Here is a 56385-nt window from a genome sequence, read left to right as displayed (position 1 = left end):
AGGCTCACCCCGCGCAGGTCCGCCCCGGGCAGCGCGACGAACGACCAGTCGCCGCCGGCGACCCGCAGCGGCCGCAGGTCGCACTGGTCGAAGGTGCTGCCCACCAGTTTGCAGCCGGTGAACTCCGCCTCGAAGAAGTTGCACCGCCGGAACACGCAGCGGGTGAAGGCCGAGTCGACGTGCCGGGAGGAGTTGAACCGCACGTTGCCGAAGGTGCACCCGGTGAAGGAGGCGTTCCGGCTGACCGCCTCGGTGAGGTCCACGTCGTGGAAGACGCAGTTCACGAAGTGCCGGTCGACCAGCTCCTCGGCGTACCAGTCCTGCTGGCGGAAGGTGACGTCCTCGGTCGGCTCGGGCATCGCACCACCCTATGCGGCGGCACCGACGGCGGCGGTGGGCCTTCCGCCGCCCGCGTACCGGCTAGTAGGTTCGGCGACGTGAGCGTGGCACGTACTACCGACCCGGACCTCATCGGCTTCGATCCAGCGCGGCTCGCGCGCATCGACCGACACTTCGGCCGGTACGTCGACGACGGCCGGCTCGCCGGCTGGCAGATCGTGGTCACCCGCCGCGGCGAGATCGCGCACTCCTCGACGTACGGCATGCGCGACGTGGAGGCCGGCGCGCCGGTGGAGCGGGACACCCTCTGGCGCATCTACTCGATGACCAAGCCGATCACCTCCGTCGCGGCGATGATGCTCTGGGAGGAGGGCCACTTCGAGCTGAACGACCCGATCAGCCGCTGGCTGCCGGAGTTCGCCGACGTCCGGGTCTTCGACAAGGGTTCGGCGCTCAAGCCGTACACGGTGCCGGCGATCGAGCCGATCCGGGTCTGGCACCTGCTCACCCACACCTCCGGCCTGACGTACGGCTTCGCGCAGACCTCGGTGGTCGACGCCCTCTACCGCGCCGCCGGCTACGACCTGGGTGTGCCGGCCGGGCTGGACCTGGCCGGCGCCTCGGCCGGGATGGCCCGGCTGCCGCTGATGTTCCAGCCCGGCACCGGCTGGAACTACGGCGTCTCCACCGACGTGCTGGGCCGGCTGGTCGAGGTGGTCTCCGGGCAGCGCCTGGACGCGTTCTTCACCGAGCGGATCCTCACCCCGCTGGGCATGACCGACACCCGCTGGTGGGTCGACGAGCCGGACGCCAAGCGGCTCGCCGCCCTCTACACCCCGCATCCCGGCACCGGGCAGGCGGTCCGCGTCGACCGGATCGGGGCGGCCGCGCTGAACCGCCCCGACTGCCTCTCCGGCGGCGGCGGGCTGGTCTCCACGGCCGCCGACTACCACCGGTTCACCCAGCTGCTGCTGCGCGGCGGCGAGCTGGACGGCGTACGGCTGCTCGCGCCCCGCACGGTGCGCTACATGACCCGCAACCACCTGCCCGGCGGCGGCGACCTGGCGTCGTTCGAGCCGGAGGGGTTCGCCGAGACGGTGCTGGACGGCATCGGCTTCGGCCTGGGCTTCGCCGTGGTGCAGGACCCGGTGCCCGCCCGGGTGCCCAGCAGCGTCGGCGAGTACTACTGGGGCGGCCTGGCCAGCACGGCCTTCTGGGTCGACCCGGTGGAGGAGATCACCGCGCTGCTGTTCACCCAGCTGATGCCGTCGAGCACCTACCCGCTGCGCTCGCAGCTGCGCCAGCTGGTCTACTCCGCCCTGGTCGACTGAGCCGTTCCGCCGACGAGCGGCCGGGCCGGTCCATAGCCTGGACGGCATGAGCAACGTCGTGGTGTACGGCGCCGGTGCCGCGGGCTCGCGGATCGTCACGGAGGCGGCCGATCGGGGACACCGGGTCACGGCGGCGGTCCGCCGCCCGGAGGCGCTCACCTGGCTGCCCGCCGGGGTGAAGGTGGTGACCGGGGACGCCACCTCGGCGCAGAGCGTCCGGGAGCTGGCCATCGACGCCGACGTCATCGTGGTGGCGATCGGCGGCGGGGAGCGGGCGCTCTGGCGCGACGCGGCGGAGAACCTGGTCACCGTCCTGCGGGACGTGCCGAACCCGCCCCGGCTGATCCACGTCGGCGGCGGGGCGACCCTGCTGACGCCGAACGACACGCCGCTCCTCGACGAGCCGGACTTCCCCGACGAGTACCGGGACGCGGCGCTGGGCCAGGCCGACGCCCTCGCCCTCTACCGGTCCTCGGCCGACGGGCTGACCTGGACGTATCTGTCCCCGCCGCCGGTGGAGTTCCACCCGGGCGAGCGGACCGGCCGCTACCGCACGGGCACCGAGCACCCGGTGGTCGACGAGGGCGGCCGCTCGGTGCTGACTTACGAGGACCTGGCGGTCGCCATCGTCGACGAGATCGAGAACCCGCGCTTCGAGAACATGCGGTTCACCGCCGCGTACTGAGGCTCAGGTCAGCCGGGCCGGGAAGCCGCCGGTGGCGATCGGCCCCCAGCTCTCGATGGTGACCCGGATCAGGGACTTGCCCTGGCGGACCATCGCCTGCCGGTACTCGTCCCAGTCCGGGTGCTCGCCGGAGATGCTGCGGAAGTACTCCACCAGCGGCTCCACAGCGTCCGGCAGGTCGAGCACCTCGGCGGTGCCGTCGACCTGCACCCAGGGGCCGTCCCAGTCGTCGGAGAGCACGCACGCGGAGACGCGCGGGTCGCGGCGGATGTTGGCCGCCTTCGCCCGTTCCGGATAGGTGGAGATGACCAGCCGGCCCTCGGCGTCGACGCCGCAGGAGACCGGCGAGGACTGCGGCCGGCCGTCGGACCGGGTGGTCATCAGCAGGACCCGGTGTCGGGGGCGGATGAACTCGATCAGGGCGTCCCGGTCGACCCGGGTGTTGCTCGCGATGGTGCGTGCCATGCGTCGGTTCTACCAGGCCGGGGCCGGCGTGCTCCGGCCGCGGGCCGGGCCGGGTCAGCGGGCCCGGCCGGAGACCCCACCGGGAGCCGCCTGGGTGGGGACCCGGGGCCGGGACGGCGGGCGCCAGGCGCGGCCGTTGGCGTAGATCACCCGGAAACCGAGGTACGCCGCGAGCGGCGCCCAGTGCGCCGAGCCCATCCGCAGCTCGGCGGCGTTGTGCCGCTGGCCGTTGGACAGCACGTCGAGCAGCACGGTTTCGAAGGCGGCCGATTCGACCCAGTCGACGTCGCGGGTGAAACCGCAGATCAGGGCCGCTCCGGTGACCTCCAGGAAGTCGCGTAGCACGGCATCGGAGGCCCGCAGCACCGAACAACTGCCGAAATAGAGCCGGCGTCCCTCGCACCGGCCGGCCATCCGCTGCGCCACGTCGGTCAGCTCCACGGAATCCCAGTCGGTGAGGCAGAGCCGGCTCGGCTCGCCGTGCATGGCGAAGAAACCGACCCGGTAGTCGGCGTACTGCTTGAGCAGCCAGCGGTCGAGGAAGTAGAAGAGCTCGTCCCGGGTGGCGGCGTCCTTGTGGATGAAGCGGATCCGGCCGAGCCGTTCCAGCAGCTCCAGGGTGGGCAGCACGGAGCCGCGCTCGTTGAGGTCCCGGTGCCACTGCCCCTCGACGCAGAAGACGCCACCGCGTGCCACGTCCACCTCCCCCGTCACACCGCCGCGCCTGACGTTACCGGGCCCGGACGGTGCGGCGACATCACCCGGAGTGTGCCCGCCGGCTCCCCCGTGTCACCTTCCCGACCTGCCGGGTCGTCCATTCCGGTCCCGCGATGTCTGCTCCGAACGGGTGTTTCGCAATTCACCGCAATTCCCAGGCAATGCCCAGGGACGGCCGATCGTGAGGACAATTCTCATTAATCGCCACCAACCGGCAGGGGAACTGTCAGGGTGAAAAGCGCGGGACGTTCCGGTCGATGTCCTGACGGGTCACCTCAATCGCTCTCCTATCGGGAGGACTTCTGTGCGCGTGAACACCTTGAAGCGAGCTGCCGTCGCGTTCGCCCTGGCGCTGCCGGGCGCCGCGATCGCCGCGGTGGTCGCGGCTCCAGCGGCCCACGCCGACGGCTGTTACACCTGGCAACGCACTCTCTCCGCCGGGAGCTCCGGCAACGACGTTCGTCAGTTGCAGATCCGGGTCGCCGGTTGGGCCGGCGCCGGCGGGATCGTCCGCATCGACGGCCGCTACGGACCGGAGACCGCCGCCGCGGTCAAGCGGTTCCAGACAGCGTACGGGCTGCGCAGCGACGGCATCGCCGGGCCACAGACCTTCAACAAGCTCTACCAGTTGCAGGACAACGACTGCACCCCGGCGCACTTCAGCTACTCGGAGCTGGACAACGGCTGCGGCCGCAGCGGGTGGAGCGGGGGCCCACTGTCGGCGGATCAGACCCGGGCCAACGCGGTACGGACCATGTGGAAGCTGGAGGCGCTGCGCCGGGGGCTCGGCGACCAGCCGATCAACGTCACCAGCGGCTTCCGCAGCACCACCTGCAACAACCAGGTCGGCGGCGCGTCGGACAGCCAGCACCTCTACGGCAACGCCGCCGACCTGACCTCGCGGAACAGGTCGCTGTGCGAGCTCGCCCGGGCCTCGCGCAACCACGGGTTCAGCGGGATCCTCGGCCCCGGGTACCCGGGCCACAGCACCCACGTGCACGTGGACTCGCGCCGGGAGAACAACAGCGACCGGACGGCGAACACCACCTCCTGGTCCGCCCCGGACTGCGGGGTGGGCAGCGGCGACTGAGCCGAACGATCCACCCGACGTGGCGGTGTCCCTCCGTGGGACGCCGCCACGTCGCGCACACCGGTCGGCGAGGACATCGCCGGCCCGGCCCGGGGTAGGGGACCGTCGGGCCGGCCGGCGAGGTGGCGCCCGGGCGATGCGGGCGGTCGTACCTCCGCTCAGCTCGCCCGGGGCCAGCGCGGCGCGGTGGCGGGGGGCGCCACCGGACGGCCGGGCCCACCGGACCGGACGGCGGGCCGGACTCCCGGTGCGGTGACCCGGCCGGTCTGGCCGCGCGTCGGATGGCCGTGGGCCGGCCGGTCGGTCGGGGTACGGCCCGGGTGGACCGGGGCCGGCCGGTCGGCCCGGGCGGTGGCGGGACCGTTGAAGGTGAACGGGAACGGCACGTGCACGAAGGGGTTGCCGTGCCGGATCAGCGCGTCGATCTGACGCTCGTTGAGCCCGTGCGTCTCCAGCACCCGGCGGCCCCAGCGGTGCAGGCGGCACGGGTACGACGCGCCGTCGTTGCGGCACAGCGGCCCGTTGGGCCACTCCTCGGCGGCGTGCACCACCACCGCCCGGACCGCGAGCCGGACGTCCTCCGGTGTCAGCGGCGCCGGCACCGGCACCTCACCCAGGATCTGATCGATGGGATCCGTCGACTGCTCACCAACTCGCAAGGCAGGCCTCCCGCAGCTCGGCAGCGATTGCGGCTGATCGCCGCAGCGCATCCTCGGCCAGTGGTACGGCCCGAACCGGACGAAAGTTCAATCGCGCCACCCGGTGAGGAGGTCCTCCGCCGGCCCCGGGCATCCGGGCCCGCTGCGCGAGCAGCCGCCCCAGGTCACGCGAGCAGCCGCCCCAGGTCATTGGCGTCGATCCCACCGATACTCTCATCGGTGATACAACCAAAAATGAGTGCCTTCCTGAGGGCGAGCACGGGGGCGTCAGACCAGGCCCGCGTCGTGTACCAGCAGCGCCACCTGCACCCGGTTGTTCAGCTCCAGCTTCGTCAGCAGCCGCGACACGTAGGCCTTGACCGTCGCCACGCTCATGTACAGCTCGGCGGAGATCTCCGCGTTCGTCCGGCCCCGCCCCAGCGCGACGGCCACCTCCCGTTCCCGCCCGGTCAGCCCGTCGAGCAGCCGCAGCGCCCGCTCCCGGCGGGGATCCGGGCCGGCCGGCCCGCCGGCGGTGACGTGGGTGATCAGCTTGCGGGTGACCGTCGGGGAGAGGGTCGCCTCCCCGGCCGCCACCCGGCGTATCGCCTGGACGATCTCGGCGGGCGGGGTGTCCTTGAGCAGGAAGCCGGCAGCCCCGGCGCGCAGCGCCCGCAGCACCTGGTCATCGGCGTCGAAGGTGGTCAGCACCAGTACCTCCGGCGGCCGGGGCAGCGCCCGCAGCGCCTCGGTCGCCGCCAGCCCGTCCACCCGGGGCATCCGGATGTCCATCAGCACCACGTCGGGCGCGTACGCCTCGACCGCCGCCGGCACCTCGGCGCCGTCGGCGGCCTCGCCGACCACCCGTACGTCCGGCACCCCGCCCAAAATCATCGACAGCCCGGCCCGGACCAGCGCGTCGTCGTCGACGATCAGCACCCGGACCGGTGCCGCCTCCTGGCCGGTCACGCCGGCCACGGCAGCCAGGCGGCGAGCCGGAAGTCGCCCGCCGGGTCGCGTCCGTGTTCCAGCCGGCCACCGGCGAGCCCGACCCGCTCGGCGATGCCCACCAGCCCGGTGCCCGCCCCCGGGATGGACGGCGCGGCGTGCTCCCCCACCGGCCACGGGTTGCGGATCTCGACGGTGAGGCCGTCACCGGGCCGGCCGGCCAGCCCGACCCGGACCACCGCACCCGGGGCGTGCTTGCGGGCGTTGGTCAGCCCCTCCTGCACGATCCGGTACGCGCTGCGCCCGACCGCGGCGGGCACCGACGCGGCATCGGTGACCAGGTCCTCGGTGCTCACCCGGACGCCGGCCGCCCGGCACTCGGCGATCAGCGCTGGCACGTCGGCAAGGGTCGGCTGGGGGCGTTCCGGCGTCTCCGGCTCCGCCTCGCCGGTCTCCGCCCGCAGCACCCCGATCACCTCGCGCAGGTCCTGCAGAGCGGCGTGGGCGCTGGCCCGGATCACCCCGGCCGCCCGGGCCACCTCCTCCGGCGGCGCGTCCGGCCGGAACTCCAGCGCCCCGGCGTGCAGGCTGAGCAGGGAGATCCGGTGGGCCAGCACGTCGTGCATCTCCCGGGCGATGCGGGTGCGTTCCAGCTGGCGGGCCTGGGCCACGCGCAGCTGCTGCTCGGCCTCGGCCCGGTGCGCCCGCTCCCGCAACGAGGTCACCAGCTGGCGGCGGGCCCGGACGAACATCCCCCAGGCCAGCACCCCGCCGAGGAACGACGTCGTCCAGATCAGCGCCGCCCAGAACGGCAGGGCCGGGTCGGGCCGGACGCTGATGTAGACGGGCGTCACCAGCAGGTGCGCGCCGACCAGCGTGGCCGCCACCGGGAACGGCCGGTGCACCGCCACCGTGAACAGGATGATCAGCAGCGCCACCGCCGCGGTGACGGAGAAGACCGCCAGCGGCAGGCTGGCCACGGCCAGGGCCACCGGCCAGCGCCGGCGCAGCCAGAGGGCCGCCGCGGTGAGCAGGCCCGTCACCAGGTCGACCTCGTTGAGCCAGGACGGCCCCGCGTTGAGCGCGAACTCCGGCGCCGGCCCGACCGAGTCCGCGAAGGCCAGCAGCGCCCAGAGCAGCGCGAGCAGGAAGGCGAGCCCGTCGACCAGCCAGTCGCGCGTCGTGCGGCGGGCCACCGGGGTCGCGGGGATCAGGGCCCCCGGCAACAGCCAGGGAAGTTCGGGTACGGCGGCACTGCTCACCCGCCAATGCTAGGTAGCCGTCCGGCGTCGGCGACAGCTACCAAAGTCGACGACCGCCGTGGCCACAGGTGTACCGGGCTCTCGACCACCGGCCGCAGCGCGACGCCGGGTGGCCCCGACAGGCTCGACGGCATGATCACGGTCGAACACCTCACCAAGCGGTACGGTCCGCACGCCGTCGTGGACGACGTGTCGTTCCACTGCGAGCCGGGGACGGTCACCGGCTTCCTCGGCCCGAACGGCGCCGGCAAGTCCACCACCATGCGGATGATCTGCGGCCTGACCCCGCCGACGTCCGGCGGGGCCACCGTCGCCGGACGCCCCTACCGCCAGCTGGCCAACCCTGGGCGGGAGATCGGCGTCCTGCTCGACGCCTCCGCCCAGCACGCGGGGCGCACCGGCCGGGAGGCACTCACCCTGGCCGCCCGGACCATGGGCGTCGACCGGCGGCAGGTCGCCGCCAAGCTCGACCTGGTCGGGCTGAACGCGGTGGCGGCGAAGCGGCGCGTCGGGGCGTACTCGCTGGGGATGCGGCAGCGGCTCGGCCTGGCGCTGGCGCTGCTGGGTGACCCCCGGGTGCTGATCCTGGACGAGCCGGCCAACGGCCTCGACCCGGAAGGGATCTTCTGGATGCGCGGCCTGCTGCGCGACTTCGCCGACCGGGGCGGCACCGTGCTGCTCTCCTCGCACCTGCTGCGCGAGGTGGAGGCGGTCGCCGACCGCTTGGTGGTGATCGGCGCCGGCCGGGTGGTCGCGCAGGGCGGCAAGGACGACCTGCTGGCCGGCAGCGGCACCCTGGTCCGCGCCCGGGACCCGCGGGCGCTGCGACTGACCCTGGACCGGGCCGGCCTGCCCGCCGACGCGGGCGCCGACGGCGGGCTCCTGGTGCGGGCCGAGGCCGAGGCGGTGGGGCAGGCCGCCGCGGACGCCGGCCTCGTCCTGACCGAGCTGCGGCCCGCCGGCAGCGGCGGCCTGGAACAACTCTTCCTCACCCTCACCGCCGGCACGTCGACGAAGGAAGCCGTGAAATGACCGCCACCACCGCCGCACCCGCCGTGACCGTCCGTCCCACGCCTGCCGGGCCGTCGCTGGTCCGGTTGACCGAGGTGGAGCTGCGCAAGCTCGCCGACACCCGGGCCGGCGGCTGGCTGCTGGTCACCATCGGGCTGATCGCCGCCGCCATCGTCACCGTGCAGCTCTTCGTCCTCGACGAGGTCGCGCAGACGTTCACCGCGTTCTTCGCCGCGTCTCTGCTGCCGGTCGGGCTGCTGCTGCCGGTGCTGGGCATCCTGTCGATCACCGCCGAGTGGTCGCAGCGCACCGCGCTGACCACCTTCGCACTGGTGCCGCGCCGGGAACGGGTGGTGGTCGCGAAGCTCGCCGCGGTGGTGCTGGCCGCGCTGGCGTCGGTGGCGGTCAGCCTGGCGGTGGCCACCGTCGGCACGCTGGCCGCCCGGGCCACCGGCGGAGCGGGCAGCTGGATCTTCGACTGGTCCCAGCTGGGGCACGCGGCCGTGCTCCAGGTCACCAGCGCGCTGATGGGCGCCGCCTTCGGCCTGCTGCTGCTGAACACCCCGTTGGCGATCGTGACCTACCTGCTGCTGCCCACCGTGTGGAGCATCCTCGCCATGACGGTCGCGGCGCTGCGCGGACCGGCCCGCTGGCTGGACACCTCGGTGACCATGGAGCCGCTGTTCGGCGCCGAGGTGACCGCCGGGCAGTGGGGGCGGCTCGGGGTGTCCCTGCTGGTCTGGATGGTGGCACCGCTCGCCGTCGGCCTGGTCCGCACCCTGCGGAGCGAGGTGGCGTGAGCGTGCGCGCCGAGGAGCAGGCCAGGGTGGTCGACGGCGGCGTCGGGGAGCTGGTGCTGATGTGGGGCGGGTTCCCGCTGCTCGGCGCGGGGCTGGGCGCGGCACTGACCGCCGTGTCCGGCTGGCTCGCCGACCTGCCGTGGGTGCCGTTCCAGGGCTGGTTCGAGCTGCTGGCCGGGTTGCCCGAGCGGCAGGCGCTGGCCGGCGGTACGGCGCTGCCGGCGCTGGCCGGCCTGCTCGTCGCGTACGTCGGGACGCGGGAACGGCTCACCGTGACGGTCGACCGGACGGCGGTGCGGCTGCACCGCGACGGCCACGGCCGGGACATCGCCCGCGCCTCGGTCGCCTGCGTCTTCGTCGACGGCAAGGCGCTGGTACTGCTCGACTCCGACGGCGCCGAACTGGCCCGGGAGAAGTCGGACCTGAGCCGCGAGCGGCTGCGCACGGCGTTCACCGCGCAGGGCTGGCCGTGGCAGGAGGACGACCCGCACCGGGACGCGTACCGGCGGTGGGTGGAGGGGCTGCCGGGGCTGCCAGCCGGCGCGGACGCGCTGCTGCGGGCCCGGCAGCGGGCCGTCGACGCCCGGCGCGGGGACGACGCGCGGGACCTGCGCCGGGAACTGGCCCGGCTCGGGGTGGTGGTACGCGACGAGGACGGGCGGCAGTACTGGCGGCTGGTCCGGCTTCCGCTTCACCCGGAGGAAAGCGGTGACGGACTGTAGCGTGGCTGTCGAGGAGCCCTGACGGCCGGGAGCGTGGCCCATGACCGAGCAGCAGCCGTACCGGGTGGTGGCCAGGCACCCCGGTTTCGAGCTGCGCCGGTACCCCGCCCACCTGGTCGCCGAGCTGCGCGTCGACGGATCGTTCCTGGAGGCGGGCAGCGCGGGGTTCCGGCCGCTGGCCGCGTACATCTCCGGGGCGAACCGGTCCCGGCGGAAGGTCGGCATGACCGCCCCGGTGGTGCAGGAGTCCGCCGGCTCCGAGCAGATCGCGCGGACGGCGCCGATGGTGCAGGAGGAGGGTGAGCGACCCGGCTGCTGGGTGGTGCGCTTCGTGCTGCCGGCCGCGCTCACCGCCGCCACCGCGCCCGAACCGGAGGATCCCCGGATCACCATCCGGGAGGTCCCCGCACAGCTCGCCGCCGCCATGCGGTTCTCCGGCCGGTGGAGCCAGAAGGCGTTCGAACAGCGGGCAACCGCGCTGGGCCGGGCGGTCACCGCGGCGGGGCTGAGCCCCACCGGCGCGATCCGGTACGCCCGCTTCGACCCACCGTGGAAGCCCTGGTTCCTGCGCCGCAACGAGGTCGTGCTCCCGGTCGTCGAGTGACCGGGGCCCGGGTCGCGTCGTTGGGGCGTACGTCCCCCGGCGGGACTCGACACTGAGGGTGAAGGGGACGACGATGAGCTCCGCAGGCAACGGCACCGGCATCTTCCGCCGCAAGCCGGTCGAGGAGATCGCCGACACGACCGAGCAGCTGTCCCGCTCGCTGGGGCTGTGGCAGCTCACCGCGATCGGCATCGGCGGCATCATCGGCGCCGGCATCTTCGCCCTGGCCGGGGCGGTCGCCAGCGAGACCGCCGGCCCGGCCGTGCTGGTGTCGTTCCTGATCGCCGGCCTGGCCAGCGCGGCGGCCGCGCTGTCGTACGCGGAGTTCGCCGGCATGATCCCGAAGGCCGGCTCGGCCTACACCTACGGCTACGTGGTGCTCGGCGAGGCGGTCGGCTGGTTCATCGGCTGGGACCTGCTGCTGGAGTACACCGCGATCGTGGCGGTGGTCGCGATCGGCATCTCCGGCTACTTCGGCTTCCTCCTCGGCGAGCTGGGCCTCGACCTGCCGGCCTGGATGCTCGGCGCGCCGGGCACCGGCGACGGGCACGTGGTCGACCTGTTCGCCGTGGTGCTCTGCCTGCTCATCGCGTACCTGCTCACCCTGGGCATCAAGACGGCAGCCCGCTTCGAGACGTTCGTGGTCGGGCTGAAGGTCGCCGTGGTGCTGCTGGTCATCGTGGTCGGCTTCTTCCACATCCGGACGGCCAACTACTCGCCGTTCTTCCCGTTCGGCCTCAGCGGGGCGTTCACCGGCGCGGCCACCGTCTTCTTCGCCGTCTTCGGGTACGACGCGATGAGCACCGCCGCCGAGGAGTCCCGGGACGCCCGCCGGCACATGCCCAAGGCGATCATCTACTCACTGCTCATCTCGATGGTGCTGTACGTGCTGGCCACGCTGGTGCTCACCGGCATGCAGAACTACCGGGAGATCGACCCGGAGAGCGGCTTCTCCTCGGCGTTCGCCTCGGTGGGCCTCTCCGGCCTGGCCAGCGTGATCGCCGTCGGCGCGATCATCGGCATCCTCACCGTGATGTTCACCTTCATGCTCGGGGTGACCCGGGTGTGGTTCTCGATGAGCCGGGACGGACTGCTGCCGTCCTGGTTCGCCAAGGTGCACCCGGTACGTCGGGTGCCGACCCGGGTCACCTGGATCGTCGGGGTGGGCTCCGCGCTGATCGCGGGCTTCCTGCCGATCCGGGAGGCGGCGGAGCTGACCAACATCGGCATCCTGCTGGCCTTCGTGGTGGTCTGCATCGCGGTGATCGTGCTGCGCTACCGCCGCCCGGAGGCGCCGCGCACGTTCCGGCTGCCGGGTATGCCGGTGGTGCCGGCGGTCGGCGCGCTCTTCTCGGTCTGGCTGATCACCTTCCTGGCCCCGGAGACGTGGCTGCGGTTCGCGGTCTGGTTCGTGATCGGCGCGGTCATCTACGCCCTGTACGGCTACCGCCGCTCGGCGCTGGCCCGGCGCGGCCCGTCCGGTCCCGGCGGTCCCTCCGGTCCGGGCGCCGCCGGCCGGGGCTGACCCCCGGCCGGGTGCCCGAGGGCGTTGGGCCAGGCCAGCAGCAGCCCCAGCACCAGGCCGGTGAGCAGGCCGGCCAGCGACCAGAGCGCGTCGGTGTCCATGGCGTCGACCGCGATGTTGCCCGCCCGGGCGGTGAGCACGGCGCCCACCGGCAGGGCGGCCTGGGCCAGCAGCGCCAGCCAGCCCACGGTCGGCAGGCCGAGGAGCATCGCGACGGCGGCCATGGCGTGCCGCCGCCACGGCGGGCGGCCGCCCGGGCGGTCCCAGGACAGCAGCGTCGTACCGGTCAGCAGGACCACCCCGAGGGCGAGGACCGGCCACCACCGGTGACCGGGTGGGAGAAGCCGGCCGACGGCCAGGCCGACCGCGCCGGCCAGCGCGAGGCCGAGCGCCCACCACCGGCGCTCCCGGCCGGGCGCGGGGGCGGCGGCGAGTGCGCAGCCCAGCGACGCGGCGAGCGACAGCGCCGCCGCGGCGAGGCAGGCCGGGGTGAGCTCGGGCTCCCGGTCGGTGGGCGACCGCAGCGCGCCGGCCACCACGACCAGCGTCGCGGCGACGGCAGCCGCCATGCCCAGGGCGCGGCGGTGCTGCCAGTGGACCGGCCGGCCGGGTCGCCCGTGCCGGCGGACCAGGAACGCGGTGAGCAGGCCGACCGCCGCCCAACCGCCGGCCACCAGCAGCACGGTCGCCGGGACGCCGGTGACGTCGGCCCGGTCGAGCAGCACGTCCGCCACCACCGCCCCGGCGCCGAGCACCAGCGCGGGGTGGGTCCACCGGCGGTCGCCCCCGCCGGCCAGCACCAACCCGAGGGCGACCAGCAGGATGGCGAGGAAGCGGACGTCGCGCGCCCAGTAGGTGTTGATACCCGCCAACCGTTCCGGCCACGGCCCGATCGGCTCGGTCAGCGGTTGCAGGACGGTCATGCCGACCGCCCAGAGCACCACGGCGGTGGCCGCGAGGAGCAGGCCGGCGGCGGGGCGTAGGGCGCGCATCCTGGCACGGTAGTCCCCCGCCGCCGTGATCGTGGTGTCCGTTATCAGGGCGCTTCGCGCCTTCACGTGAGTAGCGGGTCTGCCTAGGCTGGGCGGTACCGGGCGTCGACAGGTGAGGAGGCTCCGTGGCCGACGTGGAGATCCCGACCGCTCAGGGGACGCTGCCCGCGTACCTGAGCGAACCGGAGGGTGACCGGCCGCGGCCCGGCGTGGTCGTCGTCCACGACGCCTTCGGCCTGACGCCGGATGTCCGCCGCCAGGTGGACTGGCTGGCGGGCGAGGGTTTCCTGGCGGTGGCCCCCGACCTCTACTCGTGGGACAAGCGGGGCCGCTGCGTGCGCGCGACCTTCCGCGCGCTGCTCAGCGGCACCGGCCGCGCGTTCGACGAACTGGACGCGACCCGCGCCTGGCTCGCCGGACGGCCGGACTGCACCGGCCGGATCGGGGTCATCGGCTTCTGCATGGGCGGCGGCTTCGCCTTGCAACTCGCGCCCGGGCACGGGTTCGCCGCCGCGAGCATCAACTACGGGCAGGTACCGAAGGCCGCCGAACGGCTGCTGGCCGAGGCGTGCCCGGTGATCGGCAGTTTCGGCGGAAAGGACGTCAGCCTCCGGTCGGCCCCGGCCAGACTGGAGGCGGCGCTGACCACCAATGAGGTCCCGCACGAGGTCACCGTCTACCCGCAGGCGCGGCACGGCTTCCTCAACCACCACCGGCCGGGCGAGCTGACCCGGATGCAGCAGGTGGTGGCCCGCGTCGGTGGCGGGCCGCACGAGCCGTCGGCGACCCAGGCCCGGCGCCGCATCGTCGCCTTCTTCGACCGGCACCTGAGCACCGCCGGGGAGCCGGCATGATCCGGTACGCGGGGCTGCTGCGCGGCGTCAACGTCGGCACCACCCGGCTGTCCATGGCCGACCTGCGCCGCCTGGTCGCCGATCTGGGGCACGCCGACGTGAAGACCTACCTCCAGTCGGGCAACGTCGTGTTCGGCAGCACCTCCACCGACGCCGCCCGGCTGGCGAAGGGCATCGAACAGGCGCTCGCCGGCGAGCTGGGGTTGACCGTGCCGGTGCTGGTCCGCAGCGGCGCGGAGCTGGCAGCGGTGGTCGACGGCAGCCCGTACGCCGGCCGGCAGGACGACCCGACCCGGTTGCTGGTCGCCTTCCTGGCCACGGCCCCGACGAAGGCGAAGGTCGCGGCGCTGACCGTGCCCGGCAACGAGAACGTCGAGTTCACCGTGGCCGGTCGGGAGGTCCACCTGCACTTCCCCGACGGCGGGTACGGCCGGTCGAAGTTCACCAACGCGTACCTGGAGAAGCAGCTCGGTGTGGTGGCCACGACCCGCAACTGGAAGTCGGTGCGGGCCCTGCGGGACCTGACCGCGTCCTGACCGGAGCGGCCGGGGCCACCATATCGGTCCGGAACTGCTCGTCCGTCCGGCTGGTCGGCGGTTTTACGATCTTGCCTCGGGTCGGTGCCTCTCGATACGCTCCCGCGGCTATCTCACCTGAGAAAGGATCGCAGTGACCGCTCCCGTTACCGTCGGCACCCAGAAGTCCTGGGTCGTCGCGCTGCTGCTCTGCTTCTTCGTCGGTTTCCTCGGCGTGCACCGCTTCTACGTCGGCAAGGTCGGCACCGGCGTCCTCCAGCTGGTCACCTTCGGTGGCCTCGGGATCTGGACCCTGATCGACTTCATCATGATCCTGGTCGGCTCCTTCAAGGACAAGCAGGGCCAGCCGCTCGCCAAGTGATTCGGGCGTACGCCGGCGGGGCCGGGATCCTCGCGATCCCGGCCCCGCCGCGTCCCCGCTCAGAAGTGGTACGCCGTCCCGTACTCCGGCACCAGCACGCGGGTGCGCGGCGAGGCCCGGCGGACGGCGGCGACCAGGTCGTCGAGGCGCCGCCGGTCGGCGGGACCGACGACCGGCGGGTTGGCCAGCGGGGTCTCGAAGTTGTCCCAGTGCACCGGCACCACGACCTTCGGGTGGTCCAGGGCGGCCATCAGCCGGGGCACGTAGTCGGCGGTCGCGGTCGTGGACTGCAACGCCACCATCGCCACGTCCGGGGCCAGCCCGGTGAGGTTGCGCTCGGCGAAGTCGCTGGCACCCATGAAGAACACCGCCGGACCGCCGTCGACGCGCACCTGGTACGCCAGCGTGTCCCCCTCGGGCAGGTCGGCGATGGTGGCGGGCCGGGTGGGCTGGCTGACCCGTACGCCGGGGAAGGCCATCGACCAGCCGGCGTTGCGGCTGTGCAGGGAGCTGACCACCTCGACGGTGTGGTCGCCGAAGTCGAGCACCTCCCCGCCCTTGACCGGGCTGAGCTGGCTCGCCGGCAGCCCGTACGCCAGCCCGAGGTGGTACGCGGTCAGCGTGCCGAAGACCCGGGCGCCGGTCTTCTTCGCGATGTGCGGCACGTCGTTGTAGTGGTCCCAGTGGGTGTGGGTGACCAGCACGGTGGTGGCCCGGTCCACGAGGGAGTCGACGACGGCGGTCTCGACGGTCAGCGGGGTGGCCGGGTCGAAGGCGCCGCGGAACAGCCCGGTGTCGTAACGGCTCAGGTACGGGTCGACCAGGACGGTGCGGTCGCCGATGTCGATCCGCCAGCCGGAGGTGCCCCACCAGCGGAAGCCCACCACACCCTGGCGGGTGCGGCCGGCGGCGGCGGTCGGCGCGGCCTGCGCCGGCGTCCCGGTGGCGAGTCCGCCGGCGGTCACCATGGCGGCCCCGGCGGCGGTGGTACGCAGGAAGCGGCGGCGGTCTAGCGGGCGTGCGGACATGGTGGATCCTCCCCGTCTGCGGTGTGCGCGGTCGGTCCCACCTCACCACCACGCCCGCCGCCCCGTCCAAGATCGAAGACCGGCGTGGGCGATATCCGGAGCGATATCGGTCCAGCTCACCGCCGCCTAAGTGGCGTGTGGGTGTGCGGAAAGTCAGGCCGCCCGCAACGCCTCCACCGCCGTCCGGGCGGCGTCCCCCATGGCCAGGTCGACGTCGATCCGGCGGGTGGCGAGGCGCTCGGTGCGGGCGAAGACCGCCATCGCGTACCGGCTGCCGTCCGGGTACTCGGCCACCCCGGCTTCCAGGTGCAGCCCGGGCAGGGTGCCGGTCTTCGCGGCGACGCGTACCCCGGCCGGGAAGCCGGAGGCCAGCCGGGTCCAGAAGAGCTGCCGCGACATCAGCTCCCGGACGGTGGCGCAGGCCGCGGCGGGGCCCGCCTCGTCCCGCCAGACCAGGCCGAGCAGCCGGGTGATCTCCCGGGCCGTGCTCGACGTGGTGTGCGCGGGGTCGAAGACCCGCATCGCCCGGACCCGCTCCTCGGGCAGGGTCGGGAAGATGCGGGCGAAGTCCGCCTCGGTGCGGGCGCCCACGTCCGCGAGCATCAGCTCCACCAGCTGCCTCGGTCCACCGAGGATCCGGGTACGCGGCAGGTCCAGCTCGGCGGCGAGCATCGGCAGCACGTCCGCGCCGACCCGGCGCAGCAGCAGGTCGGCGGCGGTGTTGTCGCTGACCGACATGGCGAAGTACGCCAGGTCGCGCAGGGACACCTCGACGTCGTCGGCGCAGCCGGCCACCCCCCACCCGCCGAGCCGGTCGCCGGCCCGGACCAGCACCCGCTCGCTCGCGTCGAGCTGTCCGGCGGCGACCTGCCGGGCGAACTCCAGCACCAGCAGGATCTTGAACACGGAGGCGATCGGGGTCTGCTCGTCCGCCCGCACGGCGATCGCCCGCTCGGCCGGACCGTCCACGGGTACGACGTGCAGGCTGCCGGTGATGCCGGCCCGGGCGAAGATCTCCTCGACGCGCTGCTCCGCTGCCACCCCGGCACGGTAACCGGTGGCTGCCGTAGGGTCCGGGCGTGACCTGCTCCGCCACCTGCGGCACTTCGTGGTGGTCGCCCGCGAGCTGCACTTCGGCCGGGCGGCCGAGGCGCTGGGCATGGCGCAGCCGCCGCTGAGCCAGTCGATCCAGCGCCTGGAACGCGAGCTGGCGGTGGAGCTGTTCGACCGGTCCCGGCGGCAGGTGCGGCTGACCACCGCCGGACAGCTGCTGCTCGGCGAGGCCGAGGAGCTGCTGGCCGGCGAGCTTCGGGTACGCCACCTGATGCGTCAGGCGCCGGCCAGGCCCGGTACGCCGCTCGGTGAACCTGGGTCACTATCGCTCCCCCGCCAGACCCATCAACGGATCCTGGCTGCCTTCAGCCGGAGCACGCTGGCGGTAGACCCGATCTAACCGCTCGCGCTATCGCCTGGGCTTCAGGAAAATGAAGATCGCGATTAGCACGGCGGCGAGGGCGCCCAGAATCCAAGCACCGAGGGTAAACAGCATGTCGCGGGTAGCGGGGAAGATCAGGAGGATGACGAGGCCGACCAGGAGCCCACGCAGCGGTGAGGGCTTCTTCTTCCCGCCTTCCCTCTCTGCTCCACTCATCCAGGCAGCTCCTCTGTAGGGCGCGGGCCCTCGTCGCACAGCCGCAAGTACCGGCACCGCAGCCGGCTTGTCACGCTGACGGCGGATGTCACGCCGCGCCCAAGCGGATGCACGGTCGGAAGCGTAGCCCTCTACTCCTGCACGAGGTAACCCTGGTGAACCCATGCGGGTCGCGAACGACATCGCCAGCCCGACGGGGAGCTGGCACACCGAGAACACGACGACAGCCCCCCGGTCCGTGCCCGGGGCGTCGTCGTGTTCAGGGTAGAAGAGCGCTGAGCCATTCGCCCTTCCCGATCTGCGCCCGCGGTGCCATGCCGGTCCGGCACGATCGCGGCAGGGGGCCGGATGAGCACGGTGCGCAGCCAGGGCGGCTCGGCCCGGCCGGGGTGACCCTCGGCCGGGCCGAGCCAGTGATGCGGCGGCCGTTCGCACCGATGCTGTCGGCCCCTGTGGACGCGGTGCCGCAGGGGCCGCGCCTGGCCTACGAACCCAAGTGGGACGGCTTCCGCGCCCTCGCCTTCGTCGAGGCGGCCGGCGTCTACCTGCAGTCGCGCGCCGGCAAGAACCTGACCCCGTACTTCCCGGACATCACCCGGCCGATCCGCCACACCTTCCCACCGCAGGTGATCCTCGACGGGGAGCTGATCGTGTGGGAGCGGGGGCGCATCAGCGTCGCCCGACTGCAGCGCCGGATCACCGCCGGCCGGGGCCTGCTGATAATGGCGCGGGAACACCGGCGCACTACGTCATGTGGGATCTGCTCGCCGACGCCGGCGGCCACGTCGCGATCAACGCGCCGCTGTTCGACCGACAGGCCCGGCTGGCGGAGTTGCTCGAGGATGCGCCCGCGCAGCTGACCCGCACGCCGCAGACCACCGACATGGACGAGGTCGGGGAGTGGCCGACCACCTACACCGCGGCCGGGATCGAGGGTGTGGTCGTCAAACGGCTGGACGGCCGGTACGAGCCCGGCCGGCGCGGCTGGCAGAAGTTCCGGGTGCGCGGCGACCGAGGCGATCATCGGCGGGGTGACCAGCAGCCTCGCCAATCCGAGCACGCTGCTCCTCGGCCGGTTCGATCGACGGGGACACCTGCGCTACACGGGAAGGACGCACCCGTTGGCGATGGTCCAACGCCGGGAGCTCGCGCCGATGCTGTCCCCACCCCGGTTGCAGCGCCGGGGCATCGTCGCGCACCCCTGGCCGCAGCCGCTGCCGGAGAGCTGGAGCGGGCAGCTGGACCGACCCGAGCCACTGCGCTACGTGCAGGTGGAGCCGACCGTGGTGGCCGAGATCGAAGTGGACACCGCTTTCGAGCACCGGCGATGGCGCCACCGAATGTGGTACGTGCGCCCGCGGCTGGACCTGTCGGTGTACGACGTGCCCCTGCTGCTCGGCGACGAGGCCTACCCGTTCTGGGACGCCGCGGCCGGAGCGTAGACACCGGGATGGCTCAACGTCCGACCGGCGGTCATCAGATCGGGTGTTTCCCGAGCTGACCGGCGTATACGACGGGACGGCCGGGGGACTGCGCCTGTGAAAGCACTGTGACAACGTTGGATGCATTGCGCTCGGTACGGGGCAGCGCGAATTCAGACCTGGGAGACCACCACTCAATGACGACCCCCTACGACCCTGCCCAGAACCAGCCGCCGGCTCCGGGCCAGCAGCCGATGCCGCCGACCGCCCAGTTCCCGCAGGTGCCCGCCGGGCAGTACCCTCCGCCCCCCGGCCAGTTCCCTCAGCAGCCCGGCCAGTACCCGCCGCCGCCCGGCGGATGGCAGCAGCCCGGCGCGCCGGCGGCGCCTGCTGCCCGCAAGCGGCCCTGGCTGATCCCCACCCTCATCGGCGTCGGTGCGTTCGTCGTGCTGTGCTGCGGCGGGTCGATGGTGATCGGCCTGGCCAGCGACAACGGCAAGAAGACCGACGTGTCCGCCAGCAGCGACATCCCGGCCGTCACCACCAGCACCTCCGCCCCGGCCGCGGCGGCGCCGACCACCTCGGCCCCGGCGCCCGCGCCGGCGAAGACGACCGCAGCCCCGGCCCCGGCCAAGCCGACGACCTTCGGCATCGGCGACAAGGTGCGCGGCGGCGATTTCGAGTTCACCGTCAACAGCGTGAAATGCGGGATCTCCCAGGTCGGCAGCAGCTACTTCAACCACAAGGCTCAGGGCACCTTCTGCCGGGTCAGCGTGACCGCTAAGAACGTCACCAAGAGCGCCCACCTGTTCCACGCCGACGGCACCATCACCGCCCAGGACGCCTCCGGCCGGGAGTACGACGTCGACGGGGAAGCCGCCATCTACGGCAACGACGACGCCAAGGGCTTCCTCGACGAGATCAACCCGGGCAACTCGGTGAAGGCGAACGTCTACTTCGACGTGCCGAAGGGCACCAAGCTGAAGACCATCACGTTCGCCGCCGGCCTGCTCACCCTCGCCGAGGACGCCGTCGTCACTCTGTGACCGGCCCAGCAACAGACGACAGCCCCGGAGAACCGCCGGGGCTGTCGCCGATATCGACGGCCCGCAGGCGTGCAGCAGCTGAACCTACAGGGGCGAGGGTGGCGCCCGCTGGCCGGGCGGCCGTTGGTGAAGCGGACCGCGGCGGCCTGGCCGGATCGCGCGCCGCACCCCGCGGCACCGATGTTCGGCCAGTTCGCGGCCGAGGTGCTGGCCACTGTCGAGCCCGCGCCGCCGGCCGCGGTGGCGCCGTCGGCCCGGCCCTGGCCGGTGCTGTTCGACGCCACAGCCGACTGAACAGTGGTGGGGCCTGTCGCAGATCACCCGGCCGGGCCCGTGAGGGAGCGGCCCGACCGGGTAGGACAGCCGGGTGGCACCACTGCGGCGGACGCCGTGGAAGCGCTTCCGGCGCCCGAGGGGTGCCCCTGACGATGGGAGAGAGAGCCGGATGGCGAACACGATTCCCGACATCCCCCTCAACGACGGCAACATGATCCCGCAGCTCGGCTTCGGGGTCTTCCAGATCGAGCCGAAGGACACCGTCGAGGCCGTGGGCCGGGCGCTGGAGATCGGCTACCGGCACATCGACACCGCCGAGATGTACGGCAACGAGGCCGAGGTCGGCGAGGCGGTCCGCACCTCCGGCCTGGACCGCGGCCAGGTCTTCGTGACCAGCAAGCTCAGCAACGCCTTCCACCGGCCGGACGACGCCCGCCGGGCGTTCGAGTCGACGCTGTCCGCGCTGAAGATGGACTACATCGACCTCTTCCTGATCCACTGGCCGCTGCCCACCCGCTACGACGGCGACTTCGTCTCCACCTGGAAGGTCCTGGAGGAGTTCCAGCGCGACGGCCGGGCGAAGTCGATCGGCGTGTCGAACTTCCAGGTGCCGCACCTGGAGCGGCTCGCAGCCGAGGCGGACGTGGTGCCCGCGGTCAACCAGATCGAGGTGCACCCGTACTTCGGCAACGAGGAGGTGCGCGCGTACGACCGGCGGCACAACATCATCACGCAGGCGTGGTCGCCGATCGCCCAGGGCAAGGTGCTCGACGACCCGACCGTGGTCGACGTCGCCGAGGAGGTCGGCCGTACCCCGGCCCAGGTGGTGCTGCGCTGGCACGTGCAGCGCGGCGACATCGTCTTCCCCAAGTCGACCACCCCCAGCCGGATCGCGGAGAACTTCCAGATCTTCGACTTCGCGCTGGACGACGCGGCGATGGAGCGGATCAGCGGGCTGGACCGGGGCGAGGCCGGCCGGCAGGGCCCCAACCCGGACGAGTTCGACTACCTGCCGAGCTGACAGGTGTAACGCGGCGCGCCGGCACGGCGCACGAAAGAAGGGGCCCCGAACCGGGGCCCCTTCTTTCGCGTACGAAAGGACCGCGTCCGCGCGATGTCGCACCGCCGTACCCCCGCACTCCTGTTGTCGATGCTGGTCGCCCTCGGCGCGGCTGCCTGCGGCCCCGCCGAGGAGGCGACCCCGGCCCGCTGGTCGGCGCCGGTCTCCGCCGCACCGACCCCGCCACCACCGCCCCGGCCCACCCCGACGTCGACCGCCGAGGTGCGCGGTCAGGTCAAGGCCGCGCTGGTGGACCTGACCGACTTCCACCCGGCCATCACGGACGTCACCTCGGAGACCGCCGAGGCGTTCAAGCTGGCCCACCCGTGCCGCGACAACCTCCCGTCGGACCGCAAGCGGACCGCGAACCGGGAGCGGCAGTGGAAGGGCGAGCAGGTCTGGATCCGGCAGTACGTCGTCGGCTACCTCACCGTGCCGGGGCGCAAGCTGGTCGGCGAACTGAAGTCGGCGCTGGCGAAGTGCCGGACCTACCAGGAACCGGACGGCCGGACGACCACCACCGTCGTACGCCCCAAGGCACCGCTGGTGCCCGCGGACGCCGACACCGTCTCCTGGTGCGAGCGGCTGGTCAACGACGACACCTCCTACCTCTGCACGGTGCTGGTGGCGCGCGGCAGCTACGTGCTGGAACTCAACGCCGGTGAGGCCGGCGACCTGGAGAAGTCCGCGAAGCTGCTGACCCGGCTGCACCGGGTCGCCGTCGACCCGTTCCGCGAGGCGACGTAGCACGCCTTCAGATGATGAAGTGCGTCCAGTAGGCCAGCCACACCACGAACAGCGCGCCCTGCACCAGGGCGAGCGCGGCGCTCAACCAGGCGTCCGCCGTGGCGTTGCGGGCCCACCGGGCCAGGACCAGGCCGACCGGGAACGCGGCGATCAGGTAGCGCAGCAGGCTCTTGTACACCGGTGGCCCCATCGACAGCGGCGCGAGCACCATCAGCACGGCGTAGACGAGGTAGGGCAGCCCGAGCCGGCGGAAGCCGGCGACCACGATCACCAGCACGGCGACGGCGAACCAGACCCGGACGGCGTCCCGGGTGTCGCCGGTGAGACCGTTCCAGATCACCGGCAGCGGATTCTGCACCCGGATGCCCCAGCCCTTCTCCTGGGCGTGCTTGTAGGCGAACCAGTCCCCGCCCTTCCACCGGCAGAACGCCATGAAGGTGAGCCAGCCGGCGGGGATCAGCAGCAACGGCCAGCCGGTGCGGACGTACGTCCAGAGGCTGCGCGGGTCGAGCCGGTAGCGGTGCTGGCGGAGCAGGACCAGGGCGAGCGGGACGGCCACCAGGAACCCCACCGAGCGGCTGAGCCCGAGGAAGTAGCCCAGCACGCCCACCGTCACCCACCGTCCCCGCTCGGCGTAGTGGAAGGTGGCCAGCGCCAGGCAGAGGAACAGCGACTCGGTCAGTGCCGCCTGGAACAGGAACGCGGTCGGCAGCAGCACCAGGTAGCGGGTGAACCGGCGCGCGGCGGCGTCGTCGCCGAGCAGCGTCTCGCCCAGCCGCAGGGCGTAGTAGAGCAGCAGCAGGAACGCGACGTTGCTGATCAGCAGCAGCGCCAGGGCGGTGTTGCCGCCCAGCGGGACCGCCACCACCCGGGCCAGGAACGGGTAGAGCAGGGGAAACCCGAAGCCCCCCTTCCACTCGCCGGTGAGCGGCTGCCGGCTCAGGCCGTCGTAGATCAGCGCGTCCCAGGCGAACCACATCGAAATCCAGCGGTGCGGCGAGATCTCCGTCTGGTCGAGGCGCGTGTTGATCTCGTCCGCCGGGGGCGCGGCGGGCGCCCCCTCCCAGGCGGCCAGGGCGATCACCCCGACCAGGCTGAGGACGACCTTCGCGCCGACGAACAGGGCCAGCACGTACCGCCAGCGCTCGGGCACCCGGACGACGAGGTCGCCGGCGTGGCCGAGCAGGCGGTCCCAGCGCCCGGGGAGACCGGTCGCGGGCGCGCGGCCGTCCGCTGCGGTGTCCCGCGGCCCGTCGGTCATCTGGCGCTTCCTCACGGAGTCGGTCCCGATCCGCGACCCACCCACGGCGGCCGCGAACCTGCCGGCCGGGCATCCCCCGCCTACGCCGGCTGACACCTCCGCGCCCCCCACCGCCCGACCCCGAGCGGCATGATCAGGAGTTCCGGGCCGGCGGAGGTGAGACAGCGCAGAGAACGGGTAACCGCGCCTGTCCGACGGACCCGAGGGCAGGGAGCGGCGTGAGGATGGACGAGCGTCACGGCACGGTGGTCATCGGCGCGGGCCCGGCGGGCCTGACCGCCGCGTACGAGCTGCTCAGGCACGGCGCGACGGTACGGGTGTTCGAGGCCGACGAGGTGGTCGGCGGGATCAGTCGTACCGTCGAGCGGGACGGCTGGCGCTTCGACATCGGCGGGCACCGGTTCTTCACCAAGGTGGGCCGGGTCGAGGACTTCTGGCACGAGATCCTGCCCGACGAGGAGTTCCTGCTCCGGCCCCGGATGAGCCGCATCTTCTACCGGGGTGCGCTCTACGACTACCCGCTCAACGCCGGCAACGCCCTGCGCAACCTCGGCGTCCGGGAGGCGGCCCGCTGCATGGGCTCGTACGCCCGGGCGCGGCTGCGCCCGCCCAAGGACCAGTCGCACTTCGAGGGCTGGGTGTCGGCGCGCTTCGGCTGGCGGCTCTACTCGATCTTCTTCAAGACCTACACGGAGAAGGTCTGGGGGATGCCGGCCGACCAGTTGCAGGCCGACTGGGCCGCCCAGCGGATCAAGAACCTGTCGCTGGCCCGCGCGGTGCTCAACGCGCTGCTGCCCCGCCGCAACCGCAAGGACGTGACCAGCCTGATCGAGGAGTTCCAGTACCCGAAGTTCGGTCCCGGCATGATGTGGGAGCGCTGCACGGAGGAGATCCGCAAGCGCGGCGGCGAGGTCAGCACCGGCACCTGGGTGAAGGCCGTGCACCACGAGGGCAGGCGGGCGGTGGCGGTCACCGTCGACGGGCCGGGCGGGGAACGCCGGCTCCCCGTCGACCACGTCATCTCGTCCATGCCGATCTCCGAACTGGTGGCCGCGGTGCGCCCGGCCGCCCCGCCCGAGGTGCTCGAATGCGCCGCCGACCTGCGCTACCGGGACTTCCTGACCGTGGCGTTGGTGGTACCGGAGGAGTTCTCCTTCCCGGACAACTGGATCTACGTGCACGACCCGGCGGTGAACGTGGGCCGGATCCAGAACTTCGGCTCCTGGTCGCCGTACCTGGTCAAGGACGGCCGCACCTGCCTGGGGCTGGAGTACTTCGTGTTCGAGGACGACGAGACCTGGCGGACCTCCGACGCCGACCTCGTCGCACGGGCCACCGCCGAGCTGGAGCAGCTCGGCCTGGTGCGGCCGGGCGCGGTGGAGAGCGGGTACGTGGTGCGGATGCCGAAGGCCTACCCGGTGTACGACGACCGCTACCAGCACAACGTCGACACCATCCGGGCGTGGCTGGCGCGGGAGCTGCCCAACGTGCACCCCGTCGGGCGCAACGGGATGCACCGCTACAACAACCAGGACCACTCCATGCTGACCGCCATGCTGACCGCCGAGAACATCGTGCACGGCGCCGGCCACGACGTCTGGACGGTCAACGTCGAGCAGGACTACCACGAGCAGAGCAACGACAAGGGCGGCGACGGGCGGCGGGGCACCGGCCGGGACGCGCCGACCGTGCCGGCGCGTACCGTCGCCATGACCACCGCCGACCGCGCGGCGGAGCGTCGACCGACCGGGGTCAACTGAACCGTCAGCTGTCCACCCGGTCGGCGAGCCGGCGGAACACCTCCCGGGTGGGCGAGCCGGGCGCGGCGGTGTAGACGATCAGCCGCTGGTCGGTCTCCGGCACCAGCAGCACCCGGCACTCGAACTCCAGCGGCCCCAGCTCGGCGTGCGTCACCCGTTTCACCACCGGACGGCGCTCCGCGACGTCGTGCTCGGCCCAGAGCGCGGCGAACCGGGGCGAGACGCCGAGCAGCTCGGTGACCAGCTCGGCCAGGCCCCGGTCACCGGGATAGCGGCCGTAGGCGGCGCGCAGGTCCGCCACCGAGTCACGCACGAAGCGCAGCATCTCCGGGTCGTCCGGACGCGGGGCGGGTTGGCGGAACATCCAGCGGATCATGTTGCGCTCCCCCGCCGACAGGTCCCCGACGAAGTGCACGGCCAGCCGGTTCACGGCCAGCACGTCGTACTTGGCGTCCACCACGTACGCCGGGGTCTCGGTCATCGCGTCGATCAGGTGGCGCAGCCCGGAGGTGACCTCCCGGCTCGGCCCGGGCACCGGCGGCGGGCTCTGGCCGGCCACCCGGAACAGGTACTCCCGCTCGTCGCGGGTGAGCACCAGGGCCCGGGCCAGCGCGGCGAGCACCTGCCGGGACGGGTGCGGCCCCCGGCCCTGCTCCAGCCGCACGTAGTAGTCGACGGACAGCCCGGCGAGCTGGGCGACCTCCTGCCGGCGCAGTCCCGGCGTGCGACGGCGTACCCCGTCGGGGAGGCCGACGTCGGCGGGGCGCAACCGGGCCCGACGGGTACGCAGGAAGGTGGCCAGTTCGTCGCGGCGCAACCCGGGTGCGGTCATGCCCCCAGCCTGCCGCACGCGCGGACGCCGAGGGTGGTACCGCCGGTCCCAGTCCCGGCCGGTCTCTCCCGGCCGGCGCGGCCCGCCGGCAGGCTCGACGCCATGACCACGACGAACATCGCCCTGATCACCGGGGCCAACAAGGGAATCGGGTACGCCACGGCACGGGAGCTCGCCGCTCGCGGGATGACCGTGCTGGTCGGCGCGCGGGACGCCGGGCGCGGCCGGGAGGCCGTGGCGGCGCTGCGCGCCGGCGGCGCGGACGCCCACCCGGTGCCGCTGGAGGTGACCGACCCGGCGTCGGTCGCCGCCGCCGCGCGGCACGTCGAGGAGGCGTACGGCCGGCTGGACGTGCTGGTGAACAACGCCGGGATCGCCCGGGCGGACGGGTCGGCGCTGCCCAGCGAGACCACCCTCGCCACCCTGCGCGAGGTGTTCGAGACGAACGTCTTCGCGGTGGTGACGGTGACGAACGCGTTCCTGCCGCTGCTGCGCCGCGCCCCTGCCGCGCGGATCGTCAACGTCTCCAGCGAGGTCGGCTCGATCACCGCGATGACCGACCCGGAGAGCTTCCTCTGGCCGCTGACCTCGGTGCCCTACCCGTCGTCGAAGACGGCGCTGAACATGGTCACCGCCATGTACGCCAAGGAGCTGCGGGACACCCCGATCCTGGTCAACGCGGCGAACCCGGGCTACTGCGCGACGGACCTCAACGGTTCCTCCGGCTACCGCACGCCGGAGCAGGGCGCGGAGGTGAGCGTGCACCTGGCGACGCTGCCGGCGGGCGGGCCGAGCGGCCAGCTCTGGGGGCACGTCGCCGCCGACGACTCGTACGGGGTGCTGCCCTGGTGAGCCCTTGACTTCGAGTGCGCTCGAACGTCCAGGGTGGAGGCTCCACGTCGAATGGGAGACCTCATGCGGTACCGCACGATCGGCACGGACCCGCGGACCCGGCGCGAGGTGAGCGTGCTCAGCCTCGGCGCGATGCTCTTCGGCACCGCCACCGACGAGGCCACCTCGTACGCCATCCTCGACCGGTACGTCGAGGCCGGTGGCACCTTCGTCGACACCTCGGACAACTACGCGTTCTGGATGAACGGCGGGCAGGGCGGCGAGAGCGAGGAACTGCTCGGCCGCTGGCGGCGCAGCCGGGGCGTCGGGGACGAGATCGTCGTCGCCACCAAGCTCGGGGCGCGTCCGCTCGCCCCCGGCACCAGCTACACCGACAACGCCGAGGGGCTGTCGGCCAAGGTGATCCGGGAGTCGGCGGAGCGCAGCCGGGAACGGCTCGGCATGGCAAAACTGGACCTGCTGTACGCGCACATCGAGGACCGCACGGTGCCGCTGGAGGAGACCGTGGCCGCCTTCGGCGAGCTGGTCGCCGAGGGCGCGGTGGGGCTGCTGGGGGCGAGCAACCACCGGGCGTGGCGGGTGGAGCGGGCCCGCGCGCTGGCCGCCGCCGCCGGCCTGCCCGGGTACGAGGTGCTCCAGTACCACCACACCTACCTCCAGCGGCGCACCGATCTGCCCAGCGAGCTGGACCCGGACGGCGACCCGGGCTCGGTCGGCGGTGACCTGGCCAGCTACCTGCGGGTGGAGCCGGCGCTGACGCTGGTGGCGTACTCGCCGCTGGTGAGGGGCGGCTACGCCCGGCCGGACAAGCCGCTGGGCCCGGCGTACGACCTGCCGAGCGCGCCCGGCCGGTTGGCCGCGCTGCGGGAGGTGGCCGCCGAGACGGGCGCGACGGTCAACCAGGTGGTGCTGGCCTGGCTGATGGGCGGCGAGACGCCGTCGATCCCGCTGGTGGGCGCCTCCTCGGTGGCCCAGCTCGACGAGAGCCTGGAAGCGGTGGAGCTGGAGCTGACCGCCGCGCAGCGGGAACGACTGGACGGCGCGCGCTGACGGGCCTGGTCAGGCCTTCAGGTCGAGCCGCCAGTCGTTGGAGCGCATCAGGCGCCCGGGCGGATACTCGAACTCGGTCTCGCCCAGCAGGGTGAACCCGACCTTGCGGCAGACCGCGTTCGAGGCCGGGTGGTCCACCGACGGGTACGCGTGCGCCCACCGGTGCCGGCCGTGGGCGCGGGCCTCAGCCACCACGGCGCGTACGGCGGCGGTGGCCAGGCCCCGCCCCTGGTGCTCGGGAAGGATCGCCCAGCCCATCTCGTAGACCGGCTCGTCGTGCCAGACGCGTTCCCAGTAGCCGACGCTGCCGACCTTCACCCCGTCGGGCAGCACCACGGTGAACATCCAGCCGCTGCGGGGACCCGGCCCCTGCAGGTACCGCTCGTGCCGGGCGAGCACCTGCTCGTCGGTCTCCGGGCCGCCGGTGTGGTGCCGGACCTCCGGCGTGTTGAGGCGACGCAGCAGGTCCAGGTCGTCCTCGTCCCACCGCGCGATGCGCACCTCGGCCATCCGTCTCCCCCGTCCGTCGTGGTCGCTCATTGAAGCAACCCCCACCGACGTTCCGGGGTCACGAGCCATCACGACACAATGATCTTCATGACGCATCGGTGGGACGGCATCACTCGCAGCGAGTCGCTGTCGGCGTGGGCGGTGAAGGCCCGGCACGAGCTGGCCGACCGGGCCCGCGCGTACGACTGGGACGGCGTCTTCGCGGTGCTCGCCCAGCCCCGTAACGCCGACTGGATCAACGCCGCCCGCCTCGACGGCGCCTCCTGGTACGCCCCGCTGCACCAGGCCGCCAACGCCGGAGCGCCCGTCGAGGTGGTGCGACGCCTGGTCGAGCTGGGCGCCTGGCGGGCACTGCGCACCGCCGACGGGGAACGCCCGTTGGACATCGCCGTCCGGCTGGGCCATGAGCATCTGCGGCAGGTCCTGACCCCGCCCCGCCTCATCGACGTACCCGACCACGAGCTGCGCGCGGTCCAGGAGCACTTCCACGGGCTGATCCGCGCCCGCGTCGGCAACCTGGTCGACGAGCACCGGCTGCGCCTGCCGGAGCTGGAGGTGCTGCTGGAGACGCCTCGCGACGGAGCGCACTTCTCCGTCCCCGGCATGTACGGCGGCTTCAACTTCACCCTCACCGCCGAGGACGATCGGGCGAAGCTGACGACCGAGAGCTGGATGCGGGTGGTCGGCGGTTCCGGTCAGCGGCACGAGATCACCGCGAAAGAGGTCATCCTGGTCGAGGAGGGCTTCATCTGACGGCGCCCGCGCGGCCGGCGGTGGTGGTGCTGGTCGCGGTCGCTACGGAGCTGATGACGTCAACGATTCAGCATCGCCGCCGCACAGGCGTCAGCCGTTCTGGTCGGCAGCCGGACGGGGCCGGGGCACCTGCCGGTTGAAGCGCGGCGTCAGGGCGAGCACCAGGGCCTCCTTCTCGGCCTCCGGGTTCTCGGCCTCCTTCCAGCGGACGACGCACCGGTTCAGCCAGTGGGCGATGTCGCTGGCCGTCGCCACCGGCCCGGTCCGGTCGAGTTCCTGGCCGATCTGGTCGTGCAGCACCGACGAACCCCGGTTGCCGGTCAGGTGCTGGCGCAGCCGGTCCCGCAGGTTCCCCGTGCGGCCGACGTAGATGACGGTGTCGCCCGCGAGCACCACGTGGACACCGGCCGCGCGGGGCGCGCTCTCCGCCGTGTCCATCGTGTACGGCAGGGCGGGCGTGAAGCCGGCGAGCAGGTCGCCGTACGCGATCTCGGTCATCCTCGGACGGTAGCGAGGAAGCGCGCCGTCCGGCAGCCCCGTCGCCTGCCTTCAGGGCTGGTCTTGCACCGACTGCGGCCCATTTTCGTTCCGTTGTCCTTCGCCGGGCAATCCGGTCGGCGGCTTCCGGCGCGAGCATCACCGCCCCTGGCAAACTATTACGCTCCCAGGTGCGCCAGCATCGTCTGGTTCGCGGCCCAGCCGTCGGGGAACTTCACGGGCACGTCGAGGTGCACCGACTCGGTCGAGGGGTGGGCGTCCAGCAGCTCGCCGATGCCCGCCCGCGCCACCACGATGCAGGCGTGCCGGTGGCGTGACGCCAGCACGCACAGCCGCCCCGACTCGAGGTGGAAGGCGGTGGCGTCCCGCCGCCCGGAGAGCGGGTGCAGCACGATCGACACGTCGTACTCGCGGCCCTGGAGCCGGTTGGCGGTGTCGACGGTGACGCCCGCCCCGGCCCCGCCGAGGTGGGCGCGGATGGCCGCGACCTGGTCGCGGTGCGCGGCCCCGACGGCGATCCGGTCGGCGGTGACCGGCGCGCCGGCCAGCGCGTGCTCGGAGACGGCGACGGCTCCCCGCCGCAATACCCGCAGTGCCAGCGCAGCGCATGCCGAGGCCGCCTCCGCGTCGGTGCGCAGGGTGTGCCGGGCCGGCAGTTCGTGCAGCGCCCACCCGGTGGTGGCGGCCAGCTCGACCGCCGCGTCGAGCGCGTCCCCCTGGCCGGGCTCGGTGAACGACAGCGCCCGGTCGCCCGCGCCGGTGCCGGCGCGGAACCCGGTGAACGGGTAGAACGCCGCCGCGACCACCGGCGCCGCGGAGGCGGGCAGCCGCCACGAGACGGGCAGGCGGTGAACGGGCAGGTCGGGGTTGTGCCGCAGCAGCACCGCCACCGCCGACTGCATCGGGTCCCAGGTCAGGCCGGTCCATCGCGCGGTCTCGACGGTGGAGAACGGGTCGAGCTGGCCCGGGTCGCCCACGAACAGGGCCCGCTCGAACCGGCCGGCCACGCGCAGCAGGGCGTCCGACCGCATCTGGTACGCCTCGTCGACGATCGCCCAGGGCCAGGAACCCTCGGTAACGGTGGCCCACTTGGCGGCCGTACCGATGATGACGGCCGGGCCGCCGAGGTCGGCAACCTTGACCGCGACCTTGACCGTCTCGTGGCCCTTCACCCGGTCGGAGGGCTGGTAGTCGGTGGCGGAGAGGCGGCCGATGCGCAGCTCGGGGGCCTTGCGGGCGAGGCGGTCGATGAGGTCGTCGACCTGCTCGTTGGTCTGCGCGATGATGATCAGCGGCTCGCCGGCGGCGGCCAGCTCGGCGGCGGCGCGGACGACGAGGGTGGACTTGCCGGCGCCGGGCGGGGAGTCGACGACCACGCCGCGGTGGTCGCCGGAGCGCAGGTCGGCGAGTACGGCGGTGATGACGCGCTCCGCTTCGACGGCGGGTGGTATCTCCAGCCCCAGCATCGGCCCTCCTTCCAGGCGCCCCGCAGACTACCGGCAACTGTTCCGCCCACCTGAGCTTCATCCGATCGTGGCGCCGCCGATGACTAGCCGGCGCTGCGACGGGTACCCGCGGCCGGCAGCCGGCTGACATCGGCGGCAACGCCCATGTCACGCAACCGTTCGGCCAGCAACTTTATCTCGCCTCTGGTCCCACAAAACTCACCGGCAAGCAGTTTGCGAGCACACTCCCGCGCATCGGCGAGCGTTACCTGCTGCCGTCCCTGCCGTAGTGCCTTCATGATCACTACTGGGCTCGCTGCCGAAGACGGAAGCCTGATGCGGGACCAACCGTGGGCGTCACGAAGGGCTTCACGAATCACTTCCGGCGATTCGTCCCACCCAAACTCCTCGGTGGCGTTCCCGCAGGCTGGGCACTCGACCGACACCGTCCACTGGAGTCGGTTCTGGACCAGCCACTCCGCGACGTCGTGGGGCACCGCCGTACCGCATACCGGACACGGCAGCACCAACTCGGCGCCCTGACTGATCATTGCCAACCACGCATCCTCATGTACCGCTCCACGATGAGGTGGAACTGCCAGCGTCGCACATGGCTAGGGCGAGAAGACACTGGCCGTGCCGCGCGTCCATACCCGCGGCGATGCTCGTCGCACGCGCCGGTTCAGGCGTACGCCAGGGCGAGCCTGCGATGTTCGGGGTCGTCGGTGCGCTCGGCCAGGGCCCGCAACTCGGCCGAGGCGGTGTCCGGGTGGTGCGCGCACCAGGCGCGCATGAGGGCGGCGGCGGTTTCCGGCGGGCTCCCGGTGGCGGCGGCGACCACCACCTCCGCTGTCTCCTCCAACATCTGGTCGAGGGTCGGCACGGTCACGCCCAGCTCCCGCAGGTGCCGGGCGAACAGACCAACACCCAAGGACGTCAGTAGGGCAGCAGCCGCATCGTTGTCGATCGCCCCGAGCATGGCCAGCTGGTCGAGCAGTCGATCGGTGTCATGGTCGGCGAGCTGGCGCCAGCCCCGCTCCTGCTCCTCGCTTCCGGGGTCGAGCCCCAGTCCGTCGCATGCCGCCTGGTAGGCGAGCTGCCGCAACTCGTCGATCGCCACAGGTTCCGGCGCGATGTACAGGGCCATGGTCACGGCGAACACCGCCTCGTCGAACGGCCACCGCAGCACCGACTCAACCCACCCGCCCCCGCAGACCGCCTCGCCGAGCTCGAACAGTGCGGTGAAGGCCCGCCGGGACAGCGCGAGCGGGTCCGCCAGCACCTTCGCCGCGCTCTTGACCGGCACCAGCCGTCCCTTCACCACCCGCACGACGCGGGCCGCCCGGGCCCAGGCGACCAGCACGGTGAGCCCGTACAGGTCGTCGCTGCTGCGGGTCCTGAAGACGCGGTCGCCGACCATGGGATTGAGGATGTCGCCGGTGTCGAGCAGCGCGACGAGTTCCCGCCCGTCGGCCAACCGCAGCCTGCCGGTGGTGGTGAGGGTCCGCCCGTCACGGAGCCACCGCATTAGCTCCCGCAGCCGGCGTACCACAACAGCGTCGGTGGCCAGGCCGCGGAGGTGTCGTCGCCGGGCACGGCCACCAGCGGCAGCGGCGGGTGCCGGTCGGGATCCTCGCCGAGCAGGTGGTTGGCCATCACCTGGTTTAGCAGGTCCTTGTCGAGGGCTACACGGCCGGCGTGCAGGTCGGCGATGAACCGCTCGGCGGCGGCCTGGTCGGTGGGTCGATGCCCTCGTTCAGCATCCGCATCGCCCAGAACTACGCGATGCCGTAGCGGCTCTCGTCGGCCATCGCGTCGGCGAATGGCGCGGCGAGCTTGTCCAGGGCGGCGTGCAGCAATTGCTGGTCGGCGCAGAGCCGGTCGGTGAGGTCCTGGTCGAAGAGAAAGTCGACGAACGCGCCCACGGTCGGCGTGATGGCGGTCCACTGGTCCGGTGCCAACGTCACCTTGCGGGGAAACCAGTCAAGCAGCGCCTCTTCCAGATCCTCGGGCTGCCACCGTCCGAGAAGGCCGTCACCGTCGGAGCTCCAACGCCTTGCCGGCGAGGCGGTCGATGAGGTCGTCGACCTACTCGTTAGTCTGCGCGACGATGATCAGCCCCTCGCCTGCGGCGGCCAGCTCGATGGCGGCGCGGACCATCAGCGTCGACCTGCCGGCGCCCGGGCGGCGAGTCGACGAGCACGCCCCGATGCTCGCCGGACCGCAGGTCGGCCAGCACGGCCGTGATGACCCGCTCCGCCTCGACCGCGGGCGGCACGGCCAGCGCAGCCAGCATGTACCTCAACCCTCCTCGCCGCTGCCGGAACCCTGTCGGCAGGACGCTACATGGCTCGCACAGGGAATGTTCTGTCGTCACCCTGACCCAGCCTCTGCCCGTCTGGCGGATGACATTGCGGTAACACTAGATGACACTGTGCTCATGCGCGGCTGGCGAATGGACTTCGGAGTTGGCCGGTGACGAGTGCGAACGAGCAGTACGACAGGCTCCTCGCCGGCTACCTGGACAGTGACCGGGCCACCCTCTACGAGTACCTCGCGGCCCTGGATTTTTCCCTGCGGTTCGTCATGCTCTGCGCCGCCGCCGCGATGTACGACCGGGACCCGCAGCAGGTAAACATCGGGCGCGCTCCGGGATTCGGCGGTTATCTCGCGTACCTGAAGACGGCCCATTCTCTGCTGAGCAGCACGCCGGGCTCCAACCAGGCAGGTCTGTTGGAGCTGCTCCGACAGACGTTGCGCATAGTGCGCGCCTATCGCAGCGGCAGCCCCGAGTTCGCGACGCTGGAAAAGCTGCGCAACCACACGAGCCATGGCGGGCCGATCCCCACCGGGCAGACCAGGGACGAGCTCACCAAGCATGTCGAGGAGGTGCTGTCCGGAGTCGACGCCGCCGTACGCACGTTCCTCGAAGGCGCGACGACCGACGTGGCCACCGGCCCGTCGGAGCGGCCCTTCCGCCAACTGACGCTCCGGTGGCCTGACCGGCGGCTGCCGTTGTGGCCTTTCATTTGCGCCGATGACCTCGGGCGCTGGTGCCTGTACGCGCAGTACACCTCGCAGCACCCGATCTACCTCCGGCCTGGCCGCAGCGACGTGCGGGTGCCCGGGCGGGACGAGGACCTCGTCACGGCGCTCAACGACGCGCGGACGGCGCGGCCGGAGGACATTGTGTTCGCCCTGTTCGTGGAGGGCCTGCGCGCCGATCTCGCCGGGTTCCGTGACCCCGACTACGAGCTGCACCACTACGAGAGCGGCGGCGTGGTCACCTTCTTCTGGATGAAGAGGCGGGAGGCGGGCGTCGAGGAGCGCGTCGACAGCTTCCGGATCGGCCCTGGCGAGGAACGCCAGTGGCTGGCCGACGACGACGTCTGGGTCCGGTACTCGTCGTTCCTGCGGCACATCACCAACTGGCCTATGGTGGCCGTACGCATCCGTCAGTACCTACAGGGCCTTGAGCGGCAGATGCTCGACGAGGAGCAGACGCTGCTCGGGTGGTCACGGCCCTCCACGTTCCAGATCGAGCCCACGGTCCAGATGACCGACCTCGGCGTCTCGCAGCGCCTCGGCAACGCAATGCCGTTCCACGAGTTGATACGCGACATCGACCGCAGGTTGCAGGTACGCGGACCCCAGACCCAGGTGTACTTCGTCGCTGGCGAGGCCGGGATCGGCAAGACCCGGGCGCTGCTGAGGACCACCCTGGAACGCGCGCGGCTGGTCGAGGACGAACCCGACGACCTCGCTGCGGCGGAGCAGATGCCGCTGTTCCTGTACGTGCGGTCGACCGGGCTCGACGATCTGCAGAAGGCGATCGGATCCGCCGTGGTCGACGTGCCGAACATCAACGACGAGGCGGTGCGGACTCTGTGCCGCAACGGACTGATGGCCGTGTTCATCGACGGGTTCGACGAGTTGCGGGGCGGCATCGGCTACGGGGACGCGCTCAGCTCGCTGCGCGCCTGGATCGCCGATCTCGGCGGTCGCGGCGTCATCTTGGTTTCCGCCCGGTCCTCGTACTACCTCAGCCAGTACCGGTTCGATCTACAGAACAACGCCCAGAACCTGGACCTCGCAGTGGCGCACCGGGTGGCGTTGGTAGAGCGGTGGACGGACGCCCAGCTGCACGACTTCCTCGCTTGTCACGGCGTCGAGTCGCATGTTCTGGACGAGGTGCCCGCCGACGACCGCGACTTGCTGCGCCTGCCCTTCTTCGCCAAGGTCTACGTGGAGGCGTACCGACCACGGCTGGGACCGACCGGAGTCCCGGGCAGAGGCATCGCCGACGAGTTGCCCGACCTGATCCTCGACCAGTACATCAGCCGCGAGGCGCTGAAACTCTCCGCCGGGGAGGATCAGAAGCCGCTGATGTCGGCCAATGAGCTTCGGTCACTCTTCCAGACCATCGCGGACATCATGGCGGTAGAGCACGAGCGGCTGGTGACGATCAACGAGCTGGAACTGGCCGCCACGATGGCGATCGGCGACGAGGACCTCGACCATCGTCGCGGTCTACGCCGCCGCCTCACCGCGCTGTGCGGTATGGCGGTGACGTCAGCCGGGAGCGAACGGCGCTTCGCCTTCTCCCACGAGCTGTTCTACGACTACTTCCTGGCCGACGCGATGCTGGCCTACCTGCACAACGGCAACACTCAGCCGGTGATCGGCTCCCTGGCCAAGTCGCAGTGGCGGACTGCGACAGTCAAACGGATCGTCCGTCGTGCGCCGAACGCTGTGTTGGAGACACTTCAAGCCGCCAACGGCAGGGCCGCGCTGCTGGGTAAAGAGCGTGCTACTGCGTTCGGCGCCAACATCGGTGCACTCTGGACCGCTCTCGTCCATCAGATGGGCGGCCTGGACAACGAGACGATTCAGGATGCAACGTTCGACGCGCTGGACCTGACCGGGGTCACGTGCCGACTCGTCCGCTTTCAGCGCTGCCAGTTCCAGAAGCTGTCCCTGCCTTCCGCTGGCACCTGGGACATCAATCTGGAAGCGTGTCAGCTGGACACCCTCGAGGTCCGCTCCCGCAGCGCAGATCTCGCCAATCTGAGGGGCGTCGCCACCTCATCCGTTTCCCAGGTAGTCACGGCCGGAGGGCTGAGCGACACGCCTCGAGACGTGACCGCCGCGCTGGCGGCGCTAGGCGTCGAGCTGCCGACGGAGCCCGAGAGCGCGGAGCCGAGCCCATTGACGGAGGCGGTGCTCTACTACCTCGGGAAGATCGTCGACCGCAGCGACACCATCGTGGTCGAGCGGGACTACTCCGTCGTGACCGAGCACGCCTCGTGGACGAAGCGATACGGCTACTGGCCGGATTTCGTCAGGCTCCTGGAGCGGTCGGGGGTGGCCGTTCTGACCCAGATTCAGGCGGGCGGACAGCGCAAGTTTCGGTTGCGGTTTCAGACACTGCCGATCGCACTGCTACAGCGGGACGCTGAGCTGGAGCCGGTGGCACGGTTCTGGGATCTGGTCGAGGCGTAGCGCCCGGCGCAGCATCGCCTCGACGAGTACGTCCCGGTCTGAAGGCGGCCCGGGGCTCGCGGGCATCGCACCGGCCCAGCCAGTCGGCGATGTCCTTGACCGATGCCACCTGTCCACGCTTGTCGAGTTGCTGGCCGACCTGCTCGTGCAGCACCGACGAGTCCCGGTTACCGGTCAGGTGCTGCCGGAGCCGATTGCGCAGGTTTCCGGTGTAACCGACGTAGACGACCGTGCCGCGGTCGAGGACCACGTGCACGTCGGGCGAGCGGGGAGCGCCGGCGGCGGCTTCCATCGTGTACGGCTGGGGAGGCGTGAAGGCGGCCAGAAGATCTTCGGCGTCGAGCATCCCCGGACGCTACCGGGGTCAGCCCTCCCCCGCGGTCCCGCACGATCCGGGGTGCCCGTCGCGTAGTCGGCAGCGCCGGCCGTCGTCGAGCCGGGCGTCGCACCAGACCCGGTGGCGGAGGTACTGCGCGTCCTCCTCGCTGAGGGTGGTCTCACCGAAGTCGATGACCTCCACATGGTCGAGGGACATCCTGAGCGCAGCGGCCAGGCCGGCGGCGACCTCCCGGCTGGTCAGCGTGGTGGGCAGGTGGATGATCCAGCGGGGTGCGGTCACCGCTGCCACCGGTTGTTCGGTGACTGGTCGGGAACGGTGGGGCGGCAGGCGGTGTGGCGGGACTGCCACTGGCGCAGGGCCTGACGGATGCGCTCGGCCTCGGTGTTGGCGGTGGTCAGGTCGCGGTGCAGGCGGTCGAATTCGTCGGCGAGGCGGTTGAGGTAGGCGTGGACCTGGTCGGGGTCGAGGCCGCGCCAGCGGGTATCGAAGGTGGCGGCCCGGACCTGGTGCGGCAACAGTCGTTCCCCGGTCACGTAGATCATGGCCGCCTCGCGGTGAGGTCTCTAATCTCGTCCTTGGTCAGGCCACGGAGGGTCAGAATCCGGTGGCCCCAGCGGTGCAGGCGGCACGGGTGCGGGGCGCGGTCGTTGCGGCAACGCGGGCCGTCGGGCCACTGCTCAGCGGCGTGCACGGTGACCGCCTTGACGGCGAAGGTGACGTCTTCGGCGGTGACGTAAGGCGGTAGGGGTAGTTCACCGAGTATCTCGTCTATCGAGTCCATGTCCCTCCTTGGTTGGACGCGTTGCGGCACCGAGGCGGGCGGGGACGGCTTGGTACGAACGCGTCCGTACCGGCCGGAGCCCAACACCCGCCCCGGGCCTGTCTATAGGCCGCTGCCTAAACAGAGCAGCGTGGCTGACCGCCTTCCTGCTTCCTGGCCACGTCCTGCTGAGCCTGTCCGGTGGGGTGGCGTGCGAGCAGGATGCCGGGGCAGGCGCAGTGGACCACCCCGGCACTGCTCGGGCACTAGGGCCCGTACGAGCCGTTCTGGTGCCAACCCGAGCGACTCCAGGACAACCTATGTCACTAGGCGCTATAGGTCAACCACGCGCACGGGGTGAGAGGATCTGAGTAGGTGCCAGCCCGAAAGGATCCAAGTGTCCCCAATCCCGCTCAGCTACACCGACATCGCCGGTGACATCGCAGAACGAATCGAGACCGGCGAGTACGGGCCTGGTGCCAAGCTGCCGTCGTACTCGCAGCTCGCCGACCTCTACTCAGTGTCCTTCTCGACTGCCGCCCGGGCCATTGCCCTGCTGCGCGACCGGGGCATCGTCGTCGGCGCACCTGGGCGAGGCGTCTTCGTCGCCGGCCGCCCTCACGGATAAGGCGCGACGGCGATGCCTCCAGTGGACCTATCAGCCCTTACCGCATCGCATGCCAGACGCCTGCGCTGGTTCGAGGAAAGGGCTGGCACTGTTACGCGGTATCCAAAACAACTCGATGACGGCTCCTTTCTGGTTTCCCGCCCTAAGGGCATTTACAAACCTAGTGACCTGCCCTACGCCCTGTCCGTGCGCATCAATCTAAACAGCCCTTACAACGACGGCGCAATTTATGCGCGCGAAGACGGGACCTGGTACTTTTCCTATCATCAAGAGAATCCGGATCCTTCTCAGCGCGACGAGGAGTTCACGAACAGGGGCTTGATGGAGTGCATTCGACACGCCGCTCCGGTGGGAGTTCTACGAGAGCACGAGGCGGAAAGGAACCGCTCACCTGAATACCTTGTGCTCGGGTTAGCTGTTCCGGTTGCGTGGGAGTCGGGCTATTTCTTCTTCGAAGGGGTGCGCTCGGACGGAATTCTACATGGCGGCGATACTGCATCCGAGGTCTTGGTGTCCGCCGCCGAGGCGCAGAAAGACTCAACAGCGGGTGTTGAGTCACCTCCCAGCGATGACTACGATGCTAGGCTAAGGGTCGTCCGCCAGATCGTCGCACGCAGAGGCCAGCGCACGTTCAGAGCCGCTCTCTTGCAAGCGTATAGAGGGCGTTGCGCGATTACTGGAGCTGACGCCGAAGCCGTCCTCGAAGCAGCGCATCTCCGCCCCTATCGTGGCATTGATTCCAACATCCTTTCAAACGGCCTTTTGCTAAGGGCTGACGTTCATACGCTGCTTGACCTGCGCCTACTCGCGATCGAGCCGATCAGTCGACGTGTCCGAGTATCACAGCAGCTCGCGAAGTCGAGCTACTGGAAACTCGACGGAGTCCAGCTTTCAGAGCCTGCAGCTCAGAACCAGCGGCCCGCACTAACGGTGCTGGAAAACCTGTGGAAGCTGTTTCGCGAGGCGGAGAACAAACATAGGCCGACAGACCCGCGCAGCCGGGGTGAGCACGCAGACCCTTGATCAACAAGACTGAACTCCCCTCCTACCCGGACTTTAAGGTGCTCGTCTGATCGAAATCTCCTTGCGGGCTATAGGGCCGCCGCAGCGAAGCCGAGCGGACCGCCGAGATGCCTCTGACTGTCAGTCCAGCCGGGTTGCGTCACCCGTACGCGCCGGATCGCTCGGCTATAGCGGCCCTTACCAGCTTCGCTGCCTCCTCGGTGGCGGTGTGCTCCCAGAGCCGGACCACCCGCCAGCCGGACTCGCGCAGCGCCTGGTCAACCGCGCTGTCGCGCCCTTGATTCCGGGCAATCTTTTGATGCCAGTAGCCGCTTGGATCGCTCGGCATGCGCCCATGCTGGGGGCATCCATGCCAGAAACAACCGTCGACGAACACGGCCACGCGCGTCCGGGTGAAGACGACGTCCGGGCGGACGGTCCGGCCCGGGACTTTCACCTTTAGATTCACCCGATAGCGCAGACCGGCCGCGAAAAGCGCCCGCCGCAGCGCAAGCTCTGGCTTGGTCCCGGTGCTGCGGTTTGCCTTCATCGTCTTGGTGGCTGACGACGGCGGTGGGGTGGGCGGCAGCGGCATCGTAAGGCTAACCTTCGTCGGTCGCCTCTGGGGTGAGGACCGGAATTAGGTAGTGCCGTCCGATCCACCGCACAACATCGACCACGACCGCGTCACCGAAGCCGAACAGCTGCTGATTAGGGGTACCCGCCACCAATTTGTAATTGTCGGCACCCATGAGCCGCGCGTATTCCTTAGGCGTCATCCAGCGCACCCGGGGCTCGCGACCCATGCCGACCTCGACGAGCGCCTGCTTGCTGGAGCCACCCCCGGTCGTGCGCAGGCATCCCGCGATGGCGTCGCGGCGCAGCTCCCACATAGAGATGCCCTGCCGGGTGCGGCGATACGCGGACCGGTAGGAGATGGTGTTCCCGTCGCGAAGCGCCTCGAATCGGATGCGTTGCCCATCGCTGAGCGAGTCGACGAAGGCCTCCACCCGCTTCGCGTCCCACCACGCGCTAGCCGGGACGTCATGGTCTACCACGCCGCTGAGGTCCTTGGGGCCTTCCGGAAGCGGCGGCAGATCGAGGTAGTGCATGTCAAAGGTGCTGCTATGCCGCTCGTGGAGCGCGGTCACCCAGGGCGGGCGCACGTCGCTAGGGGCCGGGACGCCGACGTGGGAGTTCTTCGGCAGCTTGTCCTTGGAAATGCCGACGATGAACATGCGCGGCCGCGACTGCGGGACGAAATGCTTGGCGTCAATCGCCAGCACGTCGAGAGAGTAGTCCAGCTGGGAAAGCTTCTCGAAGGCACGTGCGATATCTTTGCCACCGTGGCTGGTGGCGAATCCGTGCACGTTCTCCAGCAGCACGACCGACGGGCGCCGCGGCATACCTTCTAAAATCCGCGCGAATTCGAAGAACATTCCCGACTGGGCGCCGTCCAGGCCAAGCCGATTGCCCGCCAGCGACAGGTCGATGCAAGGGAAGCTGCTTGTTGCCAGGTCTATTCCGGGTGGCAGGTCCGCCGCTTCGACCTCGCGGATGTCAACAACCTTGAAGTGCTTGTCAGCATCCGGGTAGTTCTCGCGGTAGGCGTTGAACTTGGCCTGCTTGATGTCGTTGGCCCAGACGACCTGGACGCCCAGCGGCTCGAGGGCGGTTCGCACCAGCCCGATGCCGGCGAAGAACTCCGCCGCTCGGATGGCCGTACCTTCCACGCGTCCTCCTCGGTCGATCGTCGCTGGGCAGCCTATAGGGGCGGGCGGTCGGCGATGCGCGCCACCCCGGTGGGAGATTTGATCATCTGTCCTGCCGAGCCAGGCCGTCTGGGCGGCGGAGGCCTCCACCCGAATCTGGTATTCAGGGTCAGGTCATGATATCGCCGACGACTCCACAGTGTCCGAATTGAGGGGGAATGCACCAAGGCAGAGTCCGCGGCTGAGAAAGTTCCCGAATATCGTCAGCCCCCAGCGAAACGGTTGCGCACGAACGGTCATTGTTTAGAGCGTGGTCCGCCCCTTACACTTCGAGACCCAAATCCCCCGATACGGAAGCGATAGCTGGTCAGCACATGCAACGTCAGCCGCCAGACCGATGGAAGATCTACTGCGCCTTCAACCGAGCCATTGCAGACGTGTTCTTCACCCAGGACATGGCGGGACTCCCGGTCTACATGGATTTCGACGAGGACACCCTCGCTCGCATCGGGCAACGGCTGAAACTGCCCACCGACAAGGTGTGGGATTTCCTGGCGGGCTCGGTCATCGGTGTGCTGTCGCTGCGCACGCGCCACAGCGACATCTTCGGCCTGCCCCTGCAGCGCACCCGCGAATGGCTGCGCCGGTGGCAGCAGACCCCACGCGACGAGCGGATGGACCTGCCGGCCCCGCCTGTATTGGCTCTCCTCGCGGTCTTCAGCATGGCCGCGGAGCGCATGGGCAGCGACGTCACCATGTCGGCGAGCAACTACTTCGGCCCCCTCTCTCAGCTGCTGCGGCTCGAGGACCCCCAGCAGAAGGAGCGCCTGGCCACCCAGTACCGGCAGCACGTCGAGCTGTTCTGGAACGTGCTCGGGCTGTGGCTGACCGGCTTGGACGGCATGCTCGGGCTGCCCTCCGCGGTGGCCCTGTCGCACCGCTACGTCGGGTTGTCGATGTCGCAGGCCCTGGTCCGCGAACACGACCGCGGCAAGCTGCCCCGGTTCTTCGCCACGTACGGTCTTGACCCGGGCAGGGAGGTCACGCCGCGCGAGATCGAGCCGTACCTCGACGACTGGATGAAGCGCACGCCGCCGCCGATCAGCCGGAACCTGGCCACCCTCTGGGCCCGGCAGCCCGCCGCCCGCGAGCGGATTGCCAGCGTCGTCGCGCTCGAGCTGCAGACCTGGGACGGCAACGACCGGGACGCCGCGCCCCGATCGCAGGCGGCCGGTGCACGTGGCGGCGAAGCCCGGCTGGTCGCCCTGATCCGCTCCAACCTGTTCGGCCGCAGGGTCGAGTTCAGCCTGGTGGTCAAGCTGCCCGGCCACGACGAGCCGCGGCGCCTGCAGATCGCCAGCGCCGTCGGTGACCAGCAACCGGTCCTCGACTTCATGCCCGGCGTCAACGGCTGGCACCGCCTGCACCGCCCGGCCGACTTGGCCCACACCTCCATCCTCGACGGCGTGCTGCGCCTGACCGACACCGACGGCGGAGCGCCCGTCGTGCGCCGCCCGCGCCAGGTGCTGCCAATGCGCAAGGACGAAGCGCTCGGTCAGTACCTCGAGGCCGAACGGCTCCAGCTTGCCGAGGACGGCATCGTCTTCGCCTACGACGGGCTCGCCGACGAGGTCGACGCGGTGCTTGCCCAGGTCGCCCGCCCCGGCTACCGGCGGGTCCCTGGAGGCCAGGAAGGGGTGCCTCTGAACTGGACGATGTTCGCTGACGTTCAGGTGCTGGGGCTACTTTCGCCCGAAGCCCGCGCCAAGCTGCGTGACGACCTCAACGTGCTGCAGCCCTCGGTCTCATCGCAACTGACCCTCGCCGGAGGGATGAAAATGCCCGGCCGGATGCGCAAGTACGCCGCCCAGGCACCCCCGGAGCTGCGAGCCGTGGCCGTGGCCGCGGGCCACATCAAACTAGAGATCATCCGCAAGGACACCGGGGCGCTCGACGGCCTCGACGACGCCACGCCGATCGTCCTCGACCAGGTGATCGCCGCCCGCGAGTCGGACGGCGCCGCCCTAGTGTTCCCGCTCGCCGACGCCGACCTCGCCGAGGGCGACTATGAGGCCCTGCTCTTCGTCAACAGGACGAAGGACGCCACCCACCGAATGCCCTTCTTCCTGCGCTCCGGCGACTACGTCGACCTGGCGCTGTGGGCACGCGCGACCCGGCTCGCCTACTTGCCTGGGACCCAGCACGGGCGGGGCGTGCTCAGCGCGGACGAGTACACCGAGGAGTCGGCGGCGGTGGTCGACGGCGTCGTCGTTATCGGCGAGGACGCCGCGCCGCGCCGGCCGGCGCCGCAGGTCGTTTGGTGGACGGAGCCGCGGCCGCCCGCCGGCGCGGCCCTGCCTGCGACGACGCTCGCCGCGCCCGACCCGAGCTCGTGCCTAGTCACCCGAGCGCACTATTGGGATCTGCCGTACGCCGGGGGCAAGACGCTGGCCGTCGAGGGCACCTGCCGTCGCTGCGGCTTGGTCAAGCGCTTCCCGAATACCCCCTGGGCAGCCGAAGCCCAGAAGAAGGCGCGTGACAAGCTCGAATCTTGCTACCACGTGGACGTGCACCAGGTGGCCCCCGTGCAGCCGGGCAAGCTGACCTGGGACATCGGCCTGGACGCGCTGATGCACGCCGGCGGCGGCGGATACTCTTCCTTCGAGCGCACCGCCTTGCAGATCGAGGGCTCGCTGCTGTTCGTCCACGTCTTCGCCCGTACGCTCGAATCCCTCGGCCACGTGCAGATCCGGCGCGACCCCCGGAACCTCGAGCCGCTCGACTGGGAGATTGCCCCGTCCGCGCTGGCCGAGCTCGTCGATGGCTCGTACCTGTTGGTCGGCTACTGGCCCGCCGGGTACGTAAACACGGTCGAGGACTGGATCGCCGGCACGCCGGGTCGCCTCAGCGTGCAACCCGACCCGGAAGGCCCGAGCCGGCGGGTGCTGCGCGGGCTGACCGCCGACCAGGTTCACGAGCTGGCCGCCGAGCTCGGGGTCACGGTCGCGGCCCGGCCGGCGGCGGCGATCCTCGGCGCGACGCCCGGGCTCAGCGAGGTGCTGGCCGCGCTGCCCCGGGTGAGCATGCCGGGGGCACGCAGCGTACAGCAGTTCCACCTCGGCTCGGCCGCCTGGGTGACGCAGCCCCGGCCGGACGAGCCCGGCGCGTACGCGTTGGAGTCCTTCGGCAAGACGTACCTGTTCCGCGACGCTGAGGACGTGGCCGCCGGCACCGCACGCATCGGTGCCGCGAACCTGGTCAAACACCTCGCGGCCCTGCAGGCCGGCCGCCCGCTGCTGGCCTACCGCGCCGAGGAACGCGCCCTCGACGTGCCGCTGGGTGCCGAGCTGCCGGGGCTGTACGGCCGCGCCGCGGTGCTCTGTGTCGGCCGCCCGCCCTACAAACTCGGCCCTCTGCGGGTGCTGCGCTATCCCGGTGTGCCCGCCGAGATCGCCGAGATGCTGACCGCCCGCCTCACCAGCTGATCCACCGCACCGCATCGAGATGAGGACCGTCATGTCGCAGAACGGCGCCGCCACGCCGAGGCCGCGTTTCCCGATGCCGACGCAGGTCTACCGGGAGCTGCAGGATGCGTACCTGCGATACTTCGACACGGCGTACTGGCTGCGCGACAAGCCGCTGCGCGACGAGCGCCGGCAGCTGCTGGAGACGCCCGGGCTGCTGTTCACCGACGTGCTGCTCGAACCGGTGGTCCCTTACGACGCCGATTACCCGCTGGCGGAGGCGGCGCAGCGGGCCAGCCTCGACCCGGTCGCGGCGCGCATCGTGGGCGAGGCCCTGTTCGGCGACTTTGTCAAGCCGGGACAGCAGATGATGCTGCGCCGCCACCAGGCCGAGGCGCTCATCCGGTCGCTGAGCAACGCCGAAGGCGAGCCCCGCAACGTGGTCGTCACCTCCGGCACCGGCTCGGGCAAGACCGAGTCCTTCCTGCTCCCTGTGCTCGCCCGGCTGGTCCAGGAGGCACTCACCTGGACCAAGCAGCCCGAGGCGGACCGCTGGTGGGAAGCCGCCGGCAGCGCCCTCAACTGGCGGCCGCTACGCGCCCCGGAAACGCGGCCCGCGGCGCTGCGCACCGTCGTGCTGTACCCCACCAACGCGCTGGTCGAGGACCAGGTCTCCCGGCTGCGCCGCGCGCTGCGCCGGATTGCGGAGACCGGCGAGGTCCCGCCGCTGTGGTTCGGCCGCTACACCGGCGCCACCCCCGGATCCGGCGAGCTGCCCGGACCTAAGGACAAGGATAAGGTGCGCGAGGCCGCCGCCGAGATCAACAGCACCGCCCAGGATTTCCTGCAGCTAGCCAAGGCGTACGAGAACGCGCCGGACCGCCAGCAGATGCTTGCCCAGTTCGCCGACCCACGGCAGGCGGAAATGACGACCCGCTGGGACATGGTTGCGTCGCCGCCCGACCTGATGGTCACCAACTACTCGATGCTCAACGCGATGCTGATGCGCGACATCGAACAGCCGATGTTCGCCGCCACCGCGAGCTGGCTCGCCGCCGACCAGAACACCAGCTTCACCATCGTCATCGACGAGATGCACCTCTACCGCGGCACCCAGGGCAGCGAGGTCGCGATGGTGGTCCGCAACCTGCTGTCGCGGCTCGGCCTGGACGCGGACTCCCCGCAGCTGCGCTGCCTGGCCACCAGCGCCTCGCTTACCGACGACGACAAGGGCCGCGGCTACCTGGAGGAGTTCTTCGGCGTCGACCGGTCCAGCTTCTTCGTCACCGCCGGCACGCCCCGCACGATCCCCGAGCGCAAGCCTCTGTCGCGCGCCGCGTTCGAGGAGCACGCCAAGACCCTGCCCGCCGACGGGAGCGACCGCGCGGCCGCGCTCAGCGCCCTGGCCGCCGAGCACCGGCTCTCGGAAGCCGTCGCCGCCGCGTGTCGCGCCGACGCCGGCGCGCCGATGCGCGCGACCCGGCTGCCCGACATTGAGCGGCACCTCTTCGACGAGCCGCCGGCCACCGCCGACGGCGTCACTAGCGAGGCGTTCGACCTCGTGCTGGAAGCCGGAGCGGAAGCCTGGAACGACCCGGCCACGATCCCGCTGCGCGCGCACATGTTCGTTCGCACGGCGAGCGGGCTGTGGGCCTGCGCCAACCGGGCCTGCACTGAGGTGCGGCCGGAGCACGCGTACGCGGAGCGGAAGATCGGCCGGTTGTACAGCCGGCCGGCCACGACGTGCCCGTGCGGCGGGCGGGTTCTCGAGGTGCTGTACTGCTTCGACTGCGGAGAGGTCAGCCTGGGCGGCTACGTCATCGACCGCGTCCCCGACAGCGTCCCGCCGATGCTCGCTCTCGGTTCGCTGGCCGACAAGATCCCCTCGGACCAGACCCGCCCGGTCAACCGCCGCTCGAACGGCGAGTACATCTGGTATTGGCCAGAGCCGGAGAAGCCAGCCGTGGTCAAGCCGTGGAACCACAAGCTTGAGGGCCCGGACACCAAGGGACGCCAGATCAGCTTTTCGTTTGCGCAGGCGCGGCTGGACCCGACCTCCGGACTGATCGTCGAGGACGCCCAGGACCCGACCGGTTACGTCCTGCGAGTCAGTCCGATGGGAGAGACCAGGGCCAAGGCACCCGCGCTGCCGGAGAAGTGCCCGCGCTGCGGTGCCCAGAACGTCAATAACGACCTACAAAAGTTCTGGCGCGGCATCGTGCGGTCGCCGATCCGGGGACACCGCTCCGGGCAGTCGCAGTCGATCCAGCTTTACCTCGCCCAACTGTTCCGCAGCATGGGCACGACCGCCGCCGAGTCGCGCACCATCCTGTTCACCGACAGCCGCGACGACGCCGCTCGTACCGCCGCCGGCGTCGCCAAGAACCACCACCGCGACCTCGTGCGCCAGCTCATCCGGCACGAGCTGGAGCAGCCCGAGGCCGACGCAGTTGACGCCGTGCTGGGGATGCTCACCGGAGCGCCGACGCCGGAGGGGCAGGCGGCGTTTGTCACCATGCAGAGCGAACATCCCGAGCTGTTCCAGGCGCTGATGAAGAAGGCGGCGCTGGGCGTCGCCCCGCCCGAGACGGAAGCGCTGATCGCGGCGTACCGGGCGAGCAAAGTAACGGCCCAACTACCGTGGTCGGTCGCGGCCACCCGGCTCGAGAAGGCCATGGTGCAGCGGGGCATCCACCCCGCCGGCCCTGGCACTTCCATGCAGAAGTGGCAGGGCGAGCCCTGGTACCGGGTGTACGACCCGCCGCAACCGGGCCTCTGGACGCCCCTGCACCCCGAGATCCAGATGAAGGGCTACGAGCGCTACCGCCGGGAGCTGGCCACGACGATGGCCGAGGCGGTGTTCGACCGCGCGGCCCGCGACCTGGAGTCCACCGGCCTGGTGGTGGTCGACCCGCGCAACCCGCGGCTGGACGACGCTGGCGTCGCCGAGGACGTCGCGCTGCAGATCCTCCGCTCGGTGATCCGGATCCTCGGCATCCAGGGGCGGTACGCCGGCAACAGGTACTTCTCGCCCGCGTTCGACATCCCGGCCGCGGTGAAGGGCTACCTGAAGGCGGTCGCCGAACGGCACGGGCTGGCCGGCTCGGGCGTGCTGGAGACATGGGTGACCCGCGAGATCGGGGGGCGGGTGGCCCCGGAATGGGGGCTACGCGTCGACAGCGTGGAAGCGCCGTTCCTGCTGACCAAGGCCGGCTCGGAGGTCTGGGTCTGTCGCCGGTGCAACTACCGGCACCTGCACGCCTCGGCCGGGGTTTGCGCCGCCCGCGGCTGCCACCACCCGGACCTGGATCGGCGCGAGGCCGGCAATCAGGAGCAGGACTACTACGCCTGGCTCGCCGAGCTCGAGCCGCGCCGGATGGCCGTCGCCGAGCTGACCGGCCAGACCAAGCCCCTGGCAGTCCAGCGGCAGCGCCAACGGTGGTTCAAGGAGGCGCTGCTCAAGGAGCCGCTGGAGAACCCACTGACGACGCCGCTGGACGTGCTCAGCGTGACGACCACGATGGAGGTCGGCGTCGACATCGGCTCGCTGCGCTCGACGGTCATGGCCAACGTGCCGCCGCAGCGGTTCAACTACCAGCAGCGCGTCGGCCGGGCCGGACGTCAGGGACAGCCGTACTCGTACGCCCTCACCGTCGCCCGCTCCCGCACCCACGACGACTACTACTTCAACGCCACGGAGCGGATGACCGGCGACGCCCCGCCGCAGCCGTTCCTCGACCTGGAACGCACCCGCATCGCGCGCCGCGTCGTGGCGGCCGAGCTGCTGCGCCGGGCCTTCGCGGCGAGCCTGCCCACGCCGGCGCGCAGCCGCGAGAGCATCCACGGCATCTTCGGCGTCCGCGACCAGTGGGCCGACACCTACCGGCCGCAGATCGAGCTGTGGCTCGACCAGTCGCCCGACGTGCCGGAGGTCGTCGCCGCGCTAACCGTGCGCACCGGCACGACCGCGGCGGAGATCGCGGAGCTGGAACTCTGGGCCCGCCGCGACCTCGTGACGGACATCGACACCGCCTTAAACAACCCGTTTTACCAGCAGAACCAGCTGAGCGAGGTGCTGGCCAACGCCGGCGTCCTACCGATGTTCGGCTTCCCCACCCGCGTCCGCAACCTCTACCAGGATTACCCGAAGGACAAGCGCGACCTCACCGACCTGGTCGTGTCCGACAGATCCCTGGACATGGCGGTGGCCAGCTTCGTGCCCGGCGCGGAGGTCGTCCGCGACGGCGAGATCCACACGGCCGTGGGCTTCGCCGCGTACGAGGTCAAGGGGCCGCGGGTGCTGCCCATCGACCCGCTGGGCAAGCCCATTGACATCACCAAGTGCCAGAACTGCGGCCGTACGTCGGTCGGGGTGGACACCGGAGTGTGCCCGGCCTGCCAGGGCGAGCTCACCACGTTCGTAATGTTCCAGCCGCTCGGGTTCCGCACCGACTACCACGCTCGCGACTACGACGTCGACGGCGAGACTGTGGCCGTTATGGGTTTCCCCGAGCTGGGCGTCGCCTCGGACCCCGACCGCTCCGGCACGGTGGAGGGCCTGCGCGTCGACGTGTACGAGCTGGCCGACATCCTGCGCGTCAACGACAACCTGGGCCGGCTGTTCGCGATGGAGGAGGCGGCCGGCCGGTCGATCGTCGTCCGGGACAGCTCGCTTTACGGCAACGACGTCAAGCTTCCCAACACCCAGGGGCATCGCATCGACGCCGCGATCGGCGAGGTTCGCAAGACCGACGTGCTGGTCGTGACCGCCGACCACCTGGACATCCCCGGCGGCATCGTGCCGACCGATCCGGCCGTGCTGCCCGCCGGCCTGCCGGCGATGTGGTCGTTCGCAGAGGTGCTGCGCCGGGGCGTGCAAGCCGAGCTGGACATCGACCCTAACGAGCTGTCGGCGGGCCTGCACCCGGCCCGGATCGGCGACGACCAGGTGCACCGGGTGTTCCTGGCCGACACCCTCGAGAACGGTGCCGGGTACGCGACCCTGCTCGGCGATCCCCAGTTCTTCGCCAAGGTGCTGGAAAGCGCCCTCGACGACCTGGGCGCGATGTGGCGGAGCCGGCGACACGCCGAGGAGTGCACAGCGTCGTGCCCGGACTGCCTGCGCTCCTTCGACAACCAGCGCATCCACGGCGCCCTGGACTGGCGGCTGGCCCTGGACATGGCCGAGCTGGGGCTGGGCCGGCCGGTCGATTGGGAGCGCTGGCTGAGCCGAACCGGACCGCTGGTCGCCGGCTTTATGAGCTCCTTCACCCCCGTGGGCATCCAGCACCACGAGGTCGAGGGCATCGCGGTGCTCGCCCACTCGGGCAGCCGCAAAGCCGTCATCCTGCGACACCCGCTATGGCGTCCCGAGCCGGAGCTGCGCACGCCGCGCCACGAGCGCGTCGCCACCTGGGTCACCGAGAAGCTCGGCTACCGCATCGAGCAGGGCGACCTGTTTGAACTGGACCGCAATCCGATGCGGATCGCCCAGCGGCTGCTGATGGACTGACCGGACAGCGAGGGGAGGGCTGGAGACGGTGTTGCCGGAAGACGCTGCGCCATGTCACCACGCGGGGGCACCCCCGCCGGAGGTAGTGCACAAAGTGGACGACTTCATCATGAAGCTCGTCACGGAGACCGACATCCTTGCCCGGTACGGGCTGACCGCCGAGGAATACCGCGACGCCCTGCCGGCGGCGATCGAAGCGACGCGCGGCAGAATGAGCGCGAGCAACGCCGGCCGTCGCCGGTTCCTGCTCGATATGTTGGAGGCGCTGCAGCAGGCGGGCCTGGTGGACAGCGTCACCAAGCCCCAGTACGGCGACGACACCGTGTACCGGCTCGCGGTCCCCGGGTTCGGCAACGTGGCGATCATTCAGAAGGGCTGCCCGGATGGGGAGCACGGCAGCGTCCGCTGGGCGGTGCCGGGCTGGGCGCGGGAGACGTACCTCTGGTGGCTGTGCGACAGCATGAAGTCCGAGCCCGGCGAACACGTCGCCAAGGGCATACAGCGCATGCGCAGTCGCCTCCTCGACCCGGCCGACCGGACGGTGGACGGCGTCATCTTCCACAACCACCTCTGTGGCACGCCCAAGCGCCTATGTCCCAAACAGGACCGAGCCGTGCAGATCGGCGCGCAACTGGTGCCACCGCCCTGCGTCTACGTCACGCCCGACAGCGACACCCAGGCGACCGACCTGAACTGGGACGGCAGGCAGCAGCGCGTCTTCCCCGGCATCCTGCTCAGCCTCTTCGGCATCGACGAACAGGCCCTGCCGGCGTACGTCGGACACGTCGGATTCCAGCGTAAGAGCGGCGAAGTCCGCACCACCATATCGGCTAGATTCGGCTTCGGCCGTTCCACCACGTACAGGAGATGATCCGCTTGCCCAACCTGATGCTGGACCAGGACCGTGTGGCGATGCTGCAGGCCCGCAAGCCCGTCCGGCACGTGCTGGTTCCGGCCTGGCCACGCGAGCAAAAGGAGCTCCCGCAGGTCGAGGTCGAGGTCACCTGGGTGCGCTTCTCCACGCTCAACCACCGCACGCAGGCCGAACAGCGCCGCGAGATCCACCTGGCCGGTCAGCCCGACCTGTTCACCGCCGACCCGCTGGGCCCGGCCGCCCAAGACGCGCAGTACCGCATCCTCACCGGCCAGGAGGGCTTTAAGGAACTCAAGGAGGACCTGAGGGACCGCGGCCAGCAGGATCCAGCCATCGTCACCGCCGAGGGCGTCCTGATCAACGGCAACCGGCGCACCGCCGCCCTGCGCTCGCTCTACCAGGACGACGACTGGCTCAAGGCGCGCTACGTCCAGTGCCTGGTCCTGCCAGACGACGCCCAGCCCGACGAGCTGGTGGACCTCGAGGCGGAGCTGCAGATCGCGCGCGACTTCAAGCAGGGGTACTCCTGGATCAACGAGGCGTTCCTCATCGAGGAGCTCTACGACCGCGAGGGCAAGGACTTCGGACGCGTCGCCCGGCGCATGCACAGCGACGTCGCGAAGGTGCGGGATCTGCACGAGAAGCTCCAGCAGGTGCACCAGCTGGTCGACCTGGCGAAGGGCGCGCGCCTGCACGTCGACTTCACCGACAACGAGTCGGCCTTCGCCGAGCTCGCCCGGCACATCCGGAACAAGCCGCCGGCCGAGGCCGACAGCGTGCGGTCGGCGTACTTCCTCGGCACCTTGGCCAACGTCGAGTACCGCAAGCTGCGGCACCTGCAACGCGCCGACGCGGCCGAGCTCATCCAGCGGGAGATCGAGCGCGACCCGGCGCTCAAGCCGGTGCTCGACGCCGCCCAGTCCGCCCCGTGTCCCGGTCCCAGCGACGACCTGCTGGACGACCTGCTCGGCGAGGACCCGCCGGCGCAGCCGCTGAACGAGCTGCTGGGCCTGGTCGCCGCCCGGACACCCAATGAGAGCCTGCCGCTCGGCGACGGCGACAAGGTCTCCGCCCGCCAGGTGCTCAGCTCGCTGCGCAGCGCGATCACCGCCGTCGCCGACGAAGCCGCGGACGAAGCCGCGGACCAGTCGGCGGCCAAGGCGCCGCTCATCCACGCCGACAAGGTGATCAACGGCTTGAAGCGGATCCGCAAGGATCTCCCGAAGGCCCGGGCCCAGACCGAGTGGGACGAGCACGCCTTCGCCCTCAAGATCGCCGAGGTCGAGGGGCTGCTGGACGAGATCGAGGGCCGCCGGGCGTGATCCTCGCCGAGCTCTACCAGCAGGGCCGCCCGCTCGTCGTCGTCACCCGCCAGGCCCCAGCCGTCGCCGGTGCCTGGGCCCGCCTGCAGGCCGCCATGTCCCGCGGCATCGTCGGCGGCTCCTCCGACCGCATGGACGTGCGCGTCGATGTGTTCCTCGCCGAGCTGGCGGCGCTGCGCGAGGTCCGGACGATCTTCCATGAGCAGCTCCAGCTCGGCCCGGCGCTGCAGGGGCAGGTCCGCTCGCTCATTGGCGACCAGAAACGCCGCGAGGACGTCGCCGCCGGCGTAGGGCCGAGGACCTCCGAAGCTTCCGCCGCGAGCTGCGCGGCTTCCAGCTGGAGAACCTCGCGCTGATCCAGCAACTGCCGCACGGCGCCGACTTCTCCGTGCCAGGTGCCGGCAAGACCACTGTCGCGCTAGCCAACCACACCCTGGCCCGTGCCCGCGGCGAGGTTGAGCAGCTCCTCGTGATCGCGCCCCTCGCCGCCTTCGAAGCGTGGCGGGAGGATGCCGCGGCCTGCTTCGAGCGCCCACCGCCCATCACCGTCCACGCCGGTGCCGCGTCGATCGACAGCGACGTCGAGGTGCTGCTCACCAACTACAACCGCGTCGCCTCCGACTACGACCGCATCCGAGAGTACGTTGGCCGCCGCCCCACCCACGTCATCCTCGACGAGGCGCACCGGGTCAAACGCGGTGCGCAGGGCGTGCACGGCCGCGCGGTGCTCGACCTCGCCTACGCCGCCCGGCGCCGCGACATCCTGACCGGCACCCCCGCGCCCCAGGGTGCCTTCGACCTGATCGCCCTCATGCGCTTCCTCTACCCGGGACAGGACCAGAAGATTCTGCCGGCCAGCGCCTACAACGAGCGCGCTGGCCGCGACGACGACGTGCTGAGCGAGACCAGCACGGCGATCCAGCGCTACTTCGTCCGCACGCCCAAGTCGCGCCTCGGCCTGCCCGGCACCACCTTCGACGTGGTCACCCGGGCGATGAGCCCGATTCAGCAGGCCATTTACGACGCTCTACTGGGCCGCTACCGCGGCGACTTTGAGCTGGACCGCCCGGCCCGCCGGCAGTTCGACCGGCTCGGCCGGGTCGTCATGTACCTGCTGGAGGCCGCGACCAACCCCATGCTGCTGGTTGCCGGCTCTGACGACGCCGACGAGCGCGGGTTCTTGCACCCGCCGCTCGCCCTACACGGCAGCGAGCCACTCGCCGAGCTGCTGACCCGCTACCGCGACTACGAGACGCCCTGGAAGTACGAGCACGTCAAGGCTATGACCGAGCAGGCGCGCGACCGCGGCGAGAAAGTCATCGTCTGGTCCACCTTCGTGCGCAACATCCGGTCGCTCGCCACCTACCTGAACGGCTTTCAGCCGGCCATCGTGCACGGGGGAGTGCCGACGCAGGACAGCGCGCCGGCCGGGGCGCTGACCCGCGAGGCCGAGCTGGATCGCTTCCGACACGACCCGGACTGTCACGTCCTGCTCGCCAACCCGGCTGCTTGCGGCGAGGGCGTCAGCTTGCACCACTGGTGCCACCACGCCATCTATCTCGACCGGACCTTCAACGCCGGCCACTTCCTGCAGAGCCAAGACCGCATCCACCGGCTCGGGCTCGGCAACGACGTGACAACCCGCTTCACGCTGCTGCTCAGCGAGGAGAGCATCGACGAGACCGTCAACGCCCGGCTGCGCGAGAAAATCGTCGCGCTGTCCGCGCTGATGAACGACCGAGGTTTGGTGCGCGTCGCTCTTCCCGAGCCGGACGAGGGCACGCCCGAACAGCCGGCGGTGTCGGACGATATGCAGGCTGTCGTGTCACATATCAAGGCACGGCTCGATGCTGCCTAGGCGCGGCACGGCGTACGCGGTTCTGCTGCTCTGCCATGCCGTCCGCCTTGCGGCGCGCCGCGACGTCGCCGACTGGGTCCGCGCCGCGCGCGCCCACGGCGCCTTCGTCGCGGCCGCCACCGACCTGACCACCCCCGCCGAGCACCTGCTGGCCGCCGGGCTCGCCGAGCAGGCCGAGGCCATCGTGCTCGCGCCCCCGCTGGCCGGGATCGCCGGCATCGCCGACGGCGCGACGCTGCGCCACATCGCCCGGGTGCTGCTGACCGCCGACCCGCCCGCTTGGCTACGCATTGCGGTGTCGCCCCAAGGGGTCGCCCGCCAGTACATCCCCACGGCCGATTTGCGCGCGCTGGAATGGCTCGACCCCGAGCTGGACGACATGCTCGTCGACGTGTGCCGCGCGGTGAGCCGCCCCCGCGACACCGAAGTCCGTAAACGCATCGGCGACGCCGCCGAGGCGGTGGTCCTGGCGGCGCTGCGAGCTGACGGCCGGCACCCGACCCATGTCGCGTCAATCTCCGACGCGTTCGGCTACGACATCGAGCTCGCCGGCCCCCCTAGGCTTCGCATTGAGGTCAAGGGGTGCAGCGCGAACAGCCGCGGCATCTTCCACCTGAGCCGCAACGAGTACGACAAGAGCCGGTTTCACGACGACGAATGGCTGCTGACCCAGGTTGTCTTCGCAAACAGGGCCTTCGTCGCCCCCTGCCTCGAGCCAGCGCACATAATCGGCATCTTCGAGGTCAGCGCCCGTGAGATTGCGTCGGCCGTACCGCCAGACACCACGGAGTTCGCCTGGACCGACTCGGCGGTGATCACCCCGCCGCCCGAAGCATGGCGGCCCGCACCGTACGCCGTCGCCGACGTCATCCTGCCGGGCCTGGCACGCTAACGCCGGGCAATTGCTTACGACAATGGCGGTGACGACGGGAGCGAACATGTCGGGACGCAAGCCAGCGACGGCGGCGCTGCGGCCCCCGCTGGGGACGGCAATTCCCGCCATCGCCCATGTCATGTGGCATCGACGCGAGGTGTTGTAGGACGGCCCGCTGGCTGCGTGACTGGCCGCCGTTAAGCCAGCCCGTTACGCCCCCGCTACACTCGCCGGCTCCGGCTCCACCTGCCGTCCCCCGTTCCGCTGCTGATCCCCGTGCCCCGGCCACCACGCCTTGTTCGCGATGCCGGTCCACGACAGTGTCACCCGGCCGGCGGCGAGCCGGGCCCGCAGCGCGGCACCGGTCTCCGGTCGGGGACGTACTGGGTGTTTGCGGCCCTTGACCAAGTGACGCCCGAGAGCGCCCTGCGCCGCTCGGCATCGGCTTCCCCGAGCAGATCACCGGGTTACGGACCGCTCAAGGTCTGACCGATGGTTGATTCGCGGAGAAGACCCAGGATTCGCGGAAAAGACACCGTAAATCCCGTTTCCCACTAAGGTGAGGACTGCTCGGACAATCCCCACCCGCCTCGCTGGGCGCGGCCTGGCATGACTCGTCGAGCGAGGTGCGCATCCGTGACATCCCGGTCCGGCGCGCGACCCCTGGTCGCGGTGTGCGTGATCTTCGCCGCTGCGTCGCTGGTCGCGGTGCCGGCCGGTCTCGACCTCGGCTGGGACGAGGTCGTCTATGTGAGCCAGCACGGCAACCATGCGCCGCCGGCGTTCATGAGCGCACCGCGCGCCCGGGGCGTGACCCTGCTGGTGTGGCCCGTAGCGTCCTGGCTCGATTCCACCGTCGTCCTCCGGCTGTTCCTCACCGTCACCGCGGCGGCGTCGCTTGGGCTGGCGTTCTGGGTGTGGTCGCGGGTGTCCCGGCGGCCCGGCACTGTCGCGATCGCCGCCGGGCTGTACGCGAGCCTCTGGACCGCCCTGTTCTACGCGAACGCCGCAATGCCCAACCACTACACGGCGATGGCAGCGGTGGCAGCGGTCGGGTGTTTCCTGCTGGCCGTGGCCGAGCCGGCCCGGCCCGGGGCGTACCTCGGGCTCGTCGCCGCCCTCGCCGTGGCCGCCCTGATGCGTCCGGCGGACGCCTTCTGGCTCGGGCTTCCGCTGCTCGCCGCCACCGTCGCGGTGCCCGCGTTCCGGCGGTGGCGGCTGACCGCGGCAGTGGTCGCAGGCCTCGTGCTCGGGGGCGCACCGTGGGTGGTCGAGGCCGAGCTGCGCTACGGCGGGCTCCTGGAGCGCATCCGTCAGGCCGGTCACGTGCAGGGCGGTACGAAGCTGCAGTTCTCCCTCGGGCACGTGATCAGCACCCTGGACGGGCCGATCCTGTGCCGCCCGTGCGGCAGCCCCGTGCGGTGGCCGGCGGTGCTGTGGTGGCTGGCGCTGGCGGTGCTGGTGCCA

At 71.1% G+C, this 56385-nt stretch carries 56 protein-coding genes and 2 pseudogenes (2 of these 58 only partly in view); 34 read left to right on the top strand and 24 right to left on the bottom strand.

All coding sequences use genetic code 11. The features are described from left to right. A protein-coding gene (locus ACTMS9_RS06025) for a pentapeptide repeat-containing protein (protein ID WP_441144887.1) crosses the window boundary here: on the bottom strand, positions 1-359 show its 5' portion. The gene continues 235 nt to the left of window position 1, outside the view; 359 of the gene's 594 nt are visible here — the first part of the coding sequence; its start codon is at positions 357-359; the stop codon falls past the left edge of the window. A 78-nt stretch (positions 360-437) separates the two neighbouring features. Here ACTMS9_RS06025 and ACTMS9_RS06020 point away from each other — a divergent pair, with 78 nt between their 5' ends. Next, complete coding sequence (locus tag ACTMS9_RS06020; protein WP_441144889.1) at positions 438-1670, top strand: serine hydrolase domain-containing protein; 1233 nt, start codon at positions 438-440, stop codon at positions 1668-1670. Between the two features lie 46 nt (positions 1671-1716). After that, a complete protein-coding gene (locus ACTMS9_RS06015) occupies positions 1717-2355 on the top strand; it encodes an NAD(P)-dependent oxidoreductase (protein ID WP_441144891.1) in 639 nt (212 codons plus the stop codon). A gap of 3 nt (positions 2356-2358) precedes the next feature. Here ACTMS9_RS06015 and ACTMS9_RS06010 read toward each other — a convergent pair whose 3' ends face one another. Together ACTMS9_RS06010 and ACTMS9_RS06005 are read right to left on the bottom strand one after the other, a co-directional pair. Next, positions 2359-2820, bottom strand: coding sequence for a PPOX class F420-dependent oxidoreductase (locus ACTMS9_RS06010; RefSeq protein WP_441164348.1), 462 nt, complete (start codon positions 2818-2820; stop codon positions 2359-2361). A 54-nt stretch (positions 2821-2874) separates the two neighbouring features. Continuing rightward, complete coding sequence (locus ACTMS9_RS06005) at positions 2875-3516, bottom strand: DUF6642 family protein (protein ID WP_441144895.1); 642 nt, start codon at positions 3514-3516, stop codon at positions 2875-2877. Positions 3517-3841: 325 nt separating this feature from the next. Between ACTMS9_RS06005 and ACTMS9_RS06000 the strand changes: the two genes are divergently transcribed. Beyond that, entirely contained in the window at positions 3842-4627 is a 786-nt protein-coding gene (locus ACTMS9_RS06000) for a D-Ala-D-Ala carboxypeptidase family metallohydrolase (RefSeq protein WP_441144897.1), read from the top strand. Positions 4628-4785: 158 nt separating this feature from the next. Here the strand turns inward: ACTMS9_RS06000 and ACTMS9_RS05995 are convergent, their stop codons facing one another. From ACTMS9_RS05995 to ACTMS9_RS05985, 3 genes are all read right to left on the bottom strand, one after another. Beyond that, positions 4786-5286 carry a hypothetical protein gene (locus ACTMS9_RS05995; protein ID WP_441164347.1) on the bottom strand — a complete coding sequence of 167 codons (501 nt, stop codon included), beginning with the start codon at positions 5284-5286 and terminating at the stop codon, positions 4786-4788. A 267-nt stretch (positions 5287-5553) separates the two neighbouring features. Beyond that, a complete protein-coding gene (locus ACTMS9_RS05990) occupies positions 5554-6252 on the bottom strand; it encodes a response regulator (RefSeq protein ID WP_441164440.1) in 699 nt (232 codons plus the stop codon). Further along, complete coding sequence (locus tag ACTMS9_RS05985) at positions 6231-7475, bottom strand: sensor histidine kinase (protein ID WP_441164346.1); 1245 nt, start codon at positions 7473-7475, stop codon at positions 6231-6233. The genes ACTMS9_RS05990 and ACTMS9_RS05985 overlap by 22 nt, the downstream gene beginning before the upstream one ends. A 132-nt stretch (positions 7476-7607) precedes the next feature. Between ACTMS9_RS05985 and ACTMS9_RS05980 the strand changes: the two genes are divergently transcribed. The 5 genes from ACTMS9_RS05980 (at position 7608) to ACTMS9_RS05960 (ending at position 12137) form a co-directional block, all read left to right on the top strand. Further along, on the top strand, positions 7608-8507 hold the full coding sequence (locus ACTMS9_RS05980) for an ABC transporter ATP-binding protein (RefSeq protein WP_441164345.1): 900 nt from the start codon (positions 7608-7610) through the stop codon (positions 8505-8507). Beyond that, the gene (locus tag ACTMS9_RS05975; RefSeq protein ID WP_441164344.1) at positions 8504-9286 is read left to right on the top strand and encodes an ABC transporter permease; all 783 of its coding nucleotides are present in this window, start codon (positions 8504-8506) and stop codon (positions 9284-9286) included. Before ACTMS9_RS05980 ends, ACTMS9_RS05975 begins: the two co-directional genes overlap by 4 nt. Then, entirely contained in the window at positions 9283-10008 is a 726-nt protein-coding gene (locus ACTMS9_RS05970; RefSeq protein WP_441164343.1) for a YqeB family protein, read from the top strand. The genes ACTMS9_RS05975 and ACTMS9_RS05970 overlap by 4 nt, the downstream gene beginning before the upstream one ends. A gap of 40 nt (positions 10009-10048) precedes the next feature. Further along, complete coding sequence (locus tag ACTMS9_RS05965) at positions 10049-10612, top strand: SOUL family heme-binding protein (protein WP_441144909.1); 564 nt, start codon at positions 10049-10051, stop codon at positions 10610-10612. A 73-nt stretch (positions 10613-10685) separates the two neighbouring features. Beyond that, positions 10686-12137 (top strand): amino acid permease, encoded by a 1452-nt coding sequence (locus ACTMS9_RS05960; protein ID WP_441164342.1) that lies wholly within the window; start codon positions 10686-10688, stop codon positions 12135-12137. Here the strand turns inward: ACTMS9_RS05960 and ACTMS9_RS05955 are convergent. After that, on the bottom strand, positions 12056-13129 hold the full coding sequence (locus ACTMS9_RS05955) for a hypothetical protein (RefSeq protein ID WP_441164341.1): 1074 nt from the start codon (positions 13127-13129) through the stop codon (positions 12056-12058). The two genes, ACTMS9_RS05960 and ACTMS9_RS05955, sit on opposite strands and share 82 nt — an antisense overlap. A 125-nt stretch (positions 13130-13254) precedes the next feature. On the opposite strand from ACTMS9_RS05955, the gene ACTMS9_RS05950 reads away from it, so the two are divergent. The 3 genes from ACTMS9_RS05950 (at position 13255) to ACTMS9_RS05940 (ending at position 14880) form a co-directional block, all read left to right on the top strand. Continuing rightward, the gene (locus ACTMS9_RS05950; RefSeq protein ID WP_441144915.1) at positions 13255-13983 is read left to right on the top strand and encodes a dienelactone hydrolase family protein; all 729 of its coding nucleotides are present in this window, start codon (positions 13255-13257) and stop codon (positions 13981-13983) included. Beyond that, the gene (locus ACTMS9_RS05945; protein ID WP_441144917.1) at positions 13980-14519 is read left to right on the top strand and encodes a DUF1697 domain-containing protein; all 540 of its coding nucleotides are present in this window, start codon (positions 13980-13982) and stop codon (positions 14517-14519) included. The genes ACTMS9_RS05950 and ACTMS9_RS05945 overlap by 4 nt, the downstream gene beginning before the upstream one ends. 133 nt (positions 14520-14652) lie before the next feature. Further along, positions 14653-14880, top strand: a complete 228-nt coding sequence (locus ACTMS9_RS05940; RefSeq protein ID WP_088963721.1) for a TM2 domain-containing protein — start codon at positions 14653-14655, stop codon at positions 14878-14880. Between the two features lie 59 nt (positions 14881-14939). Here ACTMS9_RS05940 and ACTMS9_RS05935 read toward each other — a convergent pair whose 3' ends face one another. Both ACTMS9_RS05935 and ACTMS9_RS05930 read right to left on the bottom strand, forming a co-directional pair. Further along, complete coding sequence (locus tag ACTMS9_RS05935; protein WP_441164340.1) at positions 14940-15908, bottom strand: MBL fold metallo-hydrolase; 969 nt, start codon at positions 15906-15908, stop codon at positions 14940-14942. A gap of 153 nt (positions 15909-16061) precedes the next feature. Continuing rightward, positions 16062-16949 (bottom strand): serine hydrolase, encoded by an 888-nt coding sequence (locus ACTMS9_RS05930; RefSeq protein WP_441164339.1) that lies wholly within the window; start codon positions 16947-16949, stop codon positions 16062-16064. A gap of 16 nt (positions 16950-16965) precedes the next feature. On the opposite strand from ACTMS9_RS05930, the gene ACTMS9_RS05925 reads away from it, so the two are divergent. Then, positions 16966-17361 carry a helix-turn-helix domain-containing protein gene (locus ACTMS9_RS05925; RefSeq protein ID WP_441164338.1) on the top strand — a complete coding sequence of 132 codons (396 nt, stop codon included), beginning with the start codon at positions 16966-16968 and terminating at the stop codon, positions 17359-17361. Between the two features lie 9 nt (positions 17362-17370). Here ACTMS9_RS05925 and ACTMS9_RS05920 read toward each other — a convergent pair whose 3' ends face one another. After that, positions 17371-17559: a hypothetical protein gene (locus ACTMS9_RS05920; protein ID WP_441144923.1), complete on the bottom strand. Its 189-nt coding sequence runs from the start codon at positions 17557-17559 to the stop codon at positions 17371-17373. 314 nt (positions 17560-17873) lie between these two features. Between ACTMS9_RS05920 and ACTMS9_RS05915 the strand changes: the two genes are divergently transcribed. The 7 genes and pseudogenes from ACTMS9_RS05915 to ACTMS9_RS05885 all read left to right on the top strand — a co-directional run bounded on the left by ACTMS9_RS05915 (position 17874) and on the right by ACTMS9_RS05885 (position 22109). Further along, a complete protein-coding gene (locus tag ACTMS9_RS05915) occupies positions 17874-18419 on the top strand; it encodes an ATP-dependent DNA ligase (RefSeq protein ID WP_441164337.1) in 546 nt (181 codons plus the stop codon). Continuing rightward, positions 18350-18496 (top strand): annotated as a pseudogene (locus ACTMS9_RS05910) (ATP-dependent DNA ligase); the annotation flags it as partial. The gene ACTMS9_RS05915 and the pseudogene ACTMS9_RS05910, both read left to right, overlap by 70 nt. Before the next feature lie 94 nt (positions 18497-18590). Then, a complete protein-coding gene (locus ACTMS9_RS05905; protein ID WP_441164445.1) occupies positions 18591-19001 on the top strand; it encodes a hypothetical protein in 411 nt (136 codons plus the stop codon). 176 nt (positions 19002-19177) lie between these two features. After that, the gene (locus ACTMS9_RS05900) at positions 19178-20026 is read left to right on the top strand and encodes a DUF4352 domain-containing protein (protein ID WP_441144927.1); all 849 of its coding nucleotides are present in this window, start codon (positions 19178-19180) and stop codon (positions 20024-20026) included. A 126-nt stretch (positions 20027-20152) separates the two neighbouring features. Further along, positions 20153-20320, top strand: a complete 168-nt coding sequence (locus ACTMS9_RS05895) for a hypothetical protein (protein WP_441164336.1) — start codon at positions 20153-20155, stop codon at positions 20318-20320. Positions 20321-20471: 151 nt separating this feature from the next. Beyond that, on the top strand, positions 20472-21323 hold the full coding sequence (locus ACTMS9_RS05890) for an aldo/keto reductase (protein ID WP_441164335.1): 852 nt from the start codon (positions 20472-20474) through the stop codon (positions 21321-21323). A 93-nt stretch (positions 21324-21416) separates the two neighbouring features. After that, positions 21417-22109 carry a hypothetical protein gene (locus tag ACTMS9_RS05885; RefSeq protein ID WP_441144933.1) on the top strand — a complete coding sequence of 231 codons (693 nt, stop codon included), beginning with the start codon at positions 21417-21419 and terminating at the stop codon, positions 22107-22109. A 7-nt stretch (positions 22110-22116) separates the two neighbouring features. Here ACTMS9_RS05885 and ACTMS9_RS05880 read toward each other — a convergent pair whose 3' ends face one another. Then, on the bottom strand, positions 22117-23370 hold the full coding sequence (locus ACTMS9_RS05880) for a hypothetical protein (RefSeq protein WP_441164334.1): 1254 nt from the start codon (positions 23368-23370) through the stop codon (positions 22117-22119). A gap of 224 nt (positions 23371-23594) precedes the next feature. Here ACTMS9_RS05880 and ACTMS9_RS05875 point away from each other — a divergent pair, with 224 nt between their 5' ends. Next, positions 23595-25130: an NAD(P)/FAD-dependent oxidoreductase gene (locus ACTMS9_RS05875; protein WP_441164333.1), complete on the top strand. Its 1536-nt coding sequence runs from the start codon at positions 23595-23597 to the stop codon at positions 25128-25130. 4 nt (positions 25131-25134) lie between these two features. Here ACTMS9_RS05875 and ACTMS9_RS05870 read toward each other — a convergent pair whose 3' ends face one another. Then, complete coding sequence (locus ACTMS9_RS05870) at positions 25135-25962, bottom strand: helix-turn-helix transcriptional regulator (protein WP_441164332.1); 828 nt, start codon at positions 25960-25962, stop codon at positions 25135-25137. Between the two features lie 102 nt (positions 25963-26064). Between ACTMS9_RS05870 and ACTMS9_RS05865 the strand changes: the two genes are divergently transcribed. Together ACTMS9_RS05865 and ACTMS9_RS05860 are read left to right on the top strand one after the other, a co-directional pair. Further along, the gene (locus ACTMS9_RS05865) at positions 26065-26814 is read left to right on the top strand and encodes an SDR family oxidoreductase (protein ID WP_441164331.1); all 750 of its coding nucleotides are present in this window, start codon (positions 26065-26067) and stop codon (positions 26812-26814) included. Between the two features lie 63 nt (positions 26815-26877). Continuing rightward, the gene (locus tag ACTMS9_RS05860; RefSeq protein WP_441164330.1) at positions 26878-27864 is read left to right on the top strand and encodes an aldo/keto reductase; all 987 of its coding nucleotides are present in this window, start codon (positions 26878-26880) and stop codon (positions 27862-27864) included. A 9-nt stretch (positions 27865-27873) separates the two neighbouring features. On the opposite strand, the gene ACTMS9_RS05855 is transcribed toward ACTMS9_RS05860, so the two are convergent. Beyond that, positions 27874-28374: a GNAT family N-acetyltransferase gene (locus tag ACTMS9_RS05855; RefSeq protein WP_441164329.1), complete on the bottom strand. Its 501-nt coding sequence runs from the start codon at positions 28372-28374 to the stop codon at positions 27874-27876. 87 nt (positions 28375-28461) lie between these two features. Between ACTMS9_RS05855 and ACTMS9_RS05850 the strand changes: the two genes are divergently transcribed. Further along, a complete protein-coding gene (locus ACTMS9_RS05850; protein WP_441164328.1) occupies positions 28462-29127 on the top strand; it encodes a hypothetical protein in 666 nt (221 codons plus the stop codon). A gap of 90 nt (positions 29128-29217) precedes the next feature. Here ACTMS9_RS05850 and ACTMS9_RS05845 read toward each other — a convergent pair whose 3' ends face one another. The 7 genes and pseudogenes from ACTMS9_RS05845 to ACTMS9_RS05815 form a co-directional block, all read right to left on the bottom strand. Then, positions 29218-29625, bottom strand: a complete 408-nt coding sequence (locus ACTMS9_RS05845; RefSeq protein WP_441164327.1) for a hypothetical protein — start codon at positions 29623-29625, stop codon at positions 29218-29220. Positions 29626-29783: 158 nt separating this feature from the next. After that, positions 29784-31091 carry an AAA family ATPase gene (locus ACTMS9_RS05840; protein WP_441164326.1) on the bottom strand — a complete coding sequence of 436 codons (1308 nt, stop codon included), beginning with the start codon at positions 31089-31091 and terminating at the stop codon, positions 29784-29786. Positions 31092-31174: 83 nt separating this feature from the next. After that, a complete protein-coding gene (locus ACTMS9_RS05835; protein ID WP_441164325.1) occupies positions 31175-31627 on the bottom strand; it encodes a hypothetical protein in 453 nt (150 codons plus the stop codon). Positions 31628-31752: 125 nt separating this feature from the next. After that, positions 31753-32598 carry a hypothetical protein gene (locus tag ACTMS9_RS05830; protein WP_441164324.1) on the bottom strand — a complete coding sequence of 282 codons (846 nt, stop codon included), beginning with the start codon at positions 32596-32598 and terminating at the stop codon, positions 31753-31755. Next, positions 32598-32729, bottom strand: coding sequence for a hypothetical protein (locus ACTMS9_RS05825; RefSeq protein ID WP_441164323.1), 132 nt, complete (start codon positions 32727-32729; stop codon positions 32598-32600). The genes ACTMS9_RS05830 and ACTMS9_RS05825 overlap by 1 nt, the downstream gene beginning before the upstream one ends. 119 nt (positions 32730-32848) lie before the next feature. After that, positions 32849-33037: a hypothetical protein gene (locus ACTMS9_RS05820; RefSeq protein WP_441164322.1), complete on the bottom strand. Its 189-nt coding sequence runs from the start codon at positions 33035-33037 to the stop codon at positions 32849-32851. Between the two features lie 124 nt (positions 33038-33161). Then, positions 33162-33366 (bottom strand): annotated as a pseudogene (locus ACTMS9_RS05815) (helicase); the annotation flags it as partial. Positions 33367-33545: 179 nt separating this feature from the next. On the opposite strand from ACTMS9_RS05815, the gene ACTMS9_RS05810 reads away from it, so the two are divergent. Next, the gene (locus ACTMS9_RS05810; RefSeq protein WP_441164321.1) at positions 33546-36572 is read left to right on the top strand and encodes a hypothetical protein; all 3027 of its coding nucleotides are present in this window, start codon (positions 33546-33548) and stop codon (positions 36570-36572) included. Between the two features lie 364 nt (positions 36573-36936). Here ACTMS9_RS05810 and ACTMS9_RS05805 read toward each other — a convergent pair whose 3' ends face one another. Together ACTMS9_RS05805 and ACTMS9_RS05800 are read right to left on the bottom strand one after the other, a co-directional pair. Continuing rightward, complete coding sequence (locus ACTMS9_RS05805; RefSeq protein ID WP_441164320.1) at positions 36937-37191, bottom strand: hypothetical protein; 255 nt, start codon at positions 37189-37191, stop codon at positions 36937-36939. After that, the gene (locus ACTMS9_RS05800; RefSeq protein WP_441164319.1) at positions 37188-37454 is read right to left on the bottom strand and encodes a DivIVA domain-containing protein; all 267 of its coding nucleotides are present in this window, start codon (positions 37452-37454) and stop codon (positions 37188-37190) included. The genes ACTMS9_RS05805 and ACTMS9_RS05800 overlap by 4 nt, the downstream gene beginning before the upstream one ends. A 615-nt stretch (positions 37455-38069) precedes the next feature. Here ACTMS9_RS05800 and ACTMS9_RS05795 point away from each other — a divergent pair. Continuing rightward, positions 38070-38300, top strand: coding sequence for a winged helix-turn-helix domain-containing protein (locus tag ACTMS9_RS05795; protein WP_441164318.1), 231 nt, complete (start codon positions 38070-38072; stop codon positions 38298-38300). Positions 38301-38321: 21 nt separating this feature from the next. Beyond that, complete coding sequence (locus tag ACTMS9_RS05790; RefSeq protein WP_441164317.1) at positions 38322-39323, top strand: HNH endonuclease; 1002 nt, start codon at positions 38322-38324, stop codon at positions 39321-39323. A gap of 139 nt (positions 39324-39462) precedes the next feature. Here ACTMS9_RS05790 and ACTMS9_RS05785 read toward each other — a convergent pair whose 3' ends face one another. Both ACTMS9_RS05785 and ACTMS9_RS05780 read right to left on the bottom strand, forming a co-directional pair. Further along, positions 39463-39897, bottom strand: a complete 435-nt coding sequence (locus ACTMS9_RS05785; RefSeq protein WP_441164316.1) for a very short patch repair endonuclease — start codon at positions 39895-39897, stop codon at positions 39463-39465. Positions 39898-39904: 7 nt separating this feature from the next. Next, positions 39905-41035, bottom strand: a complete 1131-nt coding sequence (locus ACTMS9_RS05780) for a DNA cytosine methyltransferase (protein ID WP_441164315.1) — start codon at positions 41033-41035, stop codon at positions 39905-39907. Positions 41036-41388: 353 nt separating this feature from the next. Between ACTMS9_RS05780 and ACTMS9_RS05775 the strand changes: the two genes are divergently transcribed. From ACTMS9_RS05775 to ACTMS9_RS05740, 8 genes are all read left to right on the top strand, one after another. Beyond that, complete coding sequence (locus ACTMS9_RS05775) at positions 41389-44499, top strand: hypothetical protein (protein WP_441164314.1); 3111 nt, start codon at positions 41389-41391, stop codon at positions 44497-44499. 73 nt (positions 44500-44572) lie between these two features. Next, positions 44573-49990 carry a DEAD/DEAH box helicase gene (locus ACTMS9_RS05770; RefSeq protein WP_441164313.1) on the top strand — a complete coding sequence of 1806 codons (5418 nt, stop codon included), beginning with the start codon at positions 44573-44575 and terminating at the stop codon, positions 49988-49990. 94 nt (positions 49991-50084) lie between these two features. Then, positions 50085-50861, top strand: coding sequence for a hypothetical protein (locus ACTMS9_RS05765; RefSeq protein ID WP_441164312.1), 777 nt, complete (start codon positions 50085-50087; stop codon positions 50859-50861). Positions 50862-50866: 5 nt separating this feature from the next. Next, on the top strand, positions 50867-52186 hold the full coding sequence (locus ACTMS9_RS05760) for a ParB N-terminal domain-containing protein (protein WP_441164311.1): 1320 nt from the start codon (positions 50867-50869) through the stop codon (positions 52184-52186). Further along, complete coding sequence (locus tag ACTMS9_RS05755) at positions 52183-52542, top strand: hypothetical protein (protein ID WP_441164310.1); 360 nt, start codon at positions 52183-52185, stop codon at positions 52540-52542. Before ACTMS9_RS05760 ends, ACTMS9_RS05755 begins: the two co-directional genes overlap by 4 nt. A gap of 32 nt (positions 52543-52574) precedes the next feature. Further along, positions 52575-54044 carry a DEAD/DEAH box helicase gene (locus ACTMS9_RS05750; protein ID WP_441164309.1) on the top strand — a complete coding sequence of 490 codons (1470 nt, stop codon included), beginning with the start codon at positions 52575-52577 and terminating at the stop codon, positions 54042-54044. Further along, positions 54034-54936 (top strand): protein NO VEIN domain-containing protein, encoded by a 903-nt coding sequence (locus ACTMS9_RS05745; RefSeq protein ID WP_441164308.1) that lies wholly within the window; start codon positions 54034-54036, stop codon positions 54934-54936. Before ACTMS9_RS05750 ends, ACTMS9_RS05745 begins: the two co-directional genes overlap by 11 nt. 618 nt (positions 54937-55554) lie before the next feature. Then, positions 55555-56385, top strand: the 5' portion of a protein-coding gene (locus tag ACTMS9_RS05740) for a hypothetical protein (RefSeq protein ID WP_441164307.1). 597 nt of this gene lie beyond the right edge of the window; the window shows 831 of its 1428 coding nt (coding positions 1-831); its start codon is at positions 55555-55557; the stop codon falls past the right edge of the window.

This window comes from Micromonospora sp. L31 (assembly GCF_052068075.1).
Taxonomy (GTDB): Bacteria; Actinomycetota; Actinomycetes; order Mycobacteriales; family Micromonosporaceae; genus Micromonospora; species Micromonospora purpureochromogenes.
Note: the sequence above shows the minus strand (reverse complement) of the source record. Positions and strands in the feature narration are given on the sequence as shown.

Bases quoted from the DNA above. Each gene is read 5' to 3' on its own strand.
- ACTMS9_RS06015 (WP_441144891.1), top strand. From the start codon at position 1,717: ATGAGCAACGTCGTGGTGTACGGCGCCGGTGCCGCGGGCTCGCGGATC.
- ACTMS9_RS06010 (WP_441164348.1), bottom strand. From the start codon at position 2,820: ATGGCACGCACCATCGCGAGCAACACCCGGGTCGACCGGGACGCCCTG.
- ACTMS9_RS05980 (WP_441164345.1), top strand. From the start codon at position 7,608: ATGATCACGGTCGAACACCTCACCAAGCGGTACGGTCCGCACGCCGTC.
- ACTMS9_RS05975 (WP_441164344.1), top strand. From the start codon at position 8,504: ATGACCGCCACCACCGCCGCACCCGCCGTGACCGTCCGTCCCACGCCT.
- ACTMS9_RS05965 (WP_441144909.1), top strand. From the start codon at position 10,049: ATGACCGAGCAGCAGCCGTACCGGGTGGTGGCCAGGCACCCCGGTTTC.
- ACTMS9_RS05960 (WP_441164342.1), top strand. From the start codon at position 10,686: ATGAGCTCCGCAGGCAACGGCACCGGCATCTTCCGCCGCAAGCCGGTC.
- ACTMS9_RS05955 (WP_441164341.1), bottom strand. From the start codon at position 13,129: ATGCGCGCCCTACGCCCCGCCGCCGGCCTGCTCCTCGCGGCCACCGCC.
- ACTMS9_RS05945 (WP_441144917.1), top strand. From the start codon at position 13,980: ATGATCCGGTACGCGGGGCTGCTGCGCGGCGTCAACGTCGGCACCACC.
- ACTMS9_RS05935 (WP_441164340.1), bottom strand. From the start codon at position 15,908: ATGTCCGCACGCCCGCTAGACCGCCGCCGCTTCCTGCGTACCACCGCC.
- ACTMS9_RS05920 (WP_441144923.1), bottom strand. From the start codon at position 17,559: ATGAGTGGAGCAGAGAGGGAAGGCGGGAAGAAGAAGCCCTCACCGCTG.
- ACTMS9_RS05915 (WP_441164337.1), top strand. From the start codon at position 17,874: ATGCCGGTCCGGCACGATCGCGGCAGGGGGCCGGATGAGCACGGTGCG.
- ACTMS9_RS05900 (WP_441144927.1), top strand. From the start codon at position 19,178: ATGACGACCCCCTACGACCCTGCCCAGAACCAGCCGCCGGCTCCGGGC.
- ACTMS9_RS05890 (WP_441164335.1), top strand. From the start codon at position 20,472: ATGGCGAACACGATTCCCGACATCCCCCTCAACGACGGCAACATGATC.
- ACTMS9_RS05885 (WP_441144933.1), top strand. From the start codon at position 21,417: ATGTCGCACCGCCGTACCCCCGCACTCCTGTTGTCGATGCTGGTCGCC.
- ACTMS9_RS05880 (WP_441164334.1), bottom strand. From the start codon at position 23,370: ATGACCGACGGGCCGCGGGACACCGCAGCGGACGGCCGCGCGCCCGCG.
- ACTMS9_RS05875 (WP_441164333.1), top strand. From the start codon at position 23,595: ATGGACGAGCGTCACGGCACGGTGGTCATCGGCGCGGGCCCGGCGGGC.
- ACTMS9_RS05870 (WP_441164332.1), bottom strand. From the start codon at position 25,962: ATGACCGCACCCGGGTTGCGCCGCGACGAACTGGCCACCTTCCTGCGT.
- ACTMS9_RS05865 (WP_441164331.1), top strand. From the start codon at position 26,065: ATGACCACGACGAACATCGCCCTGATCACCGGGGCCAACAAGGGAATC.
- ACTMS9_RS05860 (WP_441164330.1), top strand. From the start codon at position 26,878: ATGCGGTACCGCACGATCGGCACGGACCCGCGGACCCGGCGCGAGGTG.
- ACTMS9_RS05855 (WP_441164329.1), bottom strand. From the start codon at position 28,374: ATGGCCGAGGTGCGCATCGCGCGGTGGGACGAGGACGACCTGGACCTG.
- ACTMS9_RS05850 (WP_441164328.1), top strand. From the start codon at position 28,462: ATGACGCATCGGTGGGACGGCATCACTCGCAGCGAGTCGCTGTCGGCG.
- ACTMS9_RS05845 (WP_441164327.1), bottom strand. From the start codon at position 29,625: ATGACCGAGATCGCGTACGGCGACCTGCTCGCCGGCTTCACGCCCGCC.
- ACTMS9_RS05840 (WP_441164326.1), bottom strand. From the start codon at position 31,091: ATGCTGGGGCTGGAGATACCACCCGCCGTCGAAGCGGAGCGCGTCATC.
- ACTMS9_RS05830 (WP_441164324.1), bottom strand. From the start codon at position 32,598: ATGCGGTGGCTCCGTGACGGGCGGACCCTCACCACCACCGGCAGGCTG.
- ACTMS9_RS05800 (WP_441164319.1), bottom strand. From the start codon at position 37,454: ATGATCTACGTGACCGGGGAACGACTGTTGCCGCACCAGGTCCGGGCC.
- ACTMS9_RS05785 (WP_441164316.1), bottom strand. From the start codon at position 39,897: ATGCCGCTGCCGCCCACCCCACCGCCGTCGTCAGCCACCAAGACGATG.
- ACTMS9_RS05775 (WP_441164314.1), top strand. From the start codon at position 41,389: ATGCAACGTCAGCCGCCAGACCGATGGAAGATCTACTGCGCCTTCAAC.
- ACTMS9_RS05770 (WP_441164313.1), top strand. From the start codon at position 44,573: ATGCCGACGCAGGTCTACCGGGAGCTGCAGGATGCGTACCTGCGATAC.
- ACTMS9_RS05745 (WP_441164308.1), top strand. From the start codon at position 54,034: ATGCTGCCTAGGCGCGGCACGGCGTACGCGGTTCTGCTGCTCTGCCAT.